The organism is Bradyrhizobium sp. CSA112, from assembly GCF_029051645.1.
GTDB lineage: Bacteria > Pseudomonadota > Alphaproteobacteria > Rhizobiales > Xanthobacteraceae > Bradyrhizobium.
The window spans coordinates 1-57140 of sequence record NZ_JAACFS010000008.1; the positions used below are offsets into that span (position 1 = coordinate 1).

The following is a 57140-nucleotide window of genomic DNA, read 5'->3' on the forward strand; positions in this document are numbered from 1 at the left end:
GCTCGCGCAGATCAAGTTTCTCGACGTAAGCCCAGATCACCCGGACCGGATGATCGGCGGCCACCAGCGCCTCCAGATCGACTGCCCGAAGCTCGATCTGATCGCGTACCGGTTCCCGCATCCGTGGCTGTCCCGGATCGGTCACCCGCCCATCTGTTTGTACCGGTAGATCGGCAAAGAGTTCGTCGCCAGACATCGCTGCACCTCTCCGACAGTACAGCAGCAGGAATCACTCCGCGCGTGCAAATTCAATCCTAATCGTGCACAAAGATTCACAGCCTCTGAGAAGCCCGCGCAGCGGGCGTCTCGAAGGATGTAGGCCACAGACGGGGCCTCATGGTTCGAGACGCGCTTCGCGCTCCTCACCATGAGGGGCTTATGACGCAATAAGATTAGAATGCTCTGCTGATGGCCGCGACGACGAACGGCGCCGCCACCAGCAGGACCGGCCATAGCCGGAACATCAGGCGGGGAGACCACCACCTGCGGCAATTTTCTTTTTAAGCGCCTCGCAGACGGTGCGAACTTCGGATGTCATCAGCGAACAATCCTCGATCTGGAGGAAGTAGCGCTTGCCTTCCTCCCGATAGTTGGCCGCCAATTCCTTGATTTCGCCGACCATGGCGTGAACGCCGGCAACCATCGCCTCACATTTTTTGGCGGCCTCGGACAGTTCCGCACCGAGAGCCTCGATCTCTTTCACCGCCGCCTCGTATTCGCGGACCACGGCTTCGGCGGAGAGTTTGCCGACCTGGTTGACGCCTTCCTTGTGCTCGACGTAGTCGGGCATCGGACCGTTTGGCAACGGGCGATCACTGCCGTTGGTTACGGCGCGGATGCCGGGCCCTCGCCGGGCGCTGTGGATGAGGTTGCCGATTTCTCCTTCGATATCGTCAGCGCCGAGTAATGGAGAGCGCGTGAGAATTTCTGTGCTTAAAGTCATCGACTAAGCTCCAAATTGTTACGCGGAGAATAGGGAATTTATCCACCGTCAAGGGTGATGTCATCACTGTCCACAGCCCGCTATGTCTTGAATCCGACATTGGAACCGGCGCGTTAGCGGCTCAGTCATGACGGCTAGCGGCGCGACTCTGCGCAATTCGAGATGCACCAGCCTCATCGATGCAGCTTTTCCTTGAAAGCCGGAGTTAGCCGCGCTTGCGACGGCGATAATCCCGTTTCTTCGGCTTGGGGGCGAGTTCCGGCATATCGGCTTGCACTTCCCGATAGCGTGCCAGCATGCGGTCAAAGCTTGCGTTGAGCGCTTCCGCTATCTCAGGCCGCTTCTCGAGCGCGGCCAGCAGCAGGCCGGCGGCCTCGATCGTCGAGAGGCCGTCGCGGCGCGGCTCCTTGCGGAGCTTGCCGTAACGCGACGGTCGCTTTGGACCCAGAATGACCCGCTGGCACTTCAGCATCCAGGCGTTGCGCCACCATAGCGCCTTGGCCTGGCTCCAGGTTCCGTCAAGCAGCACGATGCCTTCGATGTCGGAGAGGATGGCGCGCTGGTGCGGCTCGACTTCGCCCTTGCGGTTGATTGCCACGATCTCGGCATCGGTCTCGAGATCGCTGACCTTGGCCGAACCGAGATAAAGCACCGCCCAGCGCGAGGGATCGTGGACCGTCCGTCCCAGCGCCTTGGAGAGGCTTGGCCAGGACAGGCCAATTTTGACGACCGCGTCCTTGAAATGCATCGCGGTCAGCCGCGCGGTGCCGAGCGCCCTGTCCTGCTCCTGCGGGTGCTGCAGGATCAACAGCGAGATCTTGCTTTCGATCGGCGTAACGCTGTCGCAGATGCAGAGCGGCAGCGGCTTGCCGCAATGCGGGCAGTCCGCGACCGCCTCAATGGCGCCGGCCTGGGGGGTGGATTGTTCTGACATCCGCCCGCTATACGCTTCGTGGCCAGTAATTCAACTATTCGGCGGGCGCGGCGATCGCGGCCGGCCGGGATCGCTGCCGCAGCCGGTCGATCAAGAGGTAGATCACCGGCGTCGTGTAGAGCGTCAGGATCTGCGAAACAAACAGTCCGCCGATGATGGTGATGCCGAGCGGCCGGCGCAGCTCGGTGCCGGGGCCTGTGGCAATGACCAGCGGAATGCCGGCAAACAGGGCCGCCATCGTCGTCATCAGGATCGGCCGGAAGCGGGCGCGGCACGCCTCGAAGATCGCGTCCGCCGACGACATGCCGCGGTGACGCTCGGCATCGAGCGCGAAATCGACCATCATGATGCCGTTCTTCTTTACGATGCCGATCAACAGAATGATGCCGACAAAGGCGATCACCGTCAGCGGCGTGTTGGTCACCTGCAGCGCCAGCAGCGCGCCGAGGCCTGCCGACGGCAGGGTCGAGATGATCGTGATCGGGTGCGCAAGACTCTCGTAGAGCACGCCGAGCACGATATACATCGCCACCAGCGCGCCGAGGATCAGAAGCGGTTGCCGCCCGCTGGTCTTGTTGAAATCGCCGGCATTGCCGTCGAAACTGCCGCGGATGCCTTCCGGCATGTGCAGTTCCTCGATAGCGCGCTGGATGTTCGAGGTCGCGACCTCCAGCGGCACGTTGGGCAGAAGGTTGAACGAGACCGTCGTCGAGGGAAACGATTGCGAGTGAAATACCGCGAGCGGCGACAGACCACGCTGGTAGCGCACCAAGGCCGATAGCGGCACCTGGGCGTCGTTGGCGCCGGCCACGAAGATGCGCTCCAGATTGGAAGGGTCGCTCTGGAATTTCGGATCGATCTCGAGCACCACCATGTACTGGTTGCGCTGGGTATAGATGATCGAGATCTGCCGCTGCGCGAACGCGTTGTTCAGGGCGTTGTCGATATCCTGGACGCGAACGCCAAGGCTCGAAGCGGTCTTGCGGTCGATCACCAGCGACAATTGCAGCCCGCCGGGGTCACGATCGCTGGAAATGTCGGTGATGCCCTCCACCGTCTCCATGCGCTTGGCAACCAGCGGCGCCCATTTCTGCAGCAGGTCGAGGTTGGTGCTCGACAACGTATATTGATAATCGGAATCGCTCTGCCGGCCGCCGGTACGGATGTCCTGCGCGGCGAACATGAACAGGCGGATGCCGGCGACCCGGTAGAGATTCCGCCGCAGGCGATCGATCACCTGCTCGGTCGACATGCCTGCCCGCTCCTCCGGCGGCTTCAGGCTGATGAACATGGTGCCGCGGTTGGAGCCGCCACCGCCCGGACCGGCGCTGCCGCCGAGCGAAGAGCCGACACCGGCGACCGCCGGATCGGCCATCACGATGTCGGCCAGTTGCTGCTGCAGTCCAAGCATCGCCTGGAACGAGGTGTCGGGCGAAGCGCGCGTGGCGCCGATCACGAGGCCACTGTCGTCAGTCGGAAAATAGCCTTTCGGGATCTTGATATAGAGCACCACTGTCAGCGCGATCGTCGCAAAGAACACGACCAGCGTCAGAAACGGGAACCCCAGCACCGCCCGCAGCGTCCAGGTGTAGAAGGAAACGATGCGCGACAGCGTGCCTTCGACCAGACGGTCTAACCAGGTCGCACGGTCGGAGGTGGCTTCCTTGATGTAATGCGCGCAGATCATCGGCGTGATCGTGAGCGAGACCACGGTCGACACCACGATGGCAAAGGTCAGCGTCAGCGAGAACTCGCGGAGCAGCCGGCCGACGATCCCGTCCATGAAGATCAGCGGCGTAAAGGCCGCGATCAGCGACAGGCTGATCGACAGCACGGTAAAGCCGATCTGCTTGGCGCCCTCCAGCGCCGCCGGATAAGGCGCCATGCCTTGCTCGAGGTTGCGGTACATGTTCTCGATCATGACGATGGCGTCGTCGACCACGAAGCCGACGGAGATCGCAAGCGCCATCAGCGACAGATTGTCGATCGAGAACCCGGCGAGCCACATGCCGGCGCAGGTGCCGGCCAGCGCCAGCGGCACCGAGACGCCGGCCGCGATCGTCGGCGTCAGCCGCCGCAGGAACGCAAACACCACCACCATCACCAGGAAGGCGGTCGCCAGCAGCGTGAACTGCATGTCGAGCACGCTGGCGCGGATGGTGCCGGTGCGATCGACGAGCGTCGAAATTTCCACCCCGCCGGGCAACCACTGCTTCAGTTCCGGCAGCAGCGCCCTCACCCGATCGACAGTATCGATCACGTTGGCGTCGCCCTGCTTGGTGATCTGGATCAGGACCGCCGGCTGCTTGTTGAACCAGGCAATCGAGCGGCTGTTGCGGACGGAATCCTCGACCTCGGCGACATCGGCGAGGCGGACGAAATTGCCGGCCGAGCTCTTGATGATGATGTCGCGAAACTCGGCCGCGGTACGCATCTGCTTGTTGGTCGAGATCGTCTCGCTCTGGCGGCCGCCGTTGAAAATCCCGACCGGCCCCAGCGGATTGGCGTTGATGATGGCGAGCCGCACGTCGTCGGTGGCAATCCCGGCATTCGACAGCGCCACCGGGTTCAGCGCAATCCGTACCGCCGGCTGGTCGGCGCCGGTGACATTGACTTCGCCGACGCCCGGCACCTGCGAGATGCGCTGCGCGATCACGGTATCGGCAACGTCGTACATCGCGCTGGTCGTCAGCGTCTTCGATGTCAGCGCCAGCACGAACACTGGCGCAGCCGCCGGGTTGGCTTTACGGAAGCGCGGCAGCGACGGCAGGTCGCTCGGCAGGTCCGCCAGCGACGCGTTGATCGCGGCCTGCACATCGCGCGCGGCGCGGTCGATGTCGCGGCCGATCGAGAATTGAAGCTGGATGCTTGTGGTGCCAAGCGAGCTGGTCGAGGTGATCCGATCGAGGCCCGCGATCTGGCCAAGCCGGCGTTCGAGCGGCGCGGCGACGGTCGACGCCATGACGGAAGGATCCGCACCGGGACGCGTGGCGGATACCCGGATCATCGGGAAGTCGACATTGGGAACCGCCGAGACGGGCAGGAAGACATAGGCGACGATGCCGACCAGAAAGAGCCCGATTGCCAGCAGCGTGGTGCCTACCGGCCGGCGGATGAAGGGCTCCGAGATCGATGCCATCTATTGCATCCCCTCGGTCGCGCCGGCAACCGTCGGCCCGGGAGGTCCTGGGTCCGGAACGGCCTTCTCGATTTTCCGATTGATCCGATCAAGCGCCAGATAGATGACCGGCGTCGTGTAGAGCGTCAGCAACTGGCTCAGCAGCAAGCCGCCGATGATGGAAATGCCGAGCGGGAAGCGCAATTCGGCGCCGGTGCCGCTTTCGACCGCCAGCGGCAGCGCGCCGAACAGCGCGGCCAGCGTCGTCATCATGATCGGGCGGAAGCGCAACAGGCACGCCTGCACGATCGCGTCAGAGGGCGACATGCCTTGATGCCGCTCCGCCTCCAGCGCGAAATCGATCATCATGATCGCGTTCTTCTTGACGATGCCCATCAACAGAATGATGCCGATCAGGCCGATCACCGACAGGTCCTGACCGAACAGCATCAGCGCCAGTATGGCGCCAACGCCTGCGGACGGCAGCGTCGAGAGAATGGTGATCGGGTGAATGTAGCTCTCGTAGAGCACGCCAAGCACGATGTAGATGGTGACGATCGCCGCCAGAATCAGCCAGGGCTGGCCGGCCAGCGATTTCGAGAACTCGGCTGCGTCGCCCGCGTAGACGCCGACGATGCTGCCGGGCATGCCGATCCTGGTCTCGATCTTCTTGACCGCCTCGACGGCATCGCCCAGCGCCTCACCGGGCGCGAGGTTGAAACTGAGCGACACCGCTGGAAACTGCGCAAGATGGGAAATCGCCAGCGGCGCGGTGGTGCGGGTCAACGTCGCCACCGCCGACAGCGGCACCTGCGCGCCGGGCGCGCCTGCAGTAGTACTCGCGGCCCCCGGCAGATAGAGCTTTGACAGGATCGACGGATCGCGCTGGTACATTGGCATCGCCTCCAGCACCACGCGATACTGGTTGGCCTGGCCGTAGATGGTCGAAATCTGGCGCTGCGCAAAGGCGTCGTTGAGGGTGTCGTTGACCGCCTGGAGGCTGACCCCGAGCTGGCCCGCGCGCTGGCGATTGATGTCGAGCGCGGCGCGCAAACCGCCCTCCTGCGCTTCCGATGAGACGTCGCGGAACAGCGGATCCCGGCGCATTTCGGCGATGAGCTTCTGCGACCACAGCGAGACCTGCGCCGCATCGGTGCCGGTCAGCGTATACTGGTACTGCGAGCGGCTCGACTGGGTCGAGATCTGTACGTCCTGCACCGGCTGGAAATAAATGGTCATGCCGGGGATCGACGCGGTCCGTTGCTTCAGCCGGTCGACCACGACGGAAATATCATCCTGCCGCTCGCCGCGCGGCCGCAACGTCATCACCAGACGCCCGACATTGGTGGTCGGGTTGACCGAGCCTGCCCCGATCACGGAGACCACGCCGACGACGTCGGGATCGGCCTGGATTGCGGCCGCCGCCATCGCCTGTCGGCTTTGCATCTCGGCAAACGACACGTCGGGACCGGCCTCGGTCACCGCCGTGATCGACGCGGTGTCCTGCAGCGGTAGGAAACCTTTCGGCGCGATCACATACATGACCAACGTGGCAACGATGGTGGCGAACGTTACCACCAGCGTCGCGCGCTGGCGCTGCAGCACCCACAGCAGCGTGCGATGGTAGAGAGCGACCATGCGGTCGATGAAGCGGCTGACAGCGGCAAGCCCCGGAACCGTCATCTCCTCGCCGACATGCTTCAAGAGCCGCGAGCACATCATCGGCGTCAGCGTCAGCGACACGATCGCCGAAGTCACGACCGCAATTGTCAGCGTCAGCGCGAATTCGCGGAACATGCGCCCGACCAGTCCGGACATGAAGAGAAGCGGGATGAAGACCGCGATCAGCGATACCGTCAGCGAGATGACGGTGAAGCCGATCTCGCTGGCGCCCTTCAGCGACGCCTCCATCACGGATTCGCCGTTCTCCATGTGGCGGACGATGTTCTCGATCATGACGATGGCGTCGTCGACCACGAAACCGGTGCCGATCGTCAGCGCCATCAGCGACAGATTGTCGAGGCTGAAGCCGCAAAAGTACATGATGCCGAAGCTTGTGATCAGCGACAGCGGCAGCGCCACGCCGGCGATCAGGGTGGCGCGAAGCGATCGCAGGAACAACAGCACCACCAGCGTGACCAGCACCACGCTTAGAATCAGCGTGAACTGCACGTCCCGCACCGAGGCGCGAATGGTGACAGTCCGGTCCGAGACGATGTTCAGATTGACGCCGGCCGGGATCGCGCGCTGGACCTTGGGAATTTCCTCACGGATCTGCCGGACCACGTCGATCACGTTGGCGCCGGGTTGCCGCTGGATGTCGATGATCACGGCCGGCGTGCCCTGATACCAGCCGCCGGTGCGATCGTTCTCCAGCCCGTCGACGATGATCGCAACGTCGCCAATGGTGACAGGCGAGCCGTTGCGATAGGCGATGATGATCGGCTTGTAGGCCTCGGCCACCGCGATCTGGTCGTTGGCGGCAATGGTGTAGGCCTGTTGCGCGCCGTCGAGCGATCCCTTCGGCCCCGAGACGTTGGCGCCCGCGATGGCGTTGCGCAGGTCCTCCATCGAAATGCCGTAGGCGGCGAGCCGCGCCAGATCGGCCTGCACCCGCACCGCGGGCTTGAGTCCACCCAGTATCGCAACGCGCCCGACGCCGGAAATCTGGCTGAGCCGCTGTCCCAGGATCGTATCGGCGATATCGCTCATCGCGCGCAGCGAAATCGTCTCCGACGTCAGCGCCAGCGTCAGGACCGGCGCATCGGCCGGATTGACCTTGGCGTAGGTCGGTGGATACGGCAGGTTTCTTGGCAGGATACCGGCGGCGGCGTTGATCGCGGCCTGGACGTCCTGGGTGGCGCCGTCGATGTCGCGGTTGAGGTCGAACTGCAGCGAAATCTGGCTGACGCCGAACGAAGAGGTCGACTGCATCGACGACAGCGATGGAATCTGCCCGAGCTGGCGCTCCAGCGGCGCCGTGATCAGGGACGCGACTACGTCGGGGCTTGCGCCCGGCAGTTGCGTCGTCACCTGCACGGTCGGAAAATCGACCTGCGGCAGCGCCGATACCGGCAGCGCCCAATAGCCGAGCGCGCCACCGATCATCAGCGCGATCCCGAGCATTGAGGTCGCGATCGGCCGGCGGATGAACGGTTCGGAGACGCTCATGGTTGCGTCCTCACTTGCGAATTCATTTTCAGGCGTGCGGCGCGTCGATCATGGCTGCGACTTCGCAGCGCCGCCCGACGGCTCGGCTGGTGCCGGGCCGGTTTGTCCCTTCTGATCGCCCTCGCCGCGCTCGCGCTTGCCGCGGCGCTCGCCGTCCTTGCCTTGCCCGTCGTCCTTGGCTTGACCGCCCTTGGAATCTCCCTTGGCGTCCGGCGAACGGCTGCGCTTGCGCGGAGCCAGATCGGCGGTCGGCGCCCGGTCGGCGGTGCCTATGAAGACTTTGGCGCCGTCGGACAGATTGGCAAAGCCTGTGGTCACGACGCGGTCGGAGGTCGAAAGGCCGCTTGCGATCACGGCGTCGTTCTCGTTCTGCTGGGTCACGACGACCGGCTTCGCGGTCGCGACATTGTCGGGGCCGATCACATAGCTGAACGTGCCGATAGGGCCACGCTGCACGGCCGACGCCGGCACCACGATCGCCTTCTCCAGCGTTTCGACCTTCAGCCGCACATTGACGAACTGTCCCGGCCAGAGCTGGAACTTGGCATTCGGAAATTCGGCCTTCAGCTTCAGCGTGCCGGTGGTCGGATCGACCTGGTTGTCGATACCTTTCAGCGTCCCGGTATCGATCACGGTGACGCCGTCATTGCCGAACACATCCACTGAAAGCGCGCCGTTGGCAGCGGCGGCGTTGACCCGCACGATCTGCTGCTGCGGCAGGCTGAACTGCACCGCGATCGGCTGCAACTGGGTGATGATGGCGAGGCCGGTTACGTCCGACGCGCGGATGATGTTGCCCTGGTCGACCTGGCGCAGGCCGGCGCGCCCCGTCAGCGGCGCGATGACCTTGGTATAGCCGAGCATCGCGCGCGCATTGTCGATCGCGGCCTGATCGGCCTGCACCAGCGCTTCCTGCTGGGCGACCACCGAGCGCTGCGTATCGGCCTGTTGCTTGGAGCCGGCATTCGACGCGGCGAGCTGCTGATAGCGCGCCAGGTCGAGCTTCTGGTTGGCAAGCAGCGCTTCGTCCTGGGCCTTCTTGGCCACCGCCTGATCGTACTGGGCCTGGTAGATCACGGGGTCGATCTCGGCCAGCACGTCGCCCTGCTTGACGTCCTGGCCCTCGACGAAATTCACCTTGATCAGTTTGCCGTCGACCTGGGCGCGCACCGTCACCGTGTTCAGCGCACGGACCGAGCCGACCGCATCGAGATAAACCGGCACATCCTGCGTCCGCGGCGTCGCCGCCAGCACCGGCACCGGCAGGTCGGGGCGTGCGCCGGGGCCACCGCGGCCCGCCGGCTTCTGCTGAAAGGCGGTCCAGCCGAGATAGCCGAGGCCGCCGAGGATCAGCAGCGTGATCGTCAGCGATACCATCCGCCGGCCAATGCCGCGCACGACGCGCTTTTTCGCTATTTTCGCGTCGTCCTTTACCTCCGGCTTAAAGAGCATTGACCGGCCTTTCCATCCTGGGCTCCCAGCCGCCCCCCAGCGCCTGATAGAGGCTGACGATCGCGAGCAGCCGGGCCAATTGGGCCTGCCACAGCAAATCTTCAGCCTGGAACAACGTCTGCTGCGTATTTAGCACAGTTACGATATCGGCAGTCCCGGCCCGCAACTGCTGCTCGGACAGTTCGAAAGCCCGCCGCGATGCCGCCACCACCTGGCGCTGCAGCCGCAGCCGCTCCGTGGTCTGGCGGATCGATGTCAACGCATTGTCGACATCGGCAAAGGCCTGCACCACGGTCTTGCGGTAGGTCTGCAGCAATTCGTCCTGCCGCGCCTTGGTGAACTCGAAATTGCCGAGGATCCTGCCGCCGTCGAAAATCGGCTGGGTCAGGCTGCCGACCATGCTGAAGAACGCGGCTTGCGGCTGAAACAGCGACGACAACGCCGAACTTTGATAGCCACCCTGCCCGGTCAATTGAATGCTCGGGAAAAACTGCGCGCGGGCGCTGCCGACATTGGCAGTCGCCGAGGCGAGCTGCGCTTCCTGGCGGCGGATGTCAGGCCGTTGCGTCAGCAATTCCGACGGCAGGCCAGGCGTGACGCGCGGTGCAGCGATCTGGTTGAGCGAGCCGCCGGTGACGCGCACCGCTTCCGGCGGTCGCGACACCAGCGTCGCCAGCGCATTGATGTTCTGGTCGAGTGTCTGCCGTAGCGGCGGCACCAGCGCGCGCTGGTTGGCAACCACGCTCTCCTGCTGCGCGACGTCGAGGTCGGTGCCGGTACCGGCTGTCAGCCGCTCCTTGATGGCATTGAGGATGCGCTCGGCACTGGCGATGTTGCGCTGAGCGGTCCGGATCCGGTCCTGCGCGGCGAGCACCTGGAAATAGGCATTTGCGACTGTCGTCAGCGTGGTCAGCGCGATGACATCGCGGTCGAAACGGGTGGCGACGGAGGTCTCCTCCGCCGCCTGCGCGGCATCGCGGTTCTTGCCCCAGAAATCCAGCTCGTAGCTGGCGCTGAGCGAGGCCGAATAGTTGACCACCTCGCGGCCACCAATGGTCAGGCCGCTGGAGCTGGAGCCGGAGGTGCGCGAATAACTCTCCGAACCGCTGCCGCTGAGGGTAGGCAGCAGCGCCGCACCCGTGATTCGCGCCTGCGCATCGGCCTGTCTGAATCGCGCGGTGGCCGCCGCAATGTCCAGATTGACGGTCTGCGCCTCCTCCATCAGGCCCGTCAGCTCGCGGGAACGGAAGCCACGCCACCAGTCGAGCGCCGGCGGCGCGTCCGCGGCCTTCGAAAGCCGAGCCGCCTTGTAGCCTTCGGGGATGTCGAGCGCGGGATCGGGAAGGTCCTTGGTCAGGATGCAGCCGGCGGAGCTGACGACGAGGCCAAGCACCGCAAGCGATCGCGCTAGCCGCTTGCCGCCCGGAATGAGAGCAGGCCAATCTTCGATCGCAGCAGTTGCAGTTCGCTGGGTCACACCCGTTCTCCACCGGGCAAATCCCGGCCCGGCGCACGACGAGCGCTTCTCCTGATGGCCTGCGATACGTTCACGGGGGTGATGCTTCCGCTGAATCCGAACCCAATACTAGCCTTGCGACTGGGGCGCGCACAGCCCCGCGCAGCCCTTCGCAGGTCATCCGTCCGGGCGCGCAAAACAGCCAGAAAAGTGCTCACTTCCCCTTGTTTTATAGGGCTTGGAGCGATGTCGGGACGCATCAGGGGCGCCGAAATCTTACGAAGATTTCATGGGGTTTTCTGAGGTTTTTCCCCTGTTCTGACGTCCCGCGTCCGCCGCTCGCGCGAGCTGAGTCCCCGCCTGTGGCCGATTTGAAACTCCGGGAACAGCCCCCCGTATCTCGCAGCGTGCCATGGAGGGTAAAGAATGCGAGTCGCGGTGGTCGGGACGGGAATCAGCGGTAATGCCGCCGCCTGGACCTTGTCGAAACATTATCCGGTCACCGTTTATGACCGCGAGCTCAGGCCAGGTGGCCACAGCCATACCGTCAGCATCGACTATGACGGCGCCCGGCTTGCGGTTGACATCGGCTTCATCGTCTACAACGAACTGAATTATCCCGACCTGACGGCGCTGTTCGCCCATCTCGGCGTCGAGACCGTCGAGAGCTGCATGAGCTTCGCGGTGACGGCCGACACCGGCCGCTTCGAATGGAAAGGCGGCGGCAACAATTGGTTCGAGACTGCACGCGGGCTATTCGCGCAGCCTCGCAACCTGTTGTCGCCCTCCTATCTCTGGATGCTCCGCGATATCCTCACCTTCAATCAGCAGAGCATCGAGGATTACGCCGCAGGCAAACTGGCCGGGCTGACGCTCGGCGAATATTTCCGCACGCGTCACTTTGCGCCGCGGCTGTTGACCGATTATCTGGCGCCGATGGGCGCTGCGATCTGGTCGGCGCCATCGAGCGAGATGCTGGATTTCCCGGCCGAAAATTTCGTCGCCTTCTTCGCCAACCATCGCCTGCTGCACTATGACCGCCCGGTCTGGCGAACCGTGAAGGGCGGTAGCCGGCACTATGTCGAAAAGCTCACCGCTTCATTCCGCGACCGAATCAGGCTGGGCTGTGCCGTCACGGGAATCGAGCGGACCCCGCGCGGGGTCGTCATTCACGACAGCTACGGCAACACCGCCACTTACGATCACGTCGTGCTCGCTGCGCACAGCGATCAGGCGCTGGCGATGCTGTCGGATGCCGACGACCGCGAGCGCGCTATTCTGGGTGCGATCGGCTATTTCCCCAACACGATCTATCTGCATCGCGATACCAGCCTGATGCCGAAGCGCCGGCGCGCCTGGGCCTCCTGGAATTTCCTGCGCTGGCCGCGCCAGGGAAGCGTCGAGAACGACGTCTCCGTGACCTACTGGATGAACGAGTTGCAGGGAATCGATCCCGACAAGCCGTTGTTCGTCAGCCTCAACCCGCCGGTGGCGCCCGATCCTGCGTTGACTTTCGGCAAATACCTTTGTGAGCATCCGCAATATAATGCCGCAGCCTTTGCCGCCCAGAAGCGCCTCCCTGAAATTCAGGGCCGGCGACGCACCTGGTTCTGCGGCGCATGGACCGGATACGGATTCCACGAGGACGGATTGCGATCCGGCCTTGCGGTCGCCGAGGCGCTCGGCGCGGTGGCGCCATGGCGCGAAGCGCCGCCCGAACTGGCGCAAGCTGCGGAATAGTCATGCGAGCAACGCCAACCAGATCGTGGAAAACCGACGCACCTGCCGAGGCCGCCGCGCTTTACATCGGCGAGGTGATGCATGTGCGGCTGAGGCCGATCGGCCATCGCTTCAGCTACCGGGTGATGAGCCTCTTGATCGATCTCGACCGGCTGGCGGACGCGGACCGGCAGTCGCCGCTGTTCGGCGTCAACCGCGCGGCGCTCTATAGCTTCCACGAGGCCGACCATGGCAAGCGTGACGGATCATCCTTGCGCGCCCACGCGCAGCGCTGCGCGGTTGAGCGCGGCATCGACCTCACAGGTGGGCGGGTACTGCTGCTCTGCTATCCCCGCCTGCTCGGCTACACTTTCAATCCTCTCTCCGTCTACTTCTGCTATCGTGCAAGCGGTGAACTGGCGCTCCTGATCTATGAGGTACGCAACACCTTTGGCGCCATCCATCCCTACGTCCTTCCAGTGCGGCCCGAAGAGATCAGCGCCGCCGGCGTTCGGCAGCAACAGGACAAGCTGTTCTACGTCTCACCATTCGTCGAAATGGCGATGCGCTATCATTTTCGTATCGTGCCGCCGGGCGAACGCGTCCAGCTACGAATTCTCGAGAACGACCGCGAAGGACCCCTGCTCGCTGCAACTTTCAATGGCCGCCATCGCGCGCTCAGCACGAAGGAGTTGTTGCGTGCCTTCTTTGCCCTTCCGCTGGCGACCCCAAAGGTCATGGCGGCGATCTACTGGGAAGCGCTGCGGCTCTGGCTCAAGGGCGCGCGGCCGGTGCCGCGGAAGGACGCCGCCCTCAATACCGGCTTGGCGAGTGCGAAAAGCAACGACTATACTTCGCTGGTGTTGTCCACCCGTGCCGAGGATCGAAGCAGGGTCGATCGATCATGCGAGGCCGGGTAAACCCATTCGATGGATCGCCTATGCCCGAGTTGATTTCGGTCACATCGGAAACCGTAGACGTGACGTTTCCGGAATTGCCCCGCCTGGTCCGGCTGGCGCTGGGCTTTGGTTCAAAGCTGCAGCGTGGCACGCTCGACGTGACGCTGGCCGACGGCCGCGTAGTCCGGTTGGGCGGGAACGGGCCCGGCCCGGCCGCGGCGATGAAGATCTACGATTACGGCTTTGCCTCGCGGCTCATGCGCGGCGGCGACATCGGTATCGCGGAAGCCTATTTGCGCGGCGAATGGGACACGCCCGACCTGACGCAATTCCTCTATCTGTTCTGCGTCAATCAGGACTGGATGCAGACGATGCTGATCGGCAACCCGCTGACGCGCACATTCCAGATCGTCAGGCACTGGCTCAACCGCAATACCAGGCGCCAGGCCCGCCGCAACATCTATGCGCATTACGACATCGGCAACGCTTTCTACTCGGCGTGGCTCGATCCCAGCATGACCTACTCGTCGGCCCTGTTCGAGGACGACACGCCGGACCTGACCGCAGCCCAGCACAACAAATATCGCCGGCTGGCCGAGGCCATCGATCTGCGGCCGGGCCAGAAGCTTTTGGAGATTGGCTGCGGATGGGGCGGCTTTGCCGAATACGTCGCCAAGACGTTCGGCGTCAAGGTCGTCGGGCTCACCATCAGCAAGGAGCAGCGCGATTTCGCGCAGGCGCGCATTCACAATGCCGGGCTCAGCGACCGGGTCGAGATCAAGCTGCAGGATTATCGCGACGAGCGCGACCGCTATGACCGGATCGCCTCGATCGAGATGATCGAGGCCGTTGGCGAGCAGTTCTGGCCGAAATATTTTTCACAGTTGCGCGACCGCCTGCTGCCCGGCGGGCTCGCCGGTATCCAGGCCATCACCATCCAGGACAGCCTGTTCCAGACCTATCGCCGCGACGTTGATTTCATCCAGCGCTACGTTTTTCCGGGCGGCATGCTTCCCTCGCCGCAGATCCTGAAAACGCTCGGCGAGCGCTTCGGCGTTCCCGTCATCCGCGAACGCATTTTCGGGCAAGATTATGCCAAGACGCTCGCGATCTGGCGAAGCAATTTCCGGGCGGCCTGGCCCAACCTGACGCCATCCGGCTTCGACGACCGCTTCCGGCGGCTGTGGGAATATTACCTCGCGTACTGCGAGGCGGGGTTCCTGTCCGGAAATATCGACGTGCGTCAGGTGGTGTTTGCAAAATCAGGCTGACCGGCCTGCCCGAACGCTGGCTTGTGCGGCTAGCGGCGGTCCTTTAGGGTCGCCTAACGATTGGGCAAGCAAACCGGCAATTTCAAAACATGGCCTTCAACAAAGACGTCATCGAAGCGATCGGCAACACGCCCCTCATCAAGCTGAAGCAGGCATCTGAGCTGACCGGCTGCACCATTCTCGGCAAGGCCGAGTTCATGAATCCCGGCCAGTCGGTGAAGGATCGCGCGGGCAAGTGGATGATCCTTGAAGCCGAGAAGCGCGGCGATCTCAAGCCGGGCGGCCTCGTCGTGGAATCGACCGCCGGCAACACCGGCATCGGTCTTGCCGTCGTCGCCAGCGCGCGCGGTTACCGGACCTTGATCCTGATCCCGGAAACGCAGAGCCGGGAAAAGAAGGACATGCTGCGGCTGTGCGGCGCCGAGCTCATCGAGGTGCCGCAGCTGCCCTATTCCAACAAGAACAACTACCAGCACGTCGGCCGGCGGCTCGCGGACCAGCTTCGCAAGACGGAACCGAACGGCGTGCTGTTCGCCGACCAGTGGAACAACCTCGACAACGCCAAGGCGCACTACGAATCCACAGGACCGGAGATCTGGGAACAAACGGGCGGCAAGGTCGACGGCTTTATCTGCTCGGTCGGCACTGGCGGCACGCTCGCAGGCGCCAGCCGATATCTGAAAGAGAAGAACAAGGGCATCACGATCGCCTGCGCCGATCCGCATGGCTTCGCGATGTACGAGCTGTTCAAGAACGGCACCGCCAAATCGACGCCGGGTGACTCGATCACCGAGGGCATCGGGCTCGGCCGCGTCACGCCCATCATCGAGACGGCAAAGGTCGACGACGCTTTCCTGATTTCGGACGAGGAAGCCGTAACGGTGATCTACGAACTGCTCGAACACGAGGGCCTGTGCCTCGGCGGCTCGACCGGCATCAACGTTGCCGGCGCGATCCGCCTCGCCAAACAACTCGGCCCCGGCAAGACCATCGTCACCATCCTCGCCGACTCCGGCAACCGCTATCAGTCGAAACTGTTCAATCCGGAGTTCATGCGCTCGAAGAACCTGCCGGTGCCGGCATGGCTGGAGAAGCGCACTGAGATCGACGTACCGTTCGTGAAGGTGTGAGGGCTGCGTAGGGTGGGCAAAAGGCGCTCTTGCGCCGTGCCCACCATCTCTCAACGGCGATCGTGTTGGTGGGCACGCTTCGCTTTGCCCACCCTACGGCTTCATCAATGCCGCAAGATCTGGCTCAGGAACAGCTTGGTCCGCGCGTGCTGCGGATTGGCGAAGAATTCCTGCGGTGTGTTTGACTCGATCACCTGCCCCGCATCCATGAAGACGACGCGGTTGGCGACTTCGCGCGCAAATCCCATTTCGTGGGTGACGACCAGCATGGTCATGCCTTCCTTGGCAAGATCGACCATGGTGTCGAGCACTTCCTTGACCATTTCGGGATCGAGCGCCGACGTCGGCTCGTCGAACAGCATGACCTTCGGATTCATGGTCAGCGCGCGGGCGATCGCCACACGTTGCTGCTGTCCGCCTGACATCTGGCCCGGATATTTGCTGGCCTGATGCGGAATCTTGACCCGCTCCAAAAATTTCATCGCCATCGCCTCGGCATCCTTCTTCGGGATGTTGCGCACCCAGATCGGCGCCAGCGTGCAGTTCTCCAGCACGGTGAGATGCGGAAACAGGTTAAAGCTCTGGAACACCATGCCGACCTCGCGGCGGACCTCGTCCACCCGACGCAGGTTGGGCCCCAATTCGATGCCGTCGACGACGATGTTGCCTTCCTGGAATTCCTCCAGCGCGTTGATGCAGCGGATCAGCGTCGACTTGCCCGAACCTGAGGGACCGCAGATCACGATGCGCTCGCCCTTGGCGACGTCGAGATTGATGTCGCGCAGCACGTGAAAGTCCCCGTACCACTTGTTGAGAGTGTTGATGCCAACGATCGAATTTGTGGTCATGGTCATGTACTCAGTTGCGACGATGGGCGTTGAGCCTGTTCTCGACGAACAGGGAGTAACGCGACATTCCAAAGCAGAAGACGAAATAGATCAGCCCGGTAAAGGCAAAGCCGGTGAACAGCGTCGTCGGCGTTGACCAGACCGGATCGCTGAAGGAAGCTCTGAGCTGCCCCAGGAGATCGAACAGCGCGACGATCGAGACCAGCGAGGTGTCCTTGAACAGCGCGATGAAGCTGTTGACGAGACCCGGAATGACGTGACGCAGCGCCTGCGGCATCACGATCAGCGCCGTAGTCTTGCCCCAGGACAGGCCTAGCGCACTCGCCGCCTCGCCCTGCCCGCGCGGGATCGCCTGCAGGCCGCCGCGGATCACTTCGGCCTGGTAGGCGCCCGCGAACAGCGCGATGCCGATCAGGGCACGCATCAGCCCGTCAATGGTGAAGCCGGCCGGCACGAACAGCGGCAGCATATAGGTTGCGAAGAACAGCACGGTAATCAGCGGAACGCCGCGCCAGAACTCGATGAACGCGATCGAGAAAATCCGGATCAGCGGAATGGTCGAGCGCCGCCCGAGCGCGAGCGCAATGCCGACCGGCATCGAGGCCACGATGCCTGTGACTGACACGACCAGGGTCACGAGAAGGCCGCCCCATAGCCGCGTATCCACGACAGGGAATCCGCCACGGTCGAGCCCCATCACCGCGATCACGATGCCGATGCCGGCAAAGACCGCAAGGCTGGTGATCAGCGGACGCCAGCCGGAACGGATACCGCCGCCCAGCCAGAACAGCAGAGCCGACACGATCACGGCGGTCGCCATGAGGTCAGTCCAGACCGGACTGCCCGTGGCCTGGATCTGGTCACGCAACGAGGTCAGCGGCCATATGAGATATGAAAGAACCACACCCAATGAGAACCCAAGCCATCCCAGCAGAGATAGAAACGGTCCAAAAATCGGATGACCCGCATTGATGCCGGCGACACCGGCATTTTTGATTCCACTCGTCAGGCCCGACAGCAGCCCTGCGGTCCAGCTCACGCCGAAGCCGCCCAACCCGCCGCCGAGCAGCAGGAAGAAGGCGACGACGGGAAATGCCAGGAAGAACAAGATGGCGTTGGGCCCCTTGCCCGGCAACCGCGGAATCAACAGCGGCACCAGCAGGATGGCAGCAAGAATGAAGGTCAAATCGACCCGCCAGCGCTCCGGCTCCGGATAGAATCCGTAGATGAACTGCGAAAACTTGGCCTGGATGAAAGGCCAGCAGGCGCCGACCACATCGCCGGGGCCTTTGGGTAAGCAGGCGGTGCGGTCCTGGCCGGTCCAGACCGCATCAACCAGCACGAATTTCAGCGCCGGCACCACGGTGAACCACAGCAGCAGCACGCTAACGATCGTGATCAGGATGTTGGTCGGCGAATTGAACAGGCGCGTGCGCAGGAAGCCGACAAGGCCGGTGGTCTTTATCGGTGCGGGACGCTCGCCGACGAGCTCCTGGCGGACGAACATGGATGGCGTGGTCTCGCTCATCACCCCATACTCCGGCTGATACGCCACCCGTAGAAACTCATGATCGCGCTGGTGACCAGCGAGATCAGGAGATAGACGCCCATCGTGATGCCGATGATTTCAATCGCCTGCCCGGTCTGGCTCAGCGTGGTTCCGGCGAACACCGAAACCAGGTCGGGATAGCCGATCGCCACCGCCAGCGAGGAGTTCTTGGTCAGGTTGAGATACTGGTTGGTAAGCGGCGGCAGGATCACGCGCATCGCCTGCGGGATCACGATCAGCCGCAGCACCGAACCGCGCTGCAATCCCAGCGAGGAACCGGCTTCCATCTGCCCCCTGTGCACGGAAAGAATACCGGCTCGCACGATCTCGGCGATGAAGGCCGCCGTGTAGGTCGATAGCGCCAGCGTCAGCGCGACGAATTCCGGAATCACGCGTGAGCCGCCGGCGAAGTTGAAGCCCCTGAGGACGGGCACTTCAAACGTGACGGGTAGGCCGAAGATCAGCGCGCTGAGTAGCGGCAGGCCAACCACCAGGCCTAGCGCATAGGGCCAGACCTTGATCACCTTGCCGCTGTCGAACAGTTGCCGGCGCGCGTAACGCCCCAGCGCAATCGCGACAACGATCCCCAGCAGCACTGCAGCGACGAACGGCTCGAAACCGGGCGTGCCGATCGGCTTCGGAATCACCAGACCGCGATTACTGAGAAAGAAACTGTCGAAGACGGAGATGCTCTGTCGCGGATTGGGTAATGCGGCGAGCACGGCCAGATACCAGAACAGGATCTGGAACAGCAGCGGCAGGTTGCGGATCAGTTCGACATAGCCGCCCGATATCCGCGACAGCAGCCAGTTCGGCGACAACCGGCCCAGTGCGACGAGGAATCCGATCAGGGTAGCGAAGAAGATGCCGATCACCGAGACCAGCAACGTATTGAGCAGGCCAACCACAAAGACGCGCGTGTAGGGATCGGATCCGGAATACGGGATCAGGCTCTGGCTGACGTCAAAGCCCGCGTTGTTGGCAAGAAAGCCGAAGCCCGCAGTAATCCGCTGCGCCTGCAGGTTGGCGCGGGCATTGGCGACGATCTCGTATGAGATCCAGGCGAGCGCGGCGACGAAGAGTAGTTGGAGCACGAAGCCGCTCCAGCCCGCCCGGCCGCCGAGCGCGCGCTGCAGCTTGGGAAGTAGCTGCGACGGTGGTTTTCGGGGTTCGATGGCCATCGCCGCAGCCCCTCTCGCTGGCGCTTAGCGGATCGGCGGTGCGTACTGGATACCGCCTTTGCTCCATAGATTGTTGAGGCCGCGGGCGATGCCGAGCTTGGAGCCGGAGCCGACGTTGCGTTCGAAGGACTCGCCGTAGTTGCCTACCGCCTTCACGACCCGAACCATCCAATCCTTGGTCAGGCCGAGTTGCTCACCCAGATTGCCGTCGGTGCCGACCGCGCGCTTGACCTCGGGTTTGTCGGACTTGACCATCTCGTCGATGTTCTTCTGGGTCATGCCAAGCTCTTCAGCGCCGACCATCGCGTACAGCGTCCATTTCACGATGTCGAACCACTGATCGTCACCATGGCGGACCATCGGTCCGAGCGGCTCCTTCGAAATCACCTCAGGCAGCACGACGTGATCGGCCGGCGTGGCGACCTTCAGGCGCTCGGCGTAGAGCTGGGAGACGTCGGAGGTGAAGACGTCGCAGCGGCCGGATTCATAGGCCTTGATGGTTTCGTCGGCGGTCGCGAACGCGATCACCTCGTACTTCATGTTGTTGCCCTTGAAGTAATCGGCGAGGTTCTGCTCGGTGGTGGTGCCGGTCTGGACGCAGACTGACGCACTGTTGAGCTCCAGCGCTGAGTTCACCTTCAGCGACTTCTTCACCAGAAAGCCCTGGCCGTCATAATAGGTGACGCCGGTAAAGTTGGCGCCGAGCGAGGTGTCGCGCGACAGTGTCCAGGTGGTGTTGCGCGACAGCACGTCGATCTCACCCGACTGCAGCGCAGTGAAGCGGTCCTTGGCCGAGAGCGGCACGAACTTGATCTTGGTCGCGTCGTTGAAGATGGCCGCTGCGATCGCCCGGCAGATGTCGACGTCGAGCCCGGTCCAGTTACCCTTGTCGTCCGGCGTCGAGAAGCCCGGCAAACCCTGGCTGACCCCGCAGGACAGCATGCCGCGGTCCTTGACCGTCTTGAGGGTTTGCGCCGAGGCGGCCTGGGCCGAGAGACCGGCGGCAAGGGCGAGGGTAACAACCAAAGATACGCGTTTCATGGGATTAGGCCTTTCAAGGGTCGTCCGGAGATCGTTTTTTAGGCAACGCCTGACGTTGTGGGGCCAACCGGCTGATCCCTCGCTGAAAGCGTCATCCTGACCGTGCATTTCACGTGCCATCCCGGTCAGGCTGTGGATCTGATATCGCGGCAGGCCCCTCAACTTGCAGCGACTGTTAGTTGACATGCATCTCAGAACGACTGGCGTGCCGGGTCAAGGGGTTGACTGCCGTCTTCTGTGTCTTGTTATTAACTTAGCCGGTCCTGGCCCGCCGCCGGCGGTGTTTTCGCGATCAAGTTGTGGCTGCGGCATAACGTCTTGGATAATGCAAACGCATGAGCTTTTCGAACGACGGACGGTCTAATCCGCAAGAACCCGAAACCAGGCTGGTCACCGGCGGCCGCGATACCAAGGGCCAGCGGGGATTCGTCAATCCGGCCGTGTTTCACGGTTCGACCGTGCTGTATCCGACCGCCGAGGACCTGCACGCCCACCGCGCCGAATTCTCCTACGGGCGTCACGGCTCTCCAACCACGCGCGCGCTGCAGGATGTGCTGATGTCGCTGGAAGGCCCGCAATGCGCCGGCGTCGGGCTTGCGCCATCGGGGCTGGCCGCGATCACCACCACCCTGCTTTCGGTGCTTGGCGCCGGCGATCATGTGCTGGTGACCGACAACGTCTACCGGCCCTCACGCAACTTCTGCAACGGCATGCTGACCCGTTACGGCGTCGAGGTCGGCTATTTCGATCCGCTGATCGGCGCTGGAATCGAAAAGCTGTTCAAGCCCAACACCAAGGCAGTGCTGGTGGAAGCGCCCGGCTCGCAGTCGTTTGAAATGAGCGACATCCCCGCCATCGCCGAAGTCGCGCATGCCAAGGGCGCCCTCGTCATCGACGACAACACCTGGGCCACGCCCTTGTTTCACCGCTCGCTCGACCAGGGCGTCGACATCAGCATGCAGGCTGCCACCAAATATATCGGCGGCCATTCCGACATCATGTTCGGCACGATTTCGGCGAACGCAAAAACCTGGCCGCTGATTGCCGAAGGCATTCGCCTGCTCGGCGTTTGCGCCGGTCCCGACGACGTCTTCCTGGCGCTGCGCGGCACCCGCACGCTGGCGGTGCGGCTCGCGCAGCATTACCGCTCGGGCCTCGAAATGGCGCGCTGGCTCGCCGCCCGCCCCGAGGTCCTGCAGGTCCTGCATCCCGGGCTCGAAAGCCATCCCGGCCACGCGATCTGGAAGCGCGACTTTACGGGCGCCTCCGGCCTGTTCAGCATTGTGTTGAAGCCGGTGCCGCAGAAGGCGGTCGATGCCCTGCTCGATACTGTGAAGCTGTTCGGCATGGGCTTTTCGTGGGGCGGCTTCGAAAGCCTAATCATCCCGTTCGACTGCGATCCCTACCGCACCGCAACCAAATGGTCCCCCGGCGGGCCGACGCTGCGGCTCCACATCGGCCTGGAGAATGTCGACGACCTCAAGGCTGATCTCGAGCGCGGCTTTGCGGCGTTGAAGGCCGCCACTTAGCGCGTTTTCAAGGAAGCGGAGCCGGTTTCCGCGCGCCCGCCATCTCGGCCGCGAGCAACAAGGCCGCGCGGCTGGCGCCAACCGAGGCGATGCCCTGGCCTGCGATGTCATAGGCCGTGCCATGCGCCGGCGTGCAGATCGGAAACGGGAAACCTCCCAGGATTGTCACCCCGCGATCGAAGCCCATCAGCTTCATCGCGATCTGGCCCTGGTCGTGATACATCGTCAGCACCGCATCAAAGGCACCGTTCTTGGCGCGCAGGAAAACGGTGTCGGCCGGAAACGGCCCTTCCGCCGCTATTCCCTCGGCCCGGCCGGCCATCACCGCGGGTTCGATCACATCGATCTCCTCGCGGCCGAAATTGCCACCGTCGCCGGCATGCGGATTGAGGCCGGCCACCGCGATACGGGGCGTGGCAAAGCCAGCCCGCCGCATGCAGGCATCGGTCAGTTTCAGCGCACGATGAATACGTTCGACGGAAAGACGCGAGGCGACGTCCTTGAGCGCGATATGCGAAGTGACGCGCGCATTCCAGAGCCTGTCGAGCACGTTGAATTCGCTGGCCGGCGTTTTCAGGCCGGCGATCTCGGTGGAGAATGCGATCTCGTCGTCGTACTCGGCGCGCGCGAGCCGCATTGCCTTCTTGTTGAACGGCGTGAAGCAGACCGCATCTGCCTGCCCGTCGCGCGCCAGCGTGAGCGCGCGACGGTAATTCTCCAGCGCGAATGCGCCGCCGGTCTGGCTGGCGACACCACGTTCGATCTTGGCGGGATCAAGATGGCCGACATCTATAAAGGCGGCATCATCGCCGATTGTTCGAGGGTCCGCGGACGGCGTCACATTTGGCAGGTCGGCCTTGACGCCGGCTATCCGCGCGCCTTCGTCAAAAACGCGGCGGTCTCCGATCACGATCAGGCGTGCGCGGGAGCGGATTTCGTCGAGGCAGGAGAGCTTCGCGGTCAGCTCCGGGCTGATGCCGGCGGGGTCTCCCATCGCCAGCGCAATCACCGGCTTGCCGGGGTTCTGCACGTTCATATGATCCTCACTTTTTCATGCGCGGCTTCGTCCGGTTTTCGCAGCAGACGCACGATCTGCAAGGCAAGCGGAAGCAGCAACAACGCCATCCCGGCCAGGACGAGGGTCGTCACCAGCCGGTTCGCAAAGAATATCCCGAGCGATCCCTTCGACATCAGCATGGCCTGCCGAAAGGCGTCCTCGGCCTTGTCGCCGATCACGATCGCAAGCACCAGCGGCGCCAAGGGATAGTGCAGCTTCTTGAAGAGATAGCCGACGACGCCGAAGCCGAGCATCAGGACGACGTCGAGATAGGAGTTCGAGACCGAATAGGCGCCGACGACGCAGATGATGACGATCAGCGGTGCGATGACCGCGAAGGGAATGCGCATCAGGGCGGCAAACACCGGAACGGTGAGCAACACGAGCGCAACCGCAACGATGTTGCCGACATACATCGAGGCGATCAGCCCCCAGACGAAATCCTTCTGATCGACGAACAGCATCGGTCCGGGGTTCAATCCCCAGATCATCAGCCCGCCCATCATGACGGCGGCCGTCGCCGAGCCGGGAATGCCGAGCGAGAGCATCGGCAATAATGCGCTGGTGCCGGCGGCATGGTCGGCGGTCTCCGGCGCGATGATGCCCTCGGCCTCACCGCTGCCGAAACGCGCGCCATTGTGCGAGAAGCGCTTGGCGATGCCATAGCTCATGAAGGAAGCGGCGGTCGGACCGCCCGGCGTAATGCCCATCCAGCAGCCGATGGCGGCGCTGCGCAGCAACGCGATGCCATAGCGCGGCAAACGGCCCAGCGCCCGGAAGACTTCCTTCCAATCGACCTTCGACGATACCGCGCGGGCCTGGAACTCCTCCTCCACCGCAATCAACAACTCGCCGATGCCGAACAGCCCCATGACGGCAACGACGAAGCTGACGCCCTTCACCAGTTCGTCGATACCCATGGTCAGGCGAACGCTGCCCGAGACCGTATCGATGCCGATCGCGGCGATGGCAAAGCCGATCGCGAGTGCCACCACCGTCTTGATCGGCGCCGCACCGCCCATGCCGACGAAACTGGCGAAGGCTAGGAAATAGACCGCGAAGTATTCGGGCGGTCCGAAGGCGAGCGCCACCTGCGCCACCCAGGACGCCAGAAACGTAATCAGGATCACGCCGACAAGCGCGCCGAACGCCGCCGAGCCGAAGGCGGTGGCAAGCGCCGTCGTCGGCCGGCCGTCGCGCGCCATCGGATAGCCGTCGAACGTGGTGGCGACCGACGAAGGTTCGCCCGGGATGTTGAACAGGATAGACGTCACCGAGCCGCCGAACAGCGCGCCCCAATACATGCTCGAAAGCAGGATGATCGCCGACACCGGCTGCATGCCGAAGGTCAGCGGCAGCAACAGCGATACCCCGTTTGGCGCACCCAGGCCCGGCAGAACGCCGACCAGAATGCCGAGCAGGACGCCGATCACCATCAGCGTCAGGTGCGGAACGGTGACTGCGATGGTGAAACCGTGCAGCAGCGATTGAAGGTTTTCCATCGCCCGCCCCTTCAGAAGCCGAACGCTGCGGCGAGCGCGCCGTGCGGCAGCGACACCTGGAACATGCGCTCGAACACGACGTAAAGCGCAAGCGGAGTTGCCGCGGCGATAACAAGCGCGCGCAAAACCGATTGCCGCCTCGGCAGCGCCAGCACCGCGAAAACATAGCCCGCTGAGGCGAGATACATTCCAACCAGTGGAATGACGGCGACGAAAATCGCGGCTGGAACGAACAACCCCGCCAGGCGGCGCAATTCGGACGGCGTGACGGCTATCCTGACTATTGCAAGGGTGCCGCGCCCCATGGCGCCCTGTCCCATGTTGTAAAGGCTGCCGAGCACGATGATGACGCCGGTCAGGAAAGGGAATGTGCCGGCGTCGACGCCGGCGCTCGACCAGCCGATGCCGTTGTCGATGCTGGATACGACGACCACGACGCCGAAGATTCCGGTCAGTGCCGCCGTGGCTATCTCAAGCGCACGTCGCGATATCATCGCGTCCCACCCTACTTCAGCAGCCAACCCTGTTCGCCGGCAACCTGCTTCACGTGTTCAAGGTCCTGCTTGATGAAATCGACGAACGCAGCGCCGGTCAGGAAGGTGTCAACCTGCGACGTCTTCTCGATGTACTCCTTCCATTCGGGCGTCGCCTGCACCTTCTTCATGAGATCGACGTAGAACGCCGCCTGCTCCGGGCTGACCTTGCCAGGCAGCCACACCGTCCGCGGTTGCTCATATTGCGAGATCGCCAGCCCCTGCTCGACGCAGGTCGGCACGTCGCTCCAGCCTTCTGACGCCGTGACCTTCGGCCCCTGCGGCAACCGCTTCGGGCTGAAGGCACAGAGCGGGCGCTGGGTACTTCCGCGCCACTGCCCAAGGCTCTCGGAGGGATTGTTGACGTGCGCATCGATATGGCCGCCGGCCAGTTGCACGGCCGCCTCGGCGCCGCTCTTGAAGGGGATGTATGTGAATTTGACGCGCGCCGCCTTCTCGATCATCCGCGTCAAGACCTCGTCGGTGTCCTTGGACTGCGCGCCACCCATCTTGAACTCGGTCGCGGCGGCCGCCTTGAGAAAGTCGCCCGCCGTCTTGTAGGGCGCGTCCTGTTTCACCCACAGCAGGAACTCGTCCTGCGCCATCGCGGCGATCGGGGTGAGATCGGTGTAGTTGAAGGCAACCTTGGAGACGAGCGGTTGCTGCCATGCGTTCGAAGTGCCGAAGATCACCTTGTAGGGATCGCCGGCAGACGCCCTACCGTAGACATAGCCTTCCGCCCCGCTGCCGCCGCCCTTGTTGACGACCACGATCGGCTGATCAGTCAATTTGTATTTGGTGACGATGCTCTGGACGGCGCGCGCGAGATTGTCGGTGCCGCCGCCCGGCCCCGCGGTTGCGACGAACTCGATCGGCTTCTGCGGCTGCCACGCCGCGGCGGCCGGAATCGCGCCCGCCAGCATGAACGCTGTCGTGGACAGCAGGAGTTTTGAAGTGATCTTCATGGGGTTCCTCCGGATAGGCATTTTTTGTTGTCGTTCGTATTTTCGTCTTCTCGTCAGGCGACCTGCTCCTTGCGGCCGGCCGAGGCGGCGACGATCGCGCCCTCCCGCTCGAACGCATCGATCTGCGCCTGATCAAAACCATGTTCGCGCAGCACCTCGCGCGTATGCTCGCCATAGACGGGCGCGCCCGAACGTACCTTGCCGGGCGTCGCTGAGAATTTGACCGGTAGCCCGATCGTCTTCACCGGTCCGAGCGTCGAATGCTCGACCTCGACCACCATGTCGCGCGCGAGCGTCTGCGGATCGCTCAGCGCTTCCAGCATGTCGTGAATGGGGCCGCACGGCACGCCCTTCTCGTCCAGCGCCGCCAGCCAATGCGCCCGCGTCTGTTTCCGGAAGCGGACGCTCAGTTCGGCTTCGAGTTCCTTCAAATGCGCCATGCGGTCGGAGCCGTCGATGAAGCGCAGGTCTGAGGCCAGCTCCAGCGCGTCAAGCGCTTCCAGCATCAACAGCCAATGCTTCTTGTTGGCGCCGCCTACCACGAGCCAGCCGTCGGATGCCTCGAACGCCTGATACGGCGCGTTGAGCGGATGGGCCGAGCCCATGGCGCGCGGCGCCACATTGCTGGCGAGCGCAATCGTCGACTGCCAATAGGTCTGAACCAGCGCCGCCTCGTAGAGCGATGTCTCCACCCATTGCCCTTCGCCGGTCTTGAGCCGGTGCGAATAGGCGGCAAGGATGCCCATGCTGGCCAAGAGTCCGGCCGTGATATCGGACAGCGGCGGACCGCATTTCACCGGCGGACCGTCCGGCCGTTCGCCTGTGAAACTCATGATGCCGCTCATCGCCTGGGCGACCAGATCGAAGCCGCGGCGATGCCTGTAAGGTCCGGTGCGGCCGAAGCCGGACAGCGAGCAATAGATCAGCGCCGGAAAATCCCGGTGCAGATCCTCATAGCCGAAGCCGAGCCGCTCCATTGCGCCCGGCGCAAAATTCTCGACCAGAACGTCGGCGCCGGCGATCAGCCGCCGCAGCACTTCCTTGCCGCCTGCGGTCTTTAAGTCGAGCACGATGCCGCGCTTGTTGCGGTTCATCATCAGGAAGGAAGCCGCCTCGTCACCGATCTTCGGCGGCACCGAATGCCGCGTGTCGTCACCATTCGGCCATTTCTCGATCTTGATGACGTCGGCGCCCATGTCGGCAAGCATCAGGGTGCAGGTCGGCCCCGCCATCACATGGGTGAGATCGATGACCTTGAGGCCGGCGAGCGGCCCCGAGCGCGGCGCCTTATCGTTTTGAACGGACATTAAGGGCTCCTATTGACCGCGCCATTGCGGCGTGCGCTTGGTGAGAAACGCGTCGAGCCCTTCACGGAAATCCTGGCTGGTGTAGCACATCAGGATGAGGTCCTCGCCCTCCTCGCGCGTCAGGCGCTTCTGCAACCGGGCGACCGCCTGCTTGGTCGCGCTCAGCGTCAGCGGCGCGTTGCCGGCAACGAGCCTTGCGATCTCATCGGCGCGCTTGTCGAGCGCGGCCAGATCATCGACGACTTCTGTGAGCAGGCCCACGGAGGCCGCCTCCTCGGCTTCGACAAGACGTGCGGTAAAGATCAGATCCTTGACGCGCGCCGGACCGATCAACGCGGTGATGCGGCTGACATTCGACATCGACAGGCAATTGCCGAGCGTGCGCGCGATCGGAAACCCCATCCGCGTACTCCTGGTGCCAATGCGCAGATCGCAGCTGGCCGCGATCCCTGCACCGCCGCCGGTGCAGGCGCCGTTGATGGCGGCAATGGTCGGCACCCGGCATGTTTCGAGAATGCCGAGCACGCGGTCGATGCGGTTCTCATAGTCGAGCGCATCCTGCGGCGTCTTGAAGGCGCGGAACTGGTTGATGTCGGTGCCCGCGGCAAACGCCTTGTCGCCGGCGCCCCGCAGCAGCAGCACCTTGATCGTGTGGTCGCGATTGGCGCGTTCGCAGATTTCGGCCAGCCGCTCATACATCTCGAACGTGAAGGCGTTGCGCGCCTGCGGCCGGTTGAAGGTTATCCGGCCGATGCCGTCATCGAGGGCAAACAGGAGGTCCCCCTCCCGTACCGTTACGTCCTGATCCATCCCACGGCCCTTCTTAATCGTTGTTAACCAATTCTGAATGCAAAAACCGGATTTATCAAGCTGGAACTAGCTAAAATCCAATGATATAGCCATTTTTGCATTCAAACTGGATTTTTGACGGCAATGCTTCATGAGGAAGTCGTAGGCCGCGTCCGCGCGATGCTGCTCGATGGCGAGATTCCGCCGGGCGCGCGGATTCCCGAGCGCGACCTCTGTGAAAAGCTGCAGATCTCGCGCACGCCGCTGCGCGAAGCCCTCAAGGTGCTCGCCGCCGAAGGCCTGGTCCAATTGCTGCCGAACCGCGGCTCGCGCGCGGCCAGGCTGACCGACAAGGACATGCGCGACCTGTTCGAGGTCTGCCAAGGGCTTGAAGCACTAGCCGGCGAACTCGCCTGCGAACGCATCACGGATGCCGAGATCGCCAATGTCGCCGCCGCCCACGCCGAGATGGCGCGGCACTACGGAGATCGCGACCTTCTGCAGTACTACCGCTGCAACCGTTATATCCACGAGGCGATCGTCGCCGCGGCCGGCAACCCGGTGCTGTCCGGCCTCTATGATTCCGTCACGGCCCGCATTCGCCGCGCGCGCTACGTCACGCCAATGACACCGCGGCGCTGGGCGCTGGCGGTGCAGGAGCACGAAGCCATCCTCAATGCGCTGCAACGCCGCGACAGCGTGGGGTTGTCGCATATCCTGCGCGCGCATCTGCGCCACAAGCGCAATGAGGTCTTGCAGGCAGGCTTCGCGGAGACCGAGCCTCAGGATGAGGCTCGCGCGTCATAGCGGCGTCGGGCCTGATGCTGATCGGCATCCGAATCGCACGTCCATCTCTATTGGCGAATTCGACTGCTGACGCGCCCCACACACACCGAACGGCTCCGGGTTTTTGCGGAGTGGTTTTCTCAAAACGATAACCACCCGTTCACCATGACGGCGAAACCCGCTGTCCGATCGACCAAAAACTTCACGCCTCAAGTTCCCTTATACCTTTGATGCCTAGTCATACCTCCGGGGATGGCTGTCATTGCCGTGCAGTTGGGCGTCCCTGCGTAAGAGTAGTAAAGCGTATGAATATCGCACGTGTCGTCGTTCTGATCATCGCCTTGAGTGCCGGCGGTGTCGCCGCCTATCTCGCCCGTGGCACGGAAGAAAAACCGCATCCAGCGGCCGAGCCGGTCGCACAATTGCCGACGGTGGAAGTTCTGGTCGCCAAGTCCGACATCGGGCTCGGCCAGGTGGTCAAGCCCGAGGACCTGCAATGGCAGGCATGGCCGGCCTCGGCCGCCGGCAACAATCTGATCAACCGCGCCAGCAAGGCCGAGGCGATCAACGAAATCGCCGGCTCGATCGTCCGCAGCCCGTTCTTCGCGGGCGAGCCGATCCGCGAGCAGAAGCTGGTCAAGGCCAACGGCTCCGGCTTCATGGCAGCGATCCTGCCGAGCGGCATGCGGGCGATCTCGACCGAGATCTCGCCTGAAACCGGCGCGGGCGGCTTTATCCTGCCCAACGACCGCGTAGACGTCATCCTTTCCAAGCGCGAGAAGAATCCGGAGCGCAGCGGAGCCGACGCCGTCCAGTCGGAGATCATTCTCTCCAATATTCGTGTGCTCGCGATCGATCAGGCGCCGAAGGAAAAAGAGGGCATCAACACCCTCGTCGGCCGCACCGCCACGCTCGAGCTGAAGCCCGAGCAGGTCGAGACGCTGACGCGCGCGCGCCAGACCGGCACGCTGGCGCTCGCGCTCCGCAGTATCACCGATGTCAACGCGCCAGAAGGCCGGTCCGAGGATCAGGTTCAAAAACGAAGCGAGAGCGTCAACGTGGTTCGCTACGGGGTCGCCAATCAAACGACGGCACAGAAGTGACCGAAAGGACGCCTGAAATGAAGTTTGGGGAAAATCAGTCAGCGATGCGAACCGTAGCGGCGCGCACCCTGTTATTGTCGGCTGCTGCCGCGCTGACGCTCAGTCCGTTGCTGCCTGTCGTCGCAGCCGAATCTGAAAAGGATCCGGTGACGACCTCCGCCATCGGCCCGTTCAAGATGCGCTTCCTGTCGCTCGGCATCGGCAAGTCCGTGGTCGTCGACCTGCCGCGCGAGGTGAAGGATGTGCTGGTCGCCGATCCGAAGATCGCCAATGCCGTCATTCGCTCCCCGCAACGCGCCTATATCATCGGCGGTGCAGTCGGCCAGACCAACGTCGTGTTTTTCGATGGCGATGGCCAGCAGATCGCTTCCTACGACATCGCAGTGAAGCGTGATCTCAACGGCGTGCGCGCCGCGCTGCGCCAGTCGCTGCCCGGCATCCAGATCGAGGGCGTCGGCGACAGCGTGTTGCTAACCGGCTCGGTGTCGAGCCCGGTCGAAGCCCAACAGGCCGGCGAGATCGCCGCGCGGCTGGTCGGCGGATCCGAGAAGGTCGTCAACTCGATCGTCGTTCGCGGCCGCGACCAGGTGATGCTCAAGGTCACCGTCGCGGAAGTGCGGCGGGACATCGTCAAGCAGATGGGTGTCGATCTCAGCGCCCAATTGAATGTCGGCAATACGACCGTGAATTTCAACAATGCCAATCCATTCACTGCAAACAACGCGGCCCTCGTGCCCGGCAATGGCCTTGGCATAGCAGCCGGCACAATGCCGTCGGTCCAGGCGGTGCTTCGCGCGATGGAAAAGGCCGGTGTCGTGAAGACGCTCGCCGAACCTAATCTGACCGCGATATCAGGCGAATCCGCAACGTTTATCTCAGGCGGCGAATTTCCCATTCCGACCGGCGTGACATGCCAAACACCGACGCCTGGCACCATCGCACAATGCATCCAGACAGTCGCCTTCAAGAAATTCGGCATCTCGCTCAACTTCACGCCGGTCGTGCTGACCGAGGGGCGGATCAGCCTGCGGGTGATGACAGAAGTGTCGGAAGTCTCGACCGAAAACTCGCTCACGGGCGGCCAAAATGGAACATCCATTCCCTCGATCAAGACCCGCCGCGCCGAGACGACGCTGGAAATACCCTCCGGCGGCACGATAGCGATGGCCGGCCTGATCCAGGAGCAGACCAAGCAGGCCGTCAACGGCCTGCCGGGACTCGATCAATTGCCGGTTCTGGGCGCGCTGTTCCGCAGCCAGGACTTCATCAACAACCAGACCGAACTGATGGTTCTCGTGACGCCCTATGTGGTGCGCGCGGTCGCGCAGAAGGAGTTGTCGCGGCCCGACGACGGATTTGCGCCGGCATCCGACTCGCAGTCCACGCTGCTCGGTCGCATCAACCGGATCTACGGGGTCGCCGCCCGCGTCGATCCCGTCGTCGGCATGCAGGGCAATTTCGGCTTCATCATCGATTGATACCGCAGAACTGTTCACCGCATGGGGACGAGGACAGAACAATGACAACGAAAATTCCGCTCCATCGCGTCAAGGCCGTGGGGCTACTTGGCGCCCTGCTCGGCCTTTCGGCAGCGCTTGGCGCCTGCACGCCGCAAACCACGGAAATCGTGACGACCGCAAGCGTTCCCAACGACCATCGCCACCGCCATCCGATCGCGGTGACCGAAGCCAATCGCTCGATCGTGGTGTTCGTCGGTCATGCCCGCGGCGGCCTTTCCGGGTCGCAACGTAGCGACGTCATGGGCCTGGCGCAGACCTGGGTACGCGAAGGCACCGGCGCTGTTATCGCCGATGTCCCGGTCGATACGCCGAACGCACGCGCGGCTGCTGCGTCGTTCCGGGAAATCCGGTCGGTGCTGATGGCAGGCGGCGTGCCCTCGCGCGCCATCACGATGCATCACTACCGGCCGGAAGATCCGCGCACGCTGCCGACGATCAGGCTCAGCTATCCGAAGATTGCGGCCGTCGCCGGCCCTTGCGGTCTGTGGCCGCAGGACCTCGGACCGAACATCGACAACGTCGCCTACAGCGAAAATCGCCAGTATCATAATTTCGGCTGCGCCACTCAGCGCAACCTTGCCGCCATGATCGACAACCCAGCCGATCTCGAACAGCCGCGTCCCGAGAGCCCCGCCTATACGCCGCGGCGCGATATCGCCTTTGACAAATACCGCAAGGGCCTTTCGACCGCGACCAGCTATCCGGACGCCGACAAGGCCAAACTCAGCGATACAGGCAAATGATCAGCCGCGTCTTTCAAAACTCCGACGACCAACTGGACGACACGCCGGCGCAGCCCGAGGAATACATCTCGCCGGCGCCGCGCGTATCGGTACAGGCCTTTTGCGCCAGCGTGGCGATCGCAACCGCGGTGCGTGCGGCGAGCGAAGACCGCCGTCTCGGCAAGGCCCACCTTTCGGTTCACATGGGCGGCATTGCTGCCGCCATCGAGGCCTACCACACGGCGCCGACGCCCAACGTTATTTTGCTGGAGACCGAGCCCGGCTCCGATATCCTCGAAGGGCTCGATGAACTCGCGACCGTGTGCGACGCAGGAACCCGCGTCGTCGTGATCGGTAACGCCAACGACGTCACGCCCTATCGCGAACTGGTGCGACGCGGCGTCAGCGACTACGTGACCGGACCGATCGAACCGATCGACGTCGTGCGCGCAATATGCGGCCTTTACGCGGCCTCCGAAGCCGTGGCCGTCGGCCGCATCATCGCCGTCGTCGGCGCCAAGGGCGGCGTCGGTGCATCCACTGTCGCACACAACGTGGCCTGGGCGATCGCGCGCGATCTCGCGCTCGATTCCGTCGTGATCGACCTCGATCTTGCGTTCGGCACCGCTGGCCTCGATTACAACCAGGATCCGGTTCAAGGCATCGCCAATGCCGTCTTCCAGCAAGAACGGCCGGACTCCGCCTTCATGGAGCGGCTGCTGGCGAAATGCACCGACCGCCTCGACCTGCTGGCGGCGCCGGCGTCATTGGACCAGGTCTATGATTTCGGCGCCGATGCGTTCGATGCGATCTTCGATACGATGCGCATGACGACCCCTTGCATCGTGCTCGACGTTCCCCATCAATGGTCGGCGTGGACCAAGCGCACTCTGGTCGGCGCGGACGACATTCTGATCGTCGCCGAACCCGACCTCGCCAATATGCGCAACGCCAAGAACATGCTGAACGTGCTGAAGGCGGCGCGGCCCAACGACCGGCCGCCGCTCTATTGCCTCAACCAGGTCGGCATGCACAAGCGTCCGGAGATCAGCACACGCGAATTCGCCAAGGCGATCGAGAGTCAGCCCATCGCAGCCATTCCGTTCGATTCCAAGATGTTCGGCACCGCCGCCAATAACGGCCAGATGATCGCGCAGATCGCCGCCAAGCATCGCACCACCACAATGTTTCTGCAGATGGCGCAGCGGTTGACCGGCCATGCCGTGACGAAGCGGTCCCGCACCTCGTTCCTGACGCCGATCATCAAGAAGCTGCAGGGCGTGACAGCCCGCAGGGCCTGAGCAAAGCACCAGGGCGGCAGCGGTGTGGCCGCTGCCGCTTACTCGGAGCGCCCGGCCGCCGCGATCGGCATCTTCTCGACCTCGGCCCGCGCGTTCTCTTTGTCCTTCCGCGACAGCATCCGCTTCAATTGCGCGACATTGGCGGAAGCTTCGGCGGGCGGCAGATCGGCTCTTACGATCTTTTCCGCTTCAGCGAGTTTTCCCTGCAGGCCAATTGCCAGCGCCAGATTGGCGCGCACACGAGGATCAGTCCCCGCAATGCCGTGGGCGCGGCGCAGGATCTCCTCGGCCTTGGAAAGATCTTTCGAAAGCACGTAGGAAAGTCCGAGATTGGACAGCACCAACGGTTGGTCGGGCGCGATCTTCAGCGCGCTCGCATAATATTGCCGCGCCTCGTCGTATCGGCCGAGTTGGTCCAGTGTTGCTCCCTGCGCCGAGAGCAGCCGCCAATCGGGATCGTCGGGGCTGTGGGCGCGGCCGAGTACGTCGAAGGCCTGCTGGAAATTGCCGTTATCCGCCAGCGCGCGGCCGTAGGCGGCGAGCAGCAGCTTGTTGCCCGGATGGGCGATGGAGCCCTGTTCGAGCACCGCAACTGCCTGCGACCGCTGTCCCGTCGCGCGGAGCGCCTTGCCGTATCTCAGCGCCGCATCGGCATCCCTGGGATTGGCGCGATAGCGTTCCTGGTAGAGCTCGATGTCGCGGCGCGGATCGCTGGCGCGGCCGGTGTCGGCCTTCTCGTCGATCGAGCCGGTAATGTCTGACAGTCCTGAGGTCTGGCAGCCGCCAAGCCCCAACGCGATGATCAAGGTGGATGTGCACGCAAGAAGTCGCGCGACGCGGGGCGGATGGAATGACTTCTGGAGCATGTACCTGGACTCACGGCGGCAACTGTCCGGAAGTGTTCACAGCTTAACCCTAAGTTCAGGTTAAGCCGGCGCGCTTTTGCGGTAATTGGCGACCTCCGCGGGCCATGGCCCTCGGCCGCTGCCTACGCTCTGCTCTGCTCGCTCGATATCCAGCGCTGCCAGCCGGCCTAGTCGACGAACTGCGCGCCGAGCTCGCAACCGATCCGCCAGGCCAGCCGGCACTGACGCGGCCTTCCCTCCGAGAAAATCACCGTAAATTCGGGAGGAATTTCGGGATATTCGGCGATGATCTTCACACCACCATCCGACATGTCAGTGATCATGCAGTCGCGCGGCAAACCGCCGGTCGCGAACTGTATTTTTGCAAAGTTTCTGCACGCACGTCGTTCGCTTCTGCGGCGATTCGCTGCCAACATGTCGGTCCCTGACCCTGCTCGATGTGATTCACTCGAAGGTGGATCAGCTTTACCGAAGAATCGTTGGAATTGACCTAGCGCGACAGCTCGCAATGTAACTGATATGTTCGAACTCCGTTTACCGAACCCGGCGCTCTCGCCGAAAAGCCAATGTCCTCGGACGCCGTAAGCGGCGCCTGCGGCGTAGCCCTCGCGTCGCATTTTTCGGCAAATTAAAGGGTTGATCCCCCCTCGTTAGGCGATAGCCTGACCGCTGGACTCGATTTGGCGGAAACCGAAGCGCATGGGAAGTCTGGTACTTCTCGATCTGATGGGCGGCGTGGCGCTGCTGCTGTGGGGCCTGCATATGGTCCACAGCGGGATCCTGCGCGCGTTCGGGCCGGACCTGCGCCTGTTGCTGGCAAAGGCCCTGAGCAACCGCTTCACCGCCTTTGGCGCCGGCCTTGGTCTCACCGCCCTGCTCCAGAGCAGCACCGCCACCGCACTGATCACGAGTTCGTTTACGTCGGAGGGGCTCGTCAGCCTTGTCCCCGCCCTCGCCATCATGCTCGGCGCCAATGTCGGCACCACGCTGATCGTGCAGATTCTGTCGTTCAACATCGCCGCCGTCGCGCCGGTGCTGTTCCTCGTCGGCCTCGTCGCCTTCCGCAGCGGCCGCCACTCGCGCGTCAAGGACATCGGCCGCGTCTTCATCGGGCTCGGCTTGATGCTGCTGGCCCTGCATATCCTGCTCAATACGCTGGCGCCGGCGGAGAACGCGCCGGGCGTGCGCGTGTTCATGAACGCCATCACCGGCGATCCCGTGCTCTGCATCCTGTTCGCCGCGATCGTGACCTGGCTGGTGCATTCCAGCGTCGCCAGCGTGCTGCTGGTGATGTCGCTGGCCTATGCGCATTTCATCACCCCCTACGCGGCGCTGGCGCTCGTGCTTGGCGCCAATCTTGGCAGCGCCATCAATCCGATCGTCGAGGGCGCGCGCCGCGACAATCCCGCCAGCTATCGCCTTCCGCTGGGCAACCTCGTCAACCGGCTTGTCGGCATCCTGGTGGTGGCGCCGTTCCTGCAACCGATCTCGGAGTTGCTGACTTCGTGGCAACCGGATGTAGCCAAGGCAACCGCCCTGTTCCACATCGCTTTCAACGTTGCGACCGCACTTCTCTTCATCGGCCTGCTCGACGGCATGGCCCGGCTGTTGAAGGCGCTGTTGCCCGAGCGCGTCAAGGAGGCCGACGCCTCAGGGCCGCGCTACCTCGACGAGAGCGCGCTCGAAACCCCCTCGCTCGCTTTGGCGGACGCCGCCCGCGAAGCCCTGCATATGGGCGACCACGTCGAAATCATGCTGCGCAAGGTGATGGCGGCGATGATGACCAACGATCGCGCGCTGGTCGACGAAGTCTCGCGGATGGACAACAGCGTCGACAGCCTCGACGAGGCGATCAAGCTCTATGTCACGAAGCTCACCCGCGGCAGTCTCGACGAGCGGGAGGGACAGCGGGCGATGGAGATCGTGTCCTTTGCCATCAACCTCGAACATATCGGCGACATCATCGACAAGAATTTGAGCGAACTGGCCACCAAGAAGATCAAGCGCCGGTTCCAGTTCTCTCCCGAGGGCGCCGAAGAGCTTTCCGCCTTTCACAAGCGCACCATGGATTCGCTTCGGATCGCGTTCGGGGTATTCATGTCGGGCGACCTTAATGAAGCGCGAAAGCTGCTGGCCGAAAAGGCCGCGCTTCGCAATGCCGAGCTGGCCGCGACCGAACGGCATCTCGACCGCCTGCGCGAGGGCCGGCCCGAAACCATCGAGACCACGTCGCTTCATCTCGACGTATTGCGCGATCTCAGGCGCATTCACTCGCACATCTGCTCGGTCGCCTACCCCGTGCTGGATGCCGCAGGCGAACTTGCCGCCCATCGCAGCGCTGAAAGCGATTTGCCCACCCTGCCCGCACCGGCGCCCAGCCGCGGATGATCAGCGGTCGAGCGTCGTCGACGCGGTGCCGCGGTTCTTCACGATCAGCATGATGTTTCTGATATAGATGATGGTGGCCAGCGACTGGCCGATGATGATCACGGGTTCGCGTTTGGCGATGCCATAGATCAGCGTCATCATTCCGCCGCCCATCGAGAAGAACCAGAACGCCATCGGCACCACGCTCTGTCCGGCGCGTTCGCTCGAGATCCACTGCACCAGAAAGCGTGCGGTGAACAGCAATTGCGCGATCAGCCCGAAGGCCAGCCAGAAATCGAACTTGGCGACGAAGACGTCGTAGAGATAATCGCCGAGCGCCTGGCCGTATTGAATCAGCATCAGAGAACCTCGGTCGCAACGGGCGTCGGCTTCTTGCGGCGGATCAGCCACCACACGCCCGCAAGATCCATGATCCCGATCCATAGCCGGTCAAAGAAGCCGTAATTGGACACACCGGAATGGCGCGGGCGATCAATCACGTCGACATAGGCGATGTCGAAACCTTCGCGACGCACCAGCGCCGGCAGGAACCGATGCAGACCATCGAAATAAGGCATCGACAGGAACACCTCGCGCGGAAACGCCTTCAGACCGCAGCCGGTGTCGCGGGTGCCGTCGCGCAGGATGGCGTTGCGTACGCCGTTGGCAATGCGCGACTGTAATTTCTTGAAGCCGGTATCCTTGCGCCCGACCCGCTGGCCGGCCGCGAGGCCGACACGGCCGCCGCCTTTTTCAACCGCCGCGATCAGGTCGGGCAGGAACACCGGATTGTTTTGACCGTCGCCGTCGAGCGTCGCCACGATCGCGCCACGCGCGGCCCGCACGCCACTGCGCACGGCGGCCGATTGGCCGGACGAAACCTCGTGCTTGAGCTGCCGAAGCTGATGGTGCCGTTTCATCAGCGCAGTCAGCCGATCGGCGGTCGCGTCCGTCGATCCGTCATTGACGTAGATGATCTCGTAGGCCCAGCGGCCATCGAGCGCAGCGACGATTTCCGCAATCAGCGGCGCGACGTTCTCCGCCTCGTTGCGCACCGGCACAACGATGGAAACGGCGACCGCGTCTCTGTCGGAAGGTGTCAAATCGGCACTCGTCTGGTTGGCTTGGAAGGGGCCCGGAACCGGGCATATCGGGCCGGCTGGCGGCGTCCGCTTTTATGGGGCGAAAGCGCCCCGGGCAACCCTTTTGAGGCGTCCGGACGAGGGGCCGACCAGGGACACAATGCTGCCGTCGCTTTGGATCGCAAACCCCAGCCTGCGGGCCGCAAACCAGTAGCGCACGAACATCGCACCGATAATCCCGACCAGCGCGCCGGCAACCACGTCACTCGGATGGTGGGCGACCAGCACCAGTCGGGTCGCTGCAATGATGAGAGCATAGACGGCCATCGCAACCCGGGCCTTCGGCCAGAGGGCCGACACCGCGAAAGCGAGCGCAAATGCGGTGGTGGCATGGCCGGAAGGAAAGCTGTAATAGGCCGGATTGCCTGCGAAGTGCGAGAAGTGGAACGCGTTGGCCTCGCCGCCGACAAACGGACGGCCGCGGCCGATGCTATATTTCAGCACTTCGGTGACGAGACTAGACACCGCTACCGCGCAGAACAGGAACTGCAGCCGCGTCCCCAGACCGAGCAGCAGCGACCGCTGAATTCCCCGCAAGGCCGGTGCAGCGAGCGCGACCGCAACCAGCAACCCGGCCAGTGCGGCCAGCACATATTCGTCCTTGCCGAAATCGGTGAGAATGCGTACCCACCAAAGCGACGGCGTGCCGCGCTTCGGCATCTGGCCGATTTCCCACGCATCGATCGCGTACATCAGCACGATGATCGCCGCGCCGAAACCGGCCGTCAGCCACAACATGTGCCGCGCCGCCCGTCGTGCGGCCTCGGCACGCCGCGAATGCGACGGCGAGCGCACGAGCTGCGCCAGCGACAGCCAGCCTAGCGTCATGAAGCGCGCGAAATAGCTTTTGGAGTCGACGACAACAACGGCCTTCCCAGCCATCTTACTCCGTGCCTTCCGAGCGGAAGATGGCGATCGAGATCGCCTTGCCCTGCGAGATGTTATAGCCCTCGATTCGCTTCGCTACGTTGTAGCGCAGCCCGATGGCTTCGGCGCGCTGGACGAAGGCGCGTTCGGTGCGCGATTCCACCAGCGCAAAGCGGCAACTGCCCTGCCCAAGAAAATCCGCAGCGCCCGATCCGTCGGCGAGCAGGGTACTGGTGCCGGTCATGAAGACCAGGCTGGGCTCGTGAAAGCCTGCGGCGACGGCCTTTGGCCCGACGCAGACCACATTGCGAAGCGCACGCGCGATCTCGGCGCTCGGAAACAATGTCGTCAGCGACGGCAAGACGATGCCGTAGATTCCGATCGCCAGAAACATCGCTGCGACCACGGCGTTCAGAAGCGAGCGCTCGGCGCGGCTATCCTCGAACATCCACCAGGCAATCAAGCCAAAGATCATCGCTGCCGCGAGGAAGGGCCAAGCCGGAAATGCGGGGTAATGCGTCAGCTTGATGGCGCCGATGACGGCGATCACGGATGCCCCCGCCGGAACGACAAACCACCATGCCGCACCGCGCATCAGCCAGGACCGCGACAGCACGCGGCGCTCCAGCGCGCCGGCGGTGAGGATCGCAATCGCCGGATAGAGCGGCAGCACGTAATGCGGCAGCTTGGTCAGCACCAGCTCGAACACGATCCATGACGGGACCAGCCAGGCCAACAGATATTGCGCGCCGGGCTCCCGCCGCGCGCGCCACACCGCCGGCGCGGCCATCCCCGCCAGCGCCGCACCCGGCCAGAACGTCACCCAGAACAGCAGCAGATAGAGGCCGGGCGGCGCGCCATGGGATTCCTGCGCACCGAGCTTGCTCAGCATGTCGCCGCCGAGAGAATTGGAGAAGAATGCCTCGCCCGCGCGCCAGAAGATCGCGACGAACCATGGCAGCACCAGCACCAGCGTCCACATCAGCCCCCACACCGGGCGCAGCCGCCACAGCCAAGCCGCCGAGCGGTCGAGGATCGCGAGCGCCGCGATGGTCAGCCCGACGAACATCAGGATCAACGGCCCCTTGAGCAGGATGCCGCCGGCCAGGGCGGTCCAGAAGATCGCCGGCGGGGCCCAGGGCGGACGCGCCGGATCCTCGCCGCGCTGCCAGGACAGATACACCCGCGCCATCGCCCCCATCGCAGCGACAACGGTCAAAAGCAGCATCGCATCCGTTTTCGCGAGCCGCGCTTCGGCGCCGAGCAGGACAGAACTGCACATCATCAGCGCCGCGAGCGCCGCCCCGCGTCGCGTGACGAAAGCGAGCGCCGCCCAGTAGGTCAGGAGAACCGCGCCGATGGCCCCAATCAGGGAGGGAATCCGATAGAGCCAGATGCGTAGCTGCGCCCGCGGCAGGCCGAGCGATGAGGCGGTTTCGACCACGGCGGCCTGCAGCCAATAGATGCCGACCGGCTTCTTGTAGCGAACGTCGTCCTGGAAGCGGATGTCGACGAAATCGCCGCTTTCGACCATCTGCTTGGTCGCCTGCGCAAAGCGCGCCTCGTCGCGGTCGATTGCCGGAATGTTGAAGAATCCGGGCAGGAAAAGCACGATACCGCAGAGCACCAGAAACACGATGGCGCGAAAATGGTTCGCCGTGGCAAAATCGAACGCAGCGGCCACCCTGCGGCCGGAATGCGCAGGTTTTACAGGCCGTTGGCCCGATCCGAAGCGTGGGGGGTGCAAGGTGTCCACCATGCTGTTCGCATACGATGAAACCGCAGTGCAAACAACACCGCAAATCCCCTAAGCTGTGGTCTTTAGGCTGCTTTTCGTCACTGTACCCGGATCACCACGGTGTCGGCCGCCCCCGTCGCATCGATCACCGTCAACCGGGCAAAACCCGGCCCCGGCGGATCGATCAGACGCTGGCGACGGCTGTCGATCTCGCCGACCGAGGTGCCGTTCAGCATGATGGTCAGCGGCAGCACGCCGCCGGCGACCTTGACCGGCATCGGTGCGGCCTGCCCGTTACCCGAACGGTCAACGTCGATCCGGGAACCGTTCAGCGGAAACTGGATACGCGGCATCTGCTCGCTGCCGGTCCGAATCAGCTCGCCGACGGGACGGAAGCGCCTGAGCGGCAACGGCAGCTTGGCATTGCTGGCGATCAGCGCGCCCTTTGGCGCCTTGGGCAGCGCCGCCGGGATCTTGCCGGTGCGGGCGAAGGCGTCGAACAGAATCGGCGCGGCGGCAGTGCGGCCGACCAGGCCCGGCACCGGCGCGCCGTCGGGACGCCCAACCCACACACCAATGGTAACGCGGCCGTCGAAACCGACCGACCACGCATCGCGATAGCCGTAACTGGTGCCGGTCTTGAACGCGATCTTGTTGTGCACGCCGTTTTCCGGCGGCGGTGTTCCGAGCAGCACGTTGCCGACCTGCCAGGCGGCGACCTGGTCCATCAGCCGCATCGGCTCGCGATCGTCGTTGGCGAGCACGATCTCGCGGAGCGGCCGCGCCGCGCCAAGCCGCGCCAGCCCGGCGTAGAGCTGCGCCAGATCCTGCAGGCTGATGCCGACGCCGCCCAATCCCATCGCAAGGCCCGGCGCTTCGTCTTTCGGCAGCACGAAGTTGCCGCCAGCCTGCTTCAGCCGCGACGACAGCCGGCTGGAGCCGACGCGATCGAGCAGCGCTATCGCGGGCACATTCAGGGAGAGCTGCAGCGCCTTGCGCACCGGCACCGTGCCCTGAAACGTCATGTCGAAATTTTCCGGCGCGTAGGAGCCAAAGCGGACCGGACGGTCGTCGATCAGGCTTTCCGGATGCACAAAGCCATCCTCGAACGCGAGCCCGTAGATGAACGGCTTGAGCGTCGATCCCGGCGAGCGCACCGCGCGGGTCATGTCGACCTGTCCGGCGCGGCGCTCGTCGAAATAATCCGACGAGCCGACACGGGCCAGCACATCGCCGCTTTCATTGTCGACGGCGATGATGGCGACCGAAATGTTCGGCCCCTGCGCCACCGCGCGGTCGCGCGCCAGCGCCTCCAGCGTTTTCTGCAACGTCGAATCCAGCGTCAGCTTGATCAGCGGCGTGTCCGTCACCGTCGCCATCGCAGCGTCGGAGGAATGCGGCGCCAGGATCGGCATCGGCTTGCGCAATCGCGGCACCGCCGCCGCCTTCGCCTGTGCCGCGTCTTCTTGCGACACCACGCCATCCTCGACCATCCGCGCCAGCACACGGTCGCGTGCGGTGTGCGCTGCTTCTGGATAACGGTCGAGCCGGCGGCGTTCCGGCGATTGCGGCAGCGCGACCAGAAGTGCGGCTTCCGCAAGCGAAAGCCGCTTCGGCTCCTTGCCGAAATAGGCTATGGATGCGGCGCGGATGCCTTCGAGATTGCCGCCGAACGGCGCCAACGCCAGATAGAGATCGAGGATTTCGTCCTTGCTGAGCTGCCGCTCGAGCTGGACCGCGCGCACGATCTGGCGCAGCTTTGCATAGACCGAGCGCTCGCGCCGCGGCTCCATCAGCCGCGCGAGCTGCATCGTGATCGTCGAGCCGCCGGAAACAATGTGGCCGCTAGTACCGAACTGAAGTGCCGCGCGCCCGAGCGCCAGCAGATCGACGCCGCCATGCGACCAGAAGCGGCGGTCCTCATACGCTAGCAGCAGTTTCAGATAGGTGGGATCGACCGCGGTCGTGGCGTCGACCGGCAACCGCCAGCGGCCGTCGGCCATCGCATAGGCGCGCAACAGCTTGCCGCTGCGGTCGACGATCGTGGTCGAGACTTTGCGCGCCTGCTCCAGCGGCAGCGGTCCGAGCGAGTCGACCCAGGCGGCGAAGGCGGTGGTGACGACTATGAGCACGAAGGCCAGAGCCACCGCGATCCCCAGAAAGCGGCGGCGCCCACCGCCAATGCCGTCATGGCCTGGCTTGTCCCGGCCATCCAAGTCTTCTCCGTCTGCGCCAAGGGGCGTGGATGCCCGCGACATCTGCGCGAAGACGCGCTTCGCGCTTTTGCCCGGGCATGACGAAGAGCTATGGTTGCCCGCCTCGCTCATTTCGCCGGACGCACCTCGACCGAGCCGGTGCCGGAGCGGCCGTAGCGCGAGGGATTGTACATGTCCTCGGCATAGGCCTGCGGCAGCACGTATTTGCCCGGCGAGACTGCACGCACGATGTAGGCCACCGTGAACACCGACTTGTCGTCGCTGGCGCGATCGATCGCCGCAGTGAAGCGGTCGTCGCGGAACTCGGTATGCTCCGGCTCCTCGCCGTCCTCGATCCAGTCCAGCGTGCCAGAGTCACCCGACGACACCAGACGCGGGTTGTCGATCTCAAGGCCCGCCGGCAGATAGTCGGCCACCATGATGTGCCCGTATTCCGGCTTGGCCTCGGTGATCTTCAGCACCACGGCGAAGCGGTCGTTCTGTTTCGCCTTGGTGACGTCGGCCGGCTTGCCGTCGAGCGTGAAGTAATTGCGCTCGATCTTGAAGCCGTTGGAGGCCGCAGGCTCCGGGGTAACCGGCGAACCCGAGACCGAGACCACCGCCTGCAGCGGGGCATCGCCGGTGTTGGTGATCTTGACCGGCTTGCCGGCCATCGCCTCGGCCTTGTAGCTGCGATAGACCGCGGCCTTGACCGGCGATCCATCGATATCCAGCGCCAGCGTTTCCTTCGACAGCGCACGTGCGGCCAGCACCAGCCACGCATTCTCCTGCGTTGAGGTGTAGGGCGAAAGCCCGCGTGCGACTTCGACACGCTGGACGGCCTGCGTCAGCGTCGCCCGCGGCGCGTTGCCTTCGCTGGCGAGCGAGACGAGCGCGGCCGCATCGCGCAGCGCCGAGCCGTAATCGACGCGGCCGAACTCGAGCACGGGTTTTGGCGCCAGCGCATCGAGCGCCGCGCCATAGACCCGCTCCGCCCGCGTCCTGTCGCCGACCAAGGCCAGCGCCGCCGCAAGCTGCGATTTCGCAATCGGAGTCGCGAGGTTGTTCAGCTTGGTGTCGGCGAGATAGCGGAGGTCGCCGATTGGCGCGGCGCCATTGCGGGCGAGCACGTAGAGACCGTAGGCCAGATCGCGGCCGCCGTCCTTCTCCGGCTCGTTAGCGTTGACCACGGAGTTCCTGATACGCTCGAGCGCGTTCTTGAACAGCACGTCCGGCACCGCAAAGCCCTTTTCGCGGGCGCGGGTCAGGAAGTCGGTCACGTAGGCATCGAGCCAGGCGTCGTCGCCGCCCGTCGACCACAGGCCGAACGAACCGTTCGAGCCCTGCCGCGCCAGCAAGCGTTCGATGGCGTCCCTGATGCGCTGGTCGACCGCGGTATCCATCGCCAGATGCGCGCCGGCCGCGAGATCGTTGACATAGAGCAGCGGCATCGCGCGGCTGGTGATCTGCTCGGAACAGCCGTGGGGGTAGCGATCCAGCGCCTTCAAAATGGTCGCCGCATCGAGTGCGGTGGAGAGGCTGACCGACAGCGACACGCTGCCGGTGCCCGACACGAGGTCGGAGAACATGTCCGAAGTCAGCGTCAGGCTCTCGCCTTTTGCCAATGTCCGGATCGATCGCCGCGCCAGCACCTGCGTCGCCGCCTTGACGTCGAGCGCATAGTGCCGCGCCAGCGTCAGCCCGTTCGGGCCCTTGATGTCGACGTCGAGATTGGCGGTGCCGGCGCCGCCGGCGTCGAGCGCCAGCGCCATCGAGGTCCGCTGCTTGGCCGCCAGCTTCACGGTGGTCGTGGGATTGCCCGTCACTTTCACCGGGCCCGAGGTCTTCACGCTGATGCTGTAATCGCCGGGCGCGCCCTCGACATTGTCGAGGTCGAAACTCATCGTGCCCTTGTCGCCATTGAGCAGGAAGCGCGGCAGCGTCGCCGTGAGCACGACGGGATCGCGCACGGTAACGTCGATGGTCGCCCGGCCGAGCTTGGTCGCATTCCACGCTACCGCCATCACCCGCGCGGTGCCGGCGAATTCCGGAATGTCAAAACTGATCTCGGCTGTGCCGTCAGCCCCGACCGTGACAATGCCGGAATAGAGCGCGAGCGGCTTTTGCGTGGGCGGTGAGCCCTGCATCTCGGCGCCGGCGGAATCGCCGCCGGTCCGGATTTGGCCGCGCGTGCCCTGCATGCCGTCGATCAACTGTCCGTAGAGGTCGCGGATTTCAGCCGTGAGGCGACGCTGGCCGAGATAATAGTCGTCCGGCGCCGGCGGCTTGTAGTTGGTCAGGTTGAGAATGCCGACATCGACCGCAGCGACCACGATCTTGGCGTCCTCGCCCGGGTTGAGCCCGCCGAGTTTGACCGGAATCTTCAAGCTGGTGCCGGGCCGCACCAAAGGCGGCGGCGACAGCGCGACCTCAAGCGTGCGCGTCTTCTTGTCGATGCCGAACCATTTCAGGCCGATCGCCCGCCCCGGCATCCGCAGCGCCGCCGCGTCGAGCGGCCGGCGCAGCGTCGCCAGCACATAGGCGCCCGTGCCCCAGTCCTTGCCGACGGTCAGCTTGACCTGCTGGGTACCTTCCTTGACGTCGACAGTCTGCGTCGTCAGCAGCCGGTCGCCAAGCACGTTGACGGTCAGCTTGCCGGCGGTGCGCGCGTTGACCGACACCACCATGGTATCGCCGGAGACATAATCCGGCTTGTCGATCGAGGTCTCCAAGAGGTCCGGCGTATCAGCGCTGCCGTCGGAGTACCAGCCAACGTCGAACTCCACCGACGTCACCGGACCGTCCGCTTCCGTCGATTTGACGTCCAGGCGATAGCGGCCGGGCTCCGGCGAGACCGACACCCGCGCCGCCTTATCTGATGTCAGCGTCAGGTCGCCGTCGGCGACGCGTTTGGTCGATTTGACCGGCTCGTATTCCCAGGACGAGTTCTGGCGATACCATTGGTACCGGGATTCCATCTTCAAGAGTTCGTAGCGCAGGCCATCGCGCGGCAGTTGCTTGCCGTCCGGGCTGACGAACACGACGTCAAACTCGGCCTTGTCGCCCTCGGCGACGCTCTTGTCAGCGAATAGCGGCTTGATGCCGATCAGCGCTGCCTGCGGCGCGACAGGGAGCACCAGCTTGCGCTCGACCGCGCGGCCGCCGGTTTCCACCATGCGGATGAAGATCTGCGCCTCCTGCGGACGGGTCGAGGTCGGCGCCTTGGCGAGCGACACCGGGAAGGTCGCAACGCCGTTGGCGTCGGCCTCGGGCAGGTTCTCGATCGGGGTCCGCTCGTTGGAGGCCGTTTCCTCGTCCGCCACGCCGAACTGGTAACCGGGATAGCCCGGCCGCCCAGAGGCAGCAGGTGCGACTAGCATGTCGCCTTCGAGCTGCAGGCCCGAGGCGGGCGCGCCGTAAAGGAATTTGCCGGCCACCTTAAGTTCAACCGGAGCCTCAGCCTTGATCATCTTCTCGTTGGCCGAGACGTCGAATTCGATCCGTTCGGGGATGTAATCCTCGACCATGAAGGTGGTCTCGCCGATCGACGAGCCCTTGGGGTCGGTGAACGCCCGCACCCGCCAGGTCCCGGTCGGCACCGCCGAATTGAGCGCAACGGCCATGGAGCGTCCGCCCGCGCCCTGATCCGGCAGCACGGCGCGGCGGAATTCGACGCCGTCCGGCCGCTCGATCACCAGCGTCAGCGGCCCGCCAGCCAAAGCGTTGCCCTGCCCGTCGCGCAGCAGTGCCGTCAGATAGACCGTCTCGTTCGACCGGTAGACGCCGCGCTCGGCATAAACAAACGCGTCGGCTCCGGGAGGTACCACGCGGCCGGACACGCCGCGGTCGGTGAGATCAAAGGCGTTGGTCTTCAGGCTGAGGAAGGCGTAGTCCGCCTTCTCGCTCGTGACAGTCAAAAGTGCCGGCGACAGCCCTCCCTCGCCGCGCGCCAGCCCGACCTCGAACAGCACGTGGCCGGTATCGTCGGTCTTGCGGGTGGCCAAAATCTCGTTGTTGCGCGCGACCAGCCGCACCTCGACTTTCGCGACCGCTTCCGTCGAGGCCAGCGAATTGACAAACACATGAATGCCGTCATTGCCGGAAAACGCCGTCAGTCCCATGTCGGAGACAATGAACCATTGCATCGCCAGCGAGCCGTCATCGTCGCCGCTGCCGGGGCCTTTGGCCGCGGCTGTCATCACATACACGCCCGGCTGCAGGTCGCCGAGCGCCTGGTCGACCGGGAAAGCCGTCACGACGTCCTGGTTCAGCGTCGAGGCGGTCGCGAGTTCGCCGGACCAGACCTTTACGCCGCGCTCGTTGCCGAGATCGGAGAGTTGGTAGCTGGAGAGCGTCTTCTGGAAATCGCTATCGACCACCGTGTTGATCAGATTGCGGTCGCCGATCCGGAATACGTTGACGTTCACCGACGGCGTATTGACGCTGACCAGCGGGATGCCGCGCTGGCCGGTACGCGGCAGCACATAGGCGCGCCCCGTGAAGCGCACGAACGGCTTGCGGTCGCGGACATAGATGTTGAACTCGGCCGATTTCGGTAAGGTCTCCTTCACCGTGGATGGCAGGCCGGCGCGCAGATTGATGTTGTAGCGCTCGCCGTGCTTCAGCCCGTCGACGCAGAGCTGCTTGCCCTCGCTCGTCAGCGCCGGCTTGTCGGTGCCGGCGAGCGCCAGGAACGGCGCAAAATCGACCCGCTTGGCGAGGTCTTCTGAGAACTGGAAGCAGGCCCGCGGCGAGGCCCCGTCGGAATCGACGGTGTAGTCCAAGAGCCGGAAGCCGTGCTGGTCGCGCATTTTCTCGTACTGGCCGCGGACCTCGGCGACCTCGCGCAGGTCAAGCGACAGCCGCAAGCTATCCAGCGCCGGACGCCACAGCTTGCGCTCGGACATTGCCCGGCCCAGCACGGCCAGCGTATCGGCCTCCTCGGCCTGGTTGCCGGCGCGCTGATAGGCGATGTAGGCCGCGGTCGAGGCGCGCTCGTACAGGAATGTCTGTTCGCTGGAACTGGCGGAACGGATCTGGAAGATGGTTTTGGCGAGCCGCAGCCAGTTGGCACTATCTTCGGGCGTAGTGGCGGCGATCTGCCCAAGGATCTGCAAGCCCACGCGGAAGTCCGAGCGCTTGAAAGCGGCGTCGGCATCGGCCCGCAGCATCGCGGAGGATTTTGCGACCGGCCCGGCCTCGCTCTTGATCTGGGCCTCCAGCTTCACGGCCGAATCGGCGAGTTCGTCACGCTTGAACGCCTTGTCCGCGGCCCCTGCCGCCGTCAGGCCAAGCGCCAGCGTGGCGCAAATCACTGTGGCGCGAACCAAACCGATCATGATGGGGCTCCTTGCCGCGGACGACGGCCGCGTAACGTCAAAAAAGGCGCGAAAAGGTGACGGACTGATGGCGGTCACATCGGCTTGCGAAAAGGTCGCATGCATGGCGTCGGCAGTCCAAACGGTCCGGGCCACCCCCCGGGCGGCGGCTGGCTTTGTGTCAGGGGCGGACCACGCGAAACGGCCCACCGTCTGCCTTGGTCGCGAACTTGAGGAAATCGGTTCGACCGTCTTGGCGGGAAAGCGGATTTTTCATATTGGCAGTGCTAGATAAGGAAGGCCTATAAGGCGGATACCCAGGGCGGCTACCGCCCGGACGGTCCCATAGCTCAACTGGATAGAGTAACGGATTTCTACTCCGTGGGTTGCAGGTTCGAATCCTGCTGGGATCGCCAACCGCCTATGCCGATGCAATAAGGGTTTCCTGCAGCTTCGGCTTCGTTCCAACAACCAATTCCGTGTTGGAAGGTGTAGCGAGTTTCTGGGATTTCGGAACGTTTGCTGGTCGCTGGCATTCGAGTTGTACGAGTTGGTCCGCGCAATGCCCTAGCGCCGACTGGTCAGCGCGAAGCGCCCGCTCAACACGCCCGCCGGAGGAATTTGCTCATGCGATTGATCGCGTCGATAGCGATACTGGCCGTATCAGCGCTCGCCGATCGCCAGGTTACGAGGACGAACGCACAAGGCTAGCCACTGCGGTTCAGGCTGAGGGATGTTCTGGCGGCAAGTTCGATCTGGACGAAGGCGATCAGCAGTTTGAGGTTGACGATGCCGTATGTGCGGATGGAAGGAAATATGACCTCAAATTTGATATGCAAATGCAGCTAAAGCGCAAAAATCTGGACTGAGCGGTCATGCGTGGCCGGGCTGCTTGTGCCACGGGTTGCGGGTTCGAATCCTGTTGGGATCACCAAATATAGGGCCAGCCACGGCGCGCTATTCGCAATTTCGACGTTATTCTCGACTCGACTTGGACGCGAGCTTACGATGCCGGCCGGGAATTGCTCCGTTGCCCTGACGAAGGATGCGGGTCGTCATGCCAAAGAAGGGAATCACCGGCCACGACGAGTGGGTCATGACGGAAGCGCTGGCGACGGCGCTAGTCGCGCTTGAGCAGCTTGAACCGACCCAGCAATCGCGGCAGCAGATCGACGATATCCGGAAATTGTTGGCCGCCAATTGCCAGCCCGGGACCCTCAACCTGCATCTGGCCCAGGCGAAATGCCGACTGAATCCCCTCACCGATCGCGCCGCCATCTATCGCGAATACGGATTTGAGGACTGGGAAGTCTGAAATGCGGGGGTACCCTCTGGAGCAGCCTCGCAGCGTCCCGGCAGCCCTACTATTCACCAGCCATAGGTGCCGAGCGCAAGCGGCCGCCTCGGTGGAGCTTTGGCCGTTCGGGTCGTTTCGGGCTTCAGGCAGCGCCGCGCCGCTTCGATCTCGGCATCACTGGCGCCCTTGCCTCGCGCCCACTGCTCGGCGGCGGATGCACTGTATTGCGCCACGTAGTAGCGCACTACAGGGCACGAAATTCGACGCAAGACCCCGGACTGTTCACCGGCAAATCCGGCGCTCGATGTCCCAAGACACAGCGCCAGCACGCACATCCAACGTGAGTACATCTGATTCCCCCTCTGTGTATTAGAGAGGTCACGGCTTTCGCCAACGCATCAAGTCTGATTGTGAGTTCCGCACACGGAACAGTCGAAGCTGTGTTGAAGCCGCAACTACGGCAAGGGCGGCGCCTGGTGGCGCGCGAGACGCGGCGACGTATCGACAATCAAAGCGAGTTGCGGAACGCTACGCCTACTAGAGGGCACATCCTGGTGGAACCGGCCGATGGCTATTCTCCCACCTGGAACGCGACTTTCCGCGATCATTAAAATTGATTGTTTACGAAAAAGGCCGAACCTGATTGCCGACCGAGCGCAATTCGGTAGCCTCTGCCCGCGAGGGCCTGGCGTAAACTATTGGTGGCTCCGATGGACATCGAACGCCGATCTGTTACGAGGACCACGATCTCAAAAAGCGCGTTGCTGTTCTTTGACGCGCAACGAGGTGTCCTCACCTGCCAGGTTCACGACGTCACGAATTCCGGGGCCGGAATTGAGCTCCATGACCTCAACTTGCTGCCGCTGAATTTTGAATTGACCTTCGACAATTTTCACACCGTTCGCGAATGCCGCGTGATCTGGCGCCAAGGCGATTTCGTCGGCGTTGCGTTTCTGAACTGATCGACGTGCAGCCAAGGTCAACCCGAAAATCGCTGCGCCAATTCGTGACGCCCCGCGCTTCGACTTCGCACCTGCAAGACACACGCCTGCAGGTACCAGGAACCTGAAAAAACGCGGCAAGCGCGCCCCTTGGGAATGGAACGAATAGCGAGGCTCCGAGTCGAATTCTGTGATTTTGTTGTCCATTTTCGGCCTCACCGAAAGGCTACCCAAGCCGGGTCTGCGGTCCCGGCGCATCCCGTTGGGGTCGATCGAAGGTCCTGTAGCGGGAGTTCAGCATGTCCTGGGATCGTCCGTTCGCTCAGCCTGTACCACTCCCGAAGGGGCCGCCCGCGCAAACGCTGCGAGACGCCGCCGACTACATCAGGAACCTGCCTCAGAAGGAACGTGATCGTCAGGAATGGCGGCTGGCTGTCCAGATGCTCATTGATGCCGCCGAAGATCGCGGCCCCATGCTGTTTGCGCGCATGGGAATTGTCAGAGCGCTCGAGGCGGACATCGAAGGCAGGCTCCATCCAGAGCAGCAGGATGCACGCCAAGGCAAGTTCCAAGGCAAGTTAAAGACAGACCGCGACGCCAGCATCTGAAGCCTGATCGTTCTCCAGGCATGGGCGGAAGCGTTCGCGAATACGAGGAGCTCGCGCGCATTAGCGCCGTGCAGCGGTTAAGCACGCCGCAAGCTTGGAGGGCAGCCGGACGGCTACCAGTCTGTTTATGCCACGTGCCTTATGCGGAAGTCGTCGATCCGCTTGCCGGACTTCAGTTTGGCAGCCAGCCAGCGAGGCGTCTTTCCTCGTCCCGCCCAAGTTTCGGACGGCCGATCTGGATTCCGGAATTTCGGAACCACGGTCGGATAAGGGCGCCGCCCTGATTTAGTACGCTCAGCTTCAGCAACACCCTTAAGCTGTTTCAAGCGATCTTCGAGTACCCGCTTCTCCGCGACGAGTATGGCTGCAAGCCTTGCAGCAATCTCTTCGTGGAGTGCCCACAACTCATCGGTGGACATCGATTTGAAGTCATTACGGTTCACGATCGTCCCCAATCATGATTCGATTTCACCTTCATCGTTATTAGCAAACGTGAGCAGAAAGAATAAGGCTGATTAAGTACGTCTTTAAGTGCCTCTTTCAGACCTAAAGTGCCTCTTTCACCTTAAAAGTTCCAATCGATGGAACTCTTTAGATTACAAAGTTCCAGTCGGTTGACTTCTTTGGATAATGCAACCATGACGCAATTCGTTTCAAGGGGGACACCCAAGTTTTCCTCTCACAACTGGTGATAGATTGATGATCCGAAGCTAACGATCTCTCGTTGACGGTTCCCTAATCGCAATCGCGTTCGATCGGCTTCTGCAAGGCAGCGGCGAAGCAGAGCGCGATTCAGATGCGCAACGACATCATCCGGGTTTCAACTCGGCGCACTATCGCCCTCCGCCTGAGTCGCGCGAGAACTTTCTGGCGGAACCTCCTGCGCGCATCGTAGCCAGAACCATCTCCGGGTGTCGCTGAATTAGTCCTCCTGCCGGGGCGCGGCAATCGCTAGGTCATCGTCCGGTGAAGCACTGGCTGGCCGCCATAATCCCTGCCGGCGAGAGCGGGCTTTGTCCCCGTCATCGACGTTGCCCATAATAGCCGAGCGCGCGTCTCCCCTGGGGTAAGTGAAGGGGCGGCGCCCGGCTATTCGGGCCGCGCGGCGGTGCGGCCTCAGCAGGAACTCATTTATGACTTAAAGAGAATTTAAAAAAGCGTTGAATCATAACGATTTTATAACCAGATCGAATTTCTGGCTTTGGCCATCCGGGCTTCCAGAGAACCGAAAGGCGCAACCGAAATCCCGCGGAGCAAGGAACTGAGCGCCCTCGACATGTTTTCCCTGTCACATGAATGGAAACGGCCGAGAGCAAGGATCCGTTGAGCCCGCCACCACCTGAACTCGATCGCGACGAGGTGCTGGTGTGCATGGCGCTGGCGTTCTGTCTGGCCGGCGCATCGACCAGTATCATCTACCGGCTGCTGGGTTAGGGCCGGACAAGCGGGAGCGGGTGCTCTCAGGCGCGCGCCGCCGAAGGCAACAGTGCGATGAGCAGGATCGGCCGCAAGATCGTCTACGCCATGCTCGCGATCGTCGTGCTGCTGATCATCTGGCCATTTCTCGGATCGATTTGACCGCCGGCACGCGCGCCAATGAGCGCGCACCGCGTTCCGCTCTTTCCGATGTAATCGTGCCGATGAAGCGGCTGAACGGGATAAGCGGCTCGGCCGCTGCGATCAGGAGTAGACGAGGCCCGGAGTGCCTAGGAGTCCGGGCCTCGTGGCCTCCAGTGGTAGCGCTCGTCGTGATGAACGAACACCCTGCCCCCCGCTGCAAGCGAAGGCGTTATAGATCGTCGTTACCTGCGCGGCCAATCCGTACGAGTACGGTGAGATGCGCGTGTGCATATTCCTTGCGTGTATCCCGCGCGCTAGAGCGCAAAACTCTGCCCGACTGTCATTGCAATGACCTGGTCAGGTAGCGGCGAACCGGATACCCCGCGTTCGCCAAACATGACGCGAGCAGCTATCCGGCGCGCCCTACCGCTTATCGAACGGAATATACTGGTGATACTCCTTCGGCACCGAGCCCCGGTAACGCGCGGGTACCGTGCCGCGGTCGATCGAACGGTCGATCTCCTGCTGCCGGGTCATCTTGACCGGTTTCTTTTTCTTCGGTGCTGCCTTCTCCTTCTCAGGAGCCGCAGCTTCCGGCGCGGCAGTGGACGACGTTGCCGGAGCGGTCCCGCCGTTCGGCTCGCCTTGCGCCAGCGCGACGCCGGCCAGCAGGAATACGACAGCCGCCGCCGACGCGGCCACCACAAGACGAGACAGTTTTTGCATGCGAAGCTCCAGTTCCGGCCAACTTTGTTTCGGCCAGATCCTATTATGTCCGCAGCCCTCCGCACACCGGGATTTTGGCGACGCGGACGGGCCTGGACTGGGAGTGCTTGACCCGGCTGCAGGTCGTGAAGACGAAGGCCAGCCGGCTGCACTGCCAGTCCGGACCAAGGGCTGCGCTCAGAACCGGCTCCGGCGTGGACAGCCCGAACGTGGCAAAACCGACGGCGCAGGCCAGCGCGACGACGGTGACGGCGAGAACGATTTTGCGGGTCCACCAATTATGTGGCATGGCGCGGTCGCTCCTGTTTTGGAAGCCCGGAGAATAGGAACGACCCGCCACGGCCCCTGTGAACAGGTTCACACTACACGGGTTTGTGCGCGAGCCCGATGGATGCAGAAATGGGTATAACTCACGTAAATCCGTTGCGTGGTCACAACCCCTGATCGACACTGCGCGTTCGGGTGAGCGCGTGTGCGGGGCGTGCGATGGATAAGCAGGAAACAGGCTACGACTACATCAGGTACAAGCAATTGCTGGCGGAAGCGATCGACGAGACCAAGCGGCTCGAGCTGATCGAGATCATGATCAGGGAGAAAGCCCGCGACAGGCTGGAGGCGCAGCGGACAGCGGATCGGGTGGCGATGACGGCCATGACGGTCGCGCGCGTTCTTGGTCCCCGCGGGCGTCGCGAGAACTAGCCTTTTCGCTGGAAAAACGCTCCGGAAGTGCGGTCACTTTTCTGAAGCGAGCATCACCAGCTGGCCGATCAGGGGAATCAGCGCACCGGCGAGAAGGCCATATTGCAGGATCGCCAGCGCCCGGCCGGGGGCTTCGGTTGCCGTTGCCATCTGCTAGAGCAGCCAGCCCGACGTAATCCCGCTCATCAGCATCAGTTTGGGCCATTTGCTGTTCACGCAAGCCTCCCCTGCTCTACCTGGCCCATTTCGACGCTGGCATTTTGCCCCGGGTTCACTTACCTAGGCCCCATTCCGCGCATGTGGCGCGTCCAACCCCAAGAGTGAAAGCGACAAGGCCCCCTTTATGAGTGGATTCAAGGAACCGAACTTCGCGGACCGCCAGAAGGCCGCGATGCAGGCGCGCCAGAACATCCTGAACAAGTTTCGCGCCAAGCCGGGACCCGACGATCCCGAGGTGAAGCGCCGTCAGGCCGAGCGCGAAGCCCAGGCCGCCGCCCGCGCCAAGGCAAGAGAGGCAAAGGAAGCCGAAAAGGCCGAGCAGAGGCGTCGCGAGGCCGAGGCCGCGGCCGCGGAAGCCGCCAGGATCGCGCGCGAGAAGGAAGAAGAGGCCGCCAGGCAGGCGGCGCTGGAGGCCGAGCAGAAGGCCAAGCGCGACGCGCGTTACGCCGCACGCAAGGGCAAAGGCAAGAAGAAGTAGAAAAACGGCTCCTGCGATCCTTCGCCGCCGAGGCATGCAGGCCCGCCCGCGCTCGCATCTAGTCATTCCGGGATGGTGCGTTAGCACCAGACCCGGAATCTCGAGATTCCGGGTTCGATGCTTCGCATCGCCCCGGAATGACGGCGCGTTTAATTCTTCTTCATTCCGTCCTTCTTCATTCCGTCCTTCATCATGCCATCGTGCTTCATGCCTTCCTTCTTCGCCATGCCGTCATCTTTCTTCATCGCGTCCTTGGACATGGACTCCTTCTTCATGCCGTCGTCCTTGCCCATCTTGTCCTGAGCGAAGGCGGCTGGCGCGAAGGCAAGGCCGAGCGAAACGAGTGCGGCAGAAAGGCCGAGGCCGATACGGGTCGTGGTGGTCATGGGATGGTCGTCCTTTGGGTTAGATTGTTTCTCGAAAGCGACGTCTGCCGCTTCCTCAGACGACGATGCCGCGACCGGTTTTGTTACTGGCCACGCCCCAAGGTTCAGCCGCTGTCACGGTTAGTTGAAGCGGGCTAAGTGATGGCAGGTAGCGCTCCGCGAGTGCCCAGGTCGGACGCATTATTGATGGAGTCGCCTGCGATCGGGGCTGTTCCGGGGTGTACGTCGCAGCCGTATCAGGCTTTGGTCTGGAGCTGGATCGCCGGCCCAAGACCAATTTGCAGGGGATAACCATGCTCACACGCCGCCATGTCATCGCATCCGCGATTGCTGCGCCCGCCATCCTTCGTTTCGGCACCGGTACTGCCCATGCCGCCACGACACTGAAGATCTCGCACCAGTTCCCGGACGGCACTATCGACAAAGGCGACTTCCGCGACCGGCTGTGCCGCACGTTCGCCGCCGAAGTCGCCAAGCGCTCTGGCGGCGAGATCGCGGCCGAAGTCCATCCGAACTCCTCGCTGGTCAAGACGATCGCGCAGTTCTCGGCAATGCGCAAAGGCGCGCTCGATATCAGCCTTTATCCGATGCCCTATGCCGGCGGCGAATTGCCGGAGACCAATATCGGCCTGATGCCCGGCCTGGTTGCGACCTACGACCAGGGCCTGCGCTGGAAGAAGGAACCGGTCGGCAAGGCGCTGACCGATTTCCTTGCCGACAAGGGCATCATCCTTTTGACATGGATCTGGCAGGCCGGCGGCGTTGCCAGCCGCTCCAAGCCGATCGTCGCCCCCGAAGACGCCAAGGGCCTGAAGGTGCGCGGCGGCTCGCGCGAAATGGACATGGTGCTGCAGACCGCGGGCGCCGCCGTGCTGTCGGTGCCATCGAACGAACTCTACGCCGCGATGCAGACCGGCGCCTGCGACGCCGGCATCACCTCCTCCACCAGCCTGATCTCGTTCCACCTCGACGAAGTCGCGAAGTCGCTGACCTCGGGTGCCGGCGCCTCCTACTGGTTCATGCTGGAGCCATTGATGATGTCGAAGGCGATCTTCGACAAATTGCCCAAGCACCAGCAGGACATCATCCTTTCGGTCGGCAGCGAACTGGAAGCGTTCGGCCGCAAGGGCGCGCAGGACGACGATATCGAAGTCGCCAAGGTCTATGAGAAGGCCGGCGCCCAGATCAGCAAGCTTGATGTGGCCACCGTCAGCAAGTGGCGGGATATTGCGCGCGACACGGCGTGGAAGGATTACAGCGCCAAGACGCCGATGTCGGCCAATCTGCTGAAGCTCGCCAGCGACGTCGCCGCATGAAGGTGAGGCTTCCGTAGGATGGGTAGAGCGAAGCGAAACCCATCGCATTGGTGGATTTCGCTTCCGCTCGACCCACCCTACAATTCATGCTTCAACGAAGCCCGATCGAGCCGCCGACGACGCGCAACAGATCTGCCCTCACCGCCTCGATGTGCTGCTCCAAAAAGTGGCAAGCCTTGTCGATCTCCTGCGCCCGGCACAGCTCGATCAGGTGGGCGTGCTCCTTTTCGGCCTTCCCCATCGCCTTGGTGTTGGAGAGTTGCAGACGCGTGTAGCGGTCGCTGGTCTGCAGCAACGCCACGACGATCGCCTTGGTGCGCGGCCGGCGCGCGTGTGCGTACAGCGCCATATGGAAGTCGGCATTGAGCTGCCCCCACTCGCTGATGTTGCGCGCCTTGATCGCCTTCTCGAAGCGCTTCTGGATGTGGTCCAGCCCGGCAAAGTCTTCTGCCACAAAATGCGGCGCGGACTGCGCCAGCAGCCGCGGCTCCATGATCCGGCGGAGATCGAACACATCATTGATTTCGTCCAGCGAAAGCTCCGAAACGATCGCGCCTTTCTGCGGCACGATGCGCACCAGCCCCTCGGCTT

The 57140-nt window shown here is 63.4% G+C and carries 48 protein-coding genes, 1 tRNA gene and 1 pseudogene (1 of these 50 running past the window's edge); 18 read left to right on the plus strand and 32 right to left on the minus strand.

Annotation, left to right across the window (positions count from 1 at the left end):
• The 7 genes and pseudogenes from GWE18_RS16720 to GWE18_RS16750 form a co-directional block, all read right to left on the minus strand.
• Window positions 1–196, minus strand: a pseudogene (locus tag GWE18_RS16720) (IS5/IS1182 family transposase); the annotation flags it as partial.
• A gap of 267 nt (window positions 197–463) precedes the next feature.
• Window positions 464–943 carry a hypothetical protein gene (locus GWE18_RS16725; protein WP_275186802.1) on the minus strand — a complete coding sequence of 160 codons (480 nt, stop codon included), beginning with the start codon at window positions 941–943 and terminating at the stop codon, window positions 464–466.
• 205 nt (window positions 944–1148) lie between these two features.
• Window positions 1149–1877 (minus strand): tRNA-uridine aminocarboxypropyltransferase, encoded by a 729-nt coding sequence (locus tag GWE18_RS16730; protein WP_275186803.1) that lies wholly within the window; start codon window positions 1875–1877, stop codon window positions 1149–1151.
• Between the two features lie 34 nt (window positions 1878–1911).
• Window positions 1912–5016: an efflux RND transporter permease subunit gene (locus GWE18_RS16735; protein WP_275186804.1), complete on the minus strand. Its 3105-nt coding sequence runs from the start codon at window positions 5014–5016 to the stop codon at window positions 1912–1914.
• A complete protein-coding gene (locus tag GWE18_RS16740; RefSeq protein ID WP_275186805.1) occupies window positions 5017–8166 on the minus strand; it encodes an efflux RND transporter permease subunit in 3150 nt (1049 codons plus the stop codon). It lies immediately after the preceding gene.
• 48 nt (window positions 8167–8214) lie between these two features.
• Window positions 8215–9618, minus strand: a complete 1404-nt coding sequence (locus tag GWE18_RS16745; protein ID WP_275186806.1) for an efflux RND transporter periplasmic adaptor subunit — start codon at window positions 9616–9618, stop codon at window positions 8215–8217.
• A complete protein-coding gene (locus tag GWE18_RS16750) occupies window positions 9608–11047 on the minus strand; it encodes an efflux transporter outer membrane subunit (protein ID WP_275187001.1) in 1440 nt (479 codons plus the stop codon). The genes GWE18_RS16745 and GWE18_RS16750 overlap by 11 nt, the downstream gene beginning before the upstream one ends.
• 453 nt (window positions 11048–11500) lie before the next feature.
• Here GWE18_RS16750 and GWE18_RS16755 point away from each other — a divergent pair, with 453 nt between their 5' ends.
• The 4 genes from GWE18_RS16755 (at window position 11501) to GWE18_RS16770 (ending at window position 16093) form a co-directional block, all read left to right on the plus strand.
• Window positions 11501–12814, plus strand: a complete 1314-nt coding sequence (locus GWE18_RS16755) for an FAD-dependent oxidoreductase (RefSeq protein ID WP_275186807.1) — start codon at window positions 11501–11503, stop codon at window positions 12812–12814.
• 2 nt (window positions 12815–12816) lie between these two features.
• A complete protein-coding gene (locus tag GWE18_RS16760; protein WP_275186808.1) occupies window positions 12817–13713 on the plus strand; it encodes a DUF1365 domain-containing protein in 897 nt (298 codons plus the stop codon).
• Between the two features lie 20 nt (window positions 13714–13733).
• Window positions 13734–14963 carry a cyclopropane-fatty-acyl-phospholipid synthase family protein gene (locus GWE18_RS16765; RefSeq protein ID WP_275186809.1) on the plus strand — a complete coding sequence of 410 codons (1230 nt, stop codon included), beginning with the start codon at window positions 13734–13736 and terminating at the stop codon, window positions 14961–14963.
• A gap of 89 nt (window positions 14964–15052) precedes the next feature.
• On the plus strand, window positions 15053–16093 hold the full coding sequence (locus tag GWE18_RS16770) for a cysteine synthase A (protein WP_275186810.1): 1041 nt from the start codon (window positions 15053–15055) through the stop codon (window positions 16091–16093).
• A gap of 104 nt (window positions 16094–16197) precedes the next feature.
• Here GWE18_RS16770 and GWE18_RS16775 read toward each other — a convergent pair whose 3' ends face one another.
• Genes GWE18_RS16775 through GWE18_RS16790 form a run of 4 tightly spaced genes read right to left on the minus strand, consistent with a single transcriptional unit; the run spans window position 16198 to window position 20712 of the window.
• Window positions 16198–16941 (minus strand): amino acid ABC transporter ATP-binding protein, encoded by a 744-nt coding sequence (locus GWE18_RS16775; RefSeq protein ID WP_275186811.1) that lies wholly within the window; start codon window positions 16939–16941, stop codon window positions 16198–16200.
• 10 nt (window positions 16942–16951) lie between these two features.
• Window positions 16952–18469, minus strand: a complete 1518-nt coding sequence (locus tag GWE18_RS16780; RefSeq protein WP_275186812.1) for an amino acid ABC transporter permease — start codon at window positions 18467–18469, stop codon at window positions 16952–16954.
• Window positions 18469–19671: an ABC transporter permease subunit gene (locus tag GWE18_RS16785; protein ID WP_275186813.1), complete on the minus strand. Its 1203-nt coding sequence runs from the start codon at window positions 19669–19671 to the stop codon at window positions 18469–18471. The genes GWE18_RS16780 and GWE18_RS16785 overlap by 1 nt, the downstream gene beginning before the upstream one ends.
• A 24-nt stretch (window positions 19672–19695) precedes the next feature.
• On the minus strand, window positions 19696–20712 hold the full coding sequence (locus tag GWE18_RS16790) for an amino acid ABC transporter substrate-binding protein (RefSeq protein WP_275186814.1): 1017 nt from the start codon (window positions 20710–20712) through the stop codon (window positions 19696–19698).
• 335 nt (window positions 20713–21047) lie between these two features.
• Between GWE18_RS16790 and metC the strand changes: the two genes are divergently transcribed.
• On the plus strand, window positions 21048–22241 hold the full coding sequence (gene metC / locus GWE18_RS16795) for a cystathionine beta-lyase (RefSeq protein WP_275186815.1): 1194 nt from the start codon (window positions 21048–21050) through the stop codon (window positions 22239–22241).
• A gap of 7 nt (window positions 22242–22248) precedes the next feature.
• Here metC and GWE18_RS16800 read toward each other — a convergent pair whose 3' ends face one another.
• Genes GWE18_RS16800 through GWE18_RS16825 form a run of 6 tightly spaced genes read right to left on the minus strand, consistent with a single transcriptional unit; the run spans window position 22249 to window position 28415 of the window.
• Complete coding sequence (locus tag GWE18_RS16800; RefSeq protein ID WP_275186816.1) at window positions 22249–23277, minus strand: 4-hydroxythreonine-4-phosphate dehydrogenase PdxA; 1029 nt, start codon at window positions 23275–23277, stop codon at window positions 22249–22251.
• The gene (locus tag GWE18_RS16805) at window positions 23274–24800 is read right to left on the minus strand and encodes a tripartite tricarboxylate transporter permease (protein ID WP_275186817.1); all 1527 of its coding nucleotides are present in this window, start codon (window positions 24798–24800) and stop codon (window positions 23274–23276) included. Before GWE18_RS16805 ends, GWE18_RS16800 begins: the two co-directional genes overlap by 4 nt.
• 11 nt (window positions 24801–24811) lie before the next feature.
• A complete protein-coding gene (locus GWE18_RS16810) occupies window positions 24812–25294 on the minus strand; it encodes a tripartite tricarboxylate transporter TctB family protein (protein WP_275186818.1) in 483 nt (160 codons plus the stop codon).
• A gap of 11 nt (window positions 25295–25305) precedes the next feature.
• Window positions 25306–26298 (minus strand): tripartite tricarboxylate transporter substrate-binding protein, encoded by a 993-nt coding sequence (locus GWE18_RS16815; RefSeq protein ID WP_275186819.1) that lies wholly within the window; start codon window positions 26296–26298, stop codon window positions 25306–25308.
• Window positions 26299–26351: 53 nt separating this feature from the next.
• Entirely contained in the window at window positions 26352–27605 is a 1254-nt protein-coding gene (locus GWE18_RS16820) for a CoA transferase (protein WP_275186820.1), read from the minus strand.
• 9 nt (window positions 27606–27614) lie between these two features.
• Window positions 27615–28415, minus strand: a complete 801-nt coding sequence (locus tag GWE18_RS16825) for an enoyl-CoA hydratase/isomerase family protein (protein WP_275186821.1) — start codon at window positions 28413–28415, stop codon at window positions 27615–27617.
• Between the two features lie 159 nt (window positions 28416–28574).
• Between GWE18_RS16825 and GWE18_RS16830 the strand changes: the two genes are divergently transcribed.
• From GWE18_RS16830 to GWE18_RS16850, 5 genes are all read left to right on the plus strand, one after another.
• Complete coding sequence (locus GWE18_RS16830) at window positions 28575–29201, plus strand: GntR family transcriptional regulator (protein WP_275186822.1); 627 nt, start codon at window positions 28575–28577, stop codon at window positions 29199–29201.
• Between the two features lie 284 nt (window positions 29202–29485).
• Window positions 29486–30283, plus strand: a complete 798-nt coding sequence (gene cpaB / locus GWE18_RS16835; RefSeq protein ID WP_275186823.1) for a Flp pilus assembly protein CpaB — start codon at window positions 29486–29488, stop codon at window positions 30281–30283.
• A 17-nt stretch (window positions 30284–30300) separates the two neighbouring features.
• Window positions 30301–31761, plus strand: a complete 1461-nt coding sequence (locus GWE18_RS16840; RefSeq protein ID WP_275186824.1) for a type II and III secretion system protein family protein — start codon at window positions 30301–30303, stop codon at window positions 31759–31761.
• 41 nt (window positions 31762–31802) lie between these two features.
• On the plus strand, window positions 31803–32546 hold the full coding sequence (locus tag GWE18_RS16845) for a CpaD family pilus assembly protein (RefSeq protein WP_275186825.1): 744 nt from the start codon (window positions 31803–31805) through the stop codon (window positions 32544–32546).
• Window positions 32543–33826: an AAA family ATPase gene (locus GWE18_RS16850; protein WP_057850786.1), complete on the plus strand. Its 1284-nt coding sequence runs from the start codon at window positions 32543–32545 to the stop codon at window positions 33824–33826. The genes GWE18_RS16845 and GWE18_RS16850 overlap by 4 nt, the downstream gene beginning before the upstream one ends.
• 38 nt (window positions 33827–33864) lie before the next feature.
• Here GWE18_RS16850 and GWE18_RS16855 read toward each other — a convergent pair whose 3' ends face one another.
• On the minus strand, window positions 33865–34692 hold the full coding sequence (locus GWE18_RS16855) for a tetratricopeptide repeat protein (RefSeq protein WP_275186826.1): 828 nt from the start codon (window positions 34690–34692) through the stop codon (window positions 33865–33867).
• Window positions 34693–34859: 167 nt separating this feature from the next.
• Complete coding sequence (locus tag GWE18_RS16860; RefSeq protein WP_057850785.1) at window positions 34860–35108, minus strand: PilZ domain-containing protein; 249 nt, start codon at window positions 35106–35108, stop codon at window positions 34860–34862.
• 283 nt (window positions 35109–35391) lie between these two features.
• On the opposite strand from GWE18_RS16860, the gene GWE18_RS16865 reads away from it, so the two are divergent.
• Entirely contained in the window at window positions 35392–37080 is a 1689-nt protein-coding gene (locus GWE18_RS16865; RefSeq protein WP_275186827.1) for a Na/Pi cotransporter family protein, read from the plus strand.
• Here the strand turns inward: GWE18_RS16865 and GWE18_RS16870 are convergent, their stop codons facing one another.
• From GWE18_RS16870 to GWE18_RS16895, 6 genes are all read right to left on the minus strand, one after another.
• Window positions 37081–37419, minus strand: a complete 339-nt coding sequence (locus GWE18_RS16870; protein WP_275186828.1) for a lipid-A-disaccharide synthase N-terminal domain-containing protein — start codon at window positions 37417–37419, stop codon at window positions 37081–37083. It abuts the gene before it with no gap.
• Window positions 37419–38162 carry a glycosyltransferase family 2 protein gene (locus tag GWE18_RS16875; protein ID WP_275186829.1) on the minus strand — a complete coding sequence of 248 codons (744 nt, stop codon included), beginning with the start codon at window positions 38160–38162 and terminating at the stop codon, window positions 37419–37421. The genes GWE18_RS16870 and GWE18_RS16875 overlap by 1 nt, the downstream gene beginning before the upstream one ends.
• A gap of 72 nt (window positions 38163–38234) precedes the next feature.
• Entirely contained in the window at window positions 38235–39029 is a 795-nt protein-coding gene (locus tag GWE18_RS16880) for a phosphatase PAP2 family protein (protein WP_275187002.1), read from the minus strand.
• A 55-nt stretch (window positions 39030–39084) separates the two neighbouring features.
• On the minus strand, window positions 39085–40827 hold the full coding sequence (locus tag GWE18_RS16885) for a glycosyltransferase family 39 protein (RefSeq protein ID WP_275186830.1): 1743 nt from the start codon (window positions 40825–40827) through the stop codon (window positions 39085–39087).
• A 77-nt stretch (window positions 40828–40904) separates the two neighbouring features.
• Window positions 40905–43064, minus strand: coding sequence for a penicillin-binding protein 1C (pbpC, locus tag GWE18_RS16890; protein ID WP_275186831.1), 2160 nt, complete (start codon window positions 43062–43064; stop codon window positions 40905–40907).
• A gap of 65 nt (window positions 43065–43129) precedes the next feature.
• Window positions 43130–48340 (minus strand): alpha-2-macroglobulin, encoded by a 5211-nt coding sequence (locus tag GWE18_RS16895; RefSeq protein WP_275186832.1) that lies wholly within the window; start codon window positions 48338–48340, stop codon window positions 43130–43132.
• A 318-nt stretch (window positions 48341–48658) separates the two neighbouring features.
• Between GWE18_RS16895 and GWE18_RS16900 the strand changes: the two genes are divergently transcribed.
• The 3 genes from GWE18_RS16900 to GWE18_RS16910 all read left to right on the plus strand — a co-directional run bounded on the left by GWE18_RS16900 (window position 48659) and on the right by GWE18_RS16910 (window position 49634).
• A tRNA-Arg gene (locus GWE18_RS16900) sits at window positions 48659–48735 on the plus strand.
• A complete protein-coding gene (locus GWE18_RS16905) occupies window positions 48706–49188 on the plus strand; it encodes a hypothetical protein (RefSeq protein WP_275186833.1) in 483 nt (160 codons plus the stop codon). The genes GWE18_RS16900 and GWE18_RS16905 overlap by 30 nt, the downstream gene beginning before the upstream one ends.
• Window positions 49189–49376: 188 nt before the next feature.
• Window positions 49377–49634, plus strand: coding sequence for a hypothetical protein (locus GWE18_RS16910; RefSeq protein ID WP_057850778.1), 258 nt, complete (start codon window positions 49377–49379; stop codon window positions 49632–49634).
• 53 nt (window positions 49635–49687) lie between these two features.
• On the opposite strand, the gene GWE18_RS16915 is transcribed toward GWE18_RS16910, so the two are convergent.
• A complete protein-coding gene (locus tag GWE18_RS16915) occupies window positions 49688–49966 on the minus strand; it encodes a hypothetical protein (RefSeq protein ID WP_275186834.1) in 279 nt (92 codons plus the stop codon).
• A gap of 399 nt (window positions 49967–50365) precedes the next feature.
• Window positions 50366–50764 carry a hypothetical protein gene (locus GWE18_RS16920; RefSeq protein WP_275186835.1) on the minus strand — a complete coding sequence of 133 codons (399 nt, stop codon included), beginning with the start codon at window positions 50762–50764 and terminating at the stop codon, window positions 50366–50368.
• A gap of 92 nt (window positions 50765–50856) precedes the next feature.
• Between GWE18_RS16920 and GWE18_RS16925 the strand changes: the two genes are divergently transcribed.
• The gene (locus tag GWE18_RS16925) at window positions 50857–51165 is read left to right on the plus strand and encodes a hypothetical protein (RefSeq protein WP_275186836.1); all 309 of its coding nucleotides are present in this window, start codon (window positions 50857–50859) and stop codon (window positions 51163–51165) included.
• 125 nt (window positions 51166–51290) lie between these two features.
• On the opposite strand, the gene GWE18_RS16930 is transcribed toward GWE18_RS16925, so the two are convergent.
• From GWE18_RS16930 to GWE18_RS16940, 3 genes are all read right to left on the minus strand, one after another.
• Entirely contained in the window at window positions 51291–51608 is a 318-nt protein-coding gene (locus GWE18_RS16930) for an H-NS histone family protein (RefSeq protein ID WP_275186837.1), read from the minus strand.
• Window positions 51609–53148: 1540 nt separating this feature from the next.
• Window positions 53149–53451 (minus strand): hypothetical protein, encoded by a 303-nt coding sequence (locus tag GWE18_RS16935; RefSeq protein ID WP_275186838.1) that lies wholly within the window; start codon window positions 53449–53451, stop codon window positions 53149–53151.
• 43 nt (window positions 53452–53494) lie between these two features.
• Window positions 53495–53740, minus strand: a complete 246-nt coding sequence (locus GWE18_RS16940; RefSeq protein ID WP_156438386.1) for a hypothetical protein — start codon at window positions 53738–53740, stop codon at window positions 53495–53497.
• Window positions 53741–53937: 197 nt separating this feature from the next.
• On the opposite strand from GWE18_RS16940, the gene GWE18_RS16945 reads away from it, so the two are divergent.
• Together GWE18_RS16945 and GWE18_RS16950 are read left to right on the plus strand one after the other, a co-directional pair.
• The gene (locus GWE18_RS16945; RefSeq protein WP_275186839.1) at window positions 53938–54150 is read left to right on the plus strand and encodes a hypothetical protein; all 213 of its coding nucleotides are present in this window, start codon (window positions 53938–53940) and stop codon (window positions 54148–54150) included.
• 343 nt (window positions 54151–54493) lie between these two features.
• Window positions 54494–54847 (plus strand): DUF6481 family protein, encoded by a 354-nt coding sequence (locus GWE18_RS16950; RefSeq protein WP_275186840.1) that lies wholly within the window; start codon window positions 54494–54496, stop codon window positions 54845–54847.
• Between the two features lie 149 nt (window positions 54848–54996).
• Here the strand turns inward: GWE18_RS16950 and GWE18_RS16955 are convergent, their stop codons facing one another.
• Entirely contained in the window at window positions 54997–55233 is a 237-nt protein-coding gene (locus GWE18_RS16955) for a pentapeptide MXKDX repeat protein (protein ID WP_275186841.1), read from the minus strand.
• A gap of 293 nt (window positions 55234–55526) precedes the next feature.
• On the opposite strand from GWE18_RS16955, the gene dctP reads away from it, so the two are divergent.
• Window positions 55527–56549: a TRAP transporter substrate-binding protein DctP gene (dctP, locus tag GWE18_RS16960; RefSeq protein ID WP_275186842.1), complete on the plus strand. Its 1023-nt coding sequence runs from the start codon at window positions 55527–55529 to the stop codon at window positions 56547–56549.
• 91 nt (window positions 56550–56640) lie between these two features.
• Here dctP and GWE18_RS16965 read toward each other — a convergent pair whose 3' ends face one another.
• Window positions 56641–57140 carry the 3' portion of a GntR family transcriptional regulator gene (locus GWE18_RS16965; RefSeq protein WP_275186843.1) on the minus strand. Its footprint extends 169 nt past the window's final position, so the window shows 500 of its 669 coding nt (coding positions 170–669); its start codon lies beyond the right edge, outside the window; it ends in the stop codon at window positions 56641–56643.

Bases quoted from the DNA above. Each gene is read 5' to 3' on its own strand.
- GWE18_RS16725 (WP_275186802.1), bottom strand. From the start codon at position 943: ATGACTTTAAGCACAGAAATTCTCACGCGCTCTCCATTACTCGGCGCT.
- GWE18_RS16730 (WP_275186803.1), bottom strand. From the start codon at position 1,877: ATGTCAGAACAATCCACCCCCCAGGCCGGCGCCATTGAGGCGGTCGCG.
- GWE18_RS16735 (WP_275186804.1), bottom strand. From the start codon at position 5,016: ATGGCATCGATCTCGGAGCCCTTCATCCGCCGGCCGGTAGGCACCACG.
- GWE18_RS16740 (WP_275186805.1), bottom strand. From the start codon at position 8,166: ATGAGCGTCTCCGAACCGTTCATCCGCCGGCCGATCGCGACCTCAATG.
- GWE18_RS16745 (WP_275186806.1), bottom strand. From the start codon at position 9,618: ATGCTCTTTAAGCCGGAGGTAAAGGACGACGCGAAAATAGCGAAAAAG.
- GWE18_RS16755 (WP_275186807.1), top strand. From the start codon at position 11,501: ATGCGAGTCGCGGTGGTCGGGACGGGAATCAGCGGTAATGCCGCCGCC.
- GWE18_RS16760 (WP_275186808.1), top strand. From the start codon at position 12,817: ATGCGAGCAACGCCAACCAGATCGTGGAAAACCGACGCACCTGCCGAG.
- GWE18_RS16765 (WP_275186809.1), top strand. From the start codon at position 13,734: ATGCCCGAGTTGATTTCGGTCACATCGGAAACCGTAGACGTGACGTTT.
- GWE18_RS16770 (WP_275186810.1), top strand. From the start codon at position 15,053: ATGGCCTTCAACAAAGACGTCATCGAAGCGATCGGCAACACGCCCCTC.
- GWE18_RS16775 (WP_275186811.1), bottom strand. From the start codon at position 16,941: ATGACCACAAATTCGATCGTTGGCATCAACACTCTCAACAAGTGGTAC.
- GWE18_RS16780 (WP_275186812.1), bottom strand. From the start codon at position 18,469: ATGAGCGAGACCACGCCATCCATGTTCGTCCGCCAGGAGCTCGTCGGC.
- GWE18_RS16785 (WP_275186813.1), bottom strand. From the start codon at position 19,671: ATGGCCATCGAACCCCGAAAACCACCGTCGCAGCTACTTCCCAAGCTG.
- GWE18_RS16790 (WP_275186814.1), bottom strand. From the start codon at position 20,712: ATGAAACGCGTATCTTTGGTTGTTACCCTCGCCCTTGCCGCCGGTCTC.
- metC (WP_275186815.1), top strand. From the start codon at position 21,048: ATGAGCTTTTCGAACGACGGACGGTCTAATCCGCAAGAACCCGAAACC.
- GWE18_RS16800 (WP_275186816.1), bottom strand. From the start codon at position 23,277: ATGAACGTGCAGAACCCCGGCAAGCCGGTGATTGCGCTGGCGATGGGA.
- GWE18_RS16805 (WP_275186817.1), bottom strand. From the start codon at position 24,800: ATGGAAAACCTTCAATCGCTGCTGCACGGTTTCACCATCGCAGTCACC.
- GWE18_RS16810 (WP_275186818.1), bottom strand. From the start codon at position 25,294: ATGATATCGCGACGTGCGCTTGAGATAGCCACGGCGGCACTGACCGGA.
- GWE18_RS16815 (WP_275186819.1), bottom strand. From the start codon at position 26,298: ATGAAGATCACTTCAAAACTCCTGCTGTCCACGACAGCGTTCATGCTG.
- GWE18_RS16820 (WP_275186820.1), bottom strand. From the start codon at position 27,605: ATGTCCGTTCAAAACGATAAGGCGCCGCGCTCGGGGCCGCTCGCCGGC.
- GWE18_RS16825 (WP_275186821.1), bottom strand. From the start codon at position 28,415: ATGGATCAGGACGTAACGGTACGGGAGGGGGACCTCCTGTTTGCCCTC.
- GWE18_RS16830 (WP_275186822.1), top strand. From the start codon at position 28,575: ATGCTGCTCGATGGCGAGATTCCGCCGGGCGCGCGGATTCCCGAGCGC.
- cpaB (WP_275186823.1), top strand. From the start codon at position 29,486: ATGAATATCGCACGTGTCGTCGTTCTGATCATCGCCTTGAGTGCCGGC.
- GWE18_RS16840 (WP_275186824.1), top strand. From the start codon at position 30,301: ATGAAGTTTGGGGAAAATCAGTCAGCGATGCGAACCGTAGCGGCGCGC.
- GWE18_RS16845 (WP_275186825.1), top strand. From the start codon at position 31,803: ATGACAACGAAAATTCCGCTCCATCGCGTCAAGGCCGTGGGGCTACTT.
- GWE18_RS16850 (WP_057850786.1), top strand. From the start codon at position 32,543: ATGATCAGCCGCGTCTTTCAAAACTCCGACGACCAACTGGACGACACG.
- GWE18_RS16855 (WP_275186826.1), bottom strand. From the start codon at position 34,692: ATGCTCCAGAAGTCATTCCATCCGCCCCGCGTCGCGCGACTTCTTGCG.
- GWE18_RS16860 (WP_057850785.1), bottom strand. From the start codon at position 35,108: ATGTTGGCAGCGAATCGCCGCAGAAGCGAACGACGTGCGTGCAGAAAC.
- GWE18_RS16865 (WP_275186827.1), top strand. From the start codon at position 35,392: ATGGGAAGTCTGGTACTTCTCGATCTGATGGGCGGCGTGGCGCTGCTG.
- GWE18_RS16870 (WP_275186828.1), bottom strand. From the start codon at position 37,419: ATGCTGATTCAATACGGCCAGGCGCTCGGCGATTATCTCTACGACGTC.
- GWE18_RS16880 (WP_275187002.1), bottom strand. From the start codon at position 39,029: ATGACGCTAGGCTGGCTGTCGCTGGCGCAGCTCGTGCGCTCGCCGTCG.
- GWE18_RS16885 (WP_275186830.1), bottom strand. From the start codon at position 40,827: ATGGTGGACACCTTGCACCCCCCACGCTTCGGATCGGGCCAACGGCCT.
- pbpC (WP_275186831.1), bottom strand. From the start codon at position 43,064: ATGTCGCGGGCATCCACGCCCCTTGGCGCAGACGGAGAAGACTTGGAT.
- GWE18_RS16895 (WP_275186832.1), bottom strand. From the start codon at position 48,340: ATGATCGGTTTGGTTCGCGCCACAGTGATTTGCGCCACGCTGGCGCTT.
- GWE18_RS16910 (WP_057850778.1), top strand. From the start codon at position 49,377: ATGCCAAAGAAGGGAATCACCGGCCACGACGAGTGGGTCATGACGGAA.
- GWE18_RS16915 (WP_275186834.1), bottom strand. From the start codon at position 49,966: ATGTACTCACGTTGGATGTGCGTGCTGGCGCTGTGTCTTGGGACATCG.
- GWE18_RS16920 (WP_275186835.1), bottom strand. From the start codon at position 50,764: ATGGACAACAAAATCACAGAATTCGACTCGGAGCCTCGCTATTCGTTC.
- GWE18_RS16925 (WP_275186836.1), top strand. From the start codon at position 50,857: ATGTCCTGGGATCGTCCGTTCGCTCAGCCTGTACCACTCCCGAAGGGG.
- GWE18_RS16935 (WP_275186838.1), bottom strand. From the start codon at position 53,451: ATGCAAAAACTGTCTCGTCTTGTGGTGGCCGCGTCGGCGGCGGCTGTC.
- GWE18_RS16940 (WP_156438386.1), bottom strand. From the start codon at position 53,740: ATGCCACATAATTGGTGGACCCGCAAAATCGTTCTCGCCGTCACCGTC.
- GWE18_RS16945 (WP_275186839.1), top strand. From the start codon at position 53,938: ATGGATAAGCAGGAAACAGGCTACGACTACATCAGGTACAAGCAATTG.
- GWE18_RS16950 (WP_275186840.1), top strand. From the start codon at position 54,494: ATGAGTGGATTCAAGGAACCGAACTTCGCGGACCGCCAGAAGGCCGCG.
- GWE18_RS16955 (WP_275186841.1), bottom strand. From the start codon at position 55,233: ATGACCACCACGACCCGTATCGGCCTCGGCCTTTCTGCCGCACTCGTT.
- dctP (WP_275186842.1), top strand. From the start codon at position 55,527: ATGCTCACACGCCGCCATGTCATCGCATCCGCGATTGCTGCGCCCGCC.